Below are 57671 nucleotides of genomic sequence, written 5' to 3'. Positions count from 1 at the left end.
GACGATGTACCGCATCGGGTGCAGCATGACCGCCGGTTCGTCCGGTGGCGGCTGGGTCGCGACGGGCTCGGACGGGAAGCCTGCGCTGGTGTCCAACACCTCCATCGGCCCGGTGACGTCGGGCTGGCTGGCCGGTCCGCGACTGGGTGACGAGGCCAAGGGCGTGTACGACGCGGTCAGCGAGAAGTTCGCCGGTCAGTGACCGGCGCGCCCGGTCCCGCACGCCGCCGCGCGTGCGGGACCGGGCGGGGCTCCGGCACCCGGTGTCGGAGCCCGAACGGAGCAGGCATACGCGGCAGGGCATTCATTCGCTTCAACGGGGGTCATCGCACCATGCGTTCCACACGTGTGTCCGCGCCACTCGGGCGTGGCCGTCGCACCGTCCTCACCGCCGCCGGGCTCGTCACCGCCCTGGCGCTCACCGCGACCGCGTGCGGCGGTTCCGGGAAGGACGAGGCGGACGACAAGCCCGATGCCACCGCCTCCCGGACCGCCGACAACGACGGCGGCGGCGGCGGCGAGGTGAAGATCCCGTCCGACATCGCGGACCGGCTCAAGGAGCACGGGATCGACGTCGACAAGTGGAAGGACGGCGCCTGGAAGGACTGGGACAAGGACAAGTGGCTCAGTGAGGCCGAGGACTTCGTCAATCCGGTGATCGAAGGACTGTGGAAGCCCGAGCGGATGCGGTCCGCGAAGGAGGCGGACAAGACCGTTTCGACCAAGGACGCGCTGGCGGCCCAAGGCGTCAGCGACCCGGAGCCGGCCCAGGTCCGGGCGGAGGCCGAGAAGACGCCGTACCACGAGAACGCGGCGCCGGTCGGCAAGGTGTTCTTCGACTCCCCCGAGGGCCCCGCCGTGTGTTCCGGCACGGTGATCAAGGACGTGAACCACCCGGGTGAGTCCAACCTCGTCTGGACGGCCGGGCACTGTGTGCACGCCGGCGGCGACGGCGGCTGGTACCGCAACCTCGTCTTCGTGCCGGCCTACAACGACCTCGGCAAGTCCGAGGCGGACCTGGGCAACGCGACCGCCTCCGAGATCGCCCCCTACGGCAACTGGTGGGCGGACTGGGCCTCGACCTCGAACGGCTGGATCCAGGGCGGTTCGGAGTCCGGCGGCGACGGGGCGGCGTACGACTACGCCGTGCTGCACGTGAAGCCGGAGCGGGGCTCGAAGTCCCTGGAGGAGACGGTCGGCGCCGCGCTCGACGTGGACTTCTCCGCGCCGTCCGCGGCTGAGGCGGGCGAGATGGGCGCCTGGGGCTACCCGGCCGCGCAGCCCTACGACGGCCTGCAGATGTTCAAGTGCCTCGACGCGCCGGGCCGGTTCTCGCTCGGCTCGAACCTGCCGACGATGTACCGCATCGGCTGCTCCATGACCGGTGGCTCGTCCGGCGGCGGCTGGTTCCGGGTGCTGGCCGGCAAGACGGTGCTGGTCTCCAACACCTCCATCGGCCCGATGGACAACACCTGGCTGGCGGGCCCGCAGCTCGGCGAGGAAGCCGAGGCGCTGTACCGGAACATGAGCGAGACCTACGGCGGTCGGTGATCCGCGCATGACGAGGGCCCGCCCCCTGGAAAGCGCCGAGCAGGGGGCGGGCCTTCACTCTGTCGTGAGTGGCTCAGCCGGCCGGGGTGGGAACGTACGGCGCGAGTTCCGCCGCCAGCTCCTCGTGCACCCGGACCTTGAGCAGGGTGCCCTCCGCGGTGTGCTCCTCGGAGATCACCTCGCCCTCGTCGTGGGCGCGGGCGACCAGCTTTCCGTGGGTGTAGGGCACGAGCGCCTCGATCTCCACGGACGGGCGGGGCAGCTCGCTGTCGATCAGCGCGAGCAGCTCCGGAATGCCCCGGCCGGTGCGGGCCGAGACCGCGATGGAGCGCTTCTCCACCCGCAGCAGCCGCTGGAGCGTCAGCGGGTCGGCCGCGTCGGCCTTGTTGATCACCACGATCTCGGGTACGCCGGTGGCGCCGACGTCCCTGATCACCTCGCGTACGGCGGCCAGCTGCTCCTCCGGGACCGGGTGTGAACCGTCCACCACGTGCAGGATCAGGTCGGCGTCGCCGACCTCCTCCATCGTGGAGCGGAACGCCTCGACCAGGTGGTGCGGCAGGTGCCGGACGAAGCCGACCGTGTCGGCCAGCGTGTACAGCCGTCCGCTCGGGGTCTCGGCCCGGCGCACGGTCGGGTCGAGGGTCGCGAACAGGGCGTTCTCGACCAGGACGCCCGCGCCCGTGAGGCGGTTGAGCAGCGAGGACTTGCCGGCGTTGGTGTAGCCCGCGATGGCCACGGACGGCACCTTGTGGCGCTTGCGCTCCTGGCGCTTGATCTCGCGGCCGGTCTTCATCTCCGCGATCTCCCGGCGCATCTTCGCCATCTTCTCGCGGATCCGGCGCCGGTCCGTCTCGATCTTCGTCTCACCGGGGCCGCGGGTGGCGAGGCCGCCGCCCTTGCCGCCGCCCATCTGCCGGGACAGCGACTGACCCCAGCCGCGCAGTCGCGGCAGCATGTACTGCATCTGCGCGAGCGCGACCTGCGCCTTGCCCTCTCGGGACTTGGCGTGCTGGGCGAAGATGTCGAGGATCAGGGCCGTACGGTCGATGACCTTGACCTTGACGACGTCCTCGAGGTGGATCAGCTGACCAGGGCTGAGCTCTCCGTCGCAGATGACGGTGTCCGCGCCCGTGTCGAGCACGATGTCGCGCAGCTCCTCGGCCTTGCCGGAGCCGATGTAGGTGGCGGCGTCGGGCTTGTCGCGGCGCTGGATCACGCCGTCGAGGACGAGGGCGCCGGCCGTCTCCGCGAGGGCGGCGAGCTCGGCCAGGGAGTTCTCCGCGTCCTGCACGGTTCCCGAGGTCCACACCCCGACGAGCACGACCCGCTCCAGGCGGAGCTGCCGGTACTCGACCTCGGTGACGTCCTCGAGCTCGGTGGAGAGGCCGGCGACACGGCGCAGGGCCGCACGCTCGGAACGGTCGAGCTGATCGCCGTCCCGCTCTCCGTCGGTGTCGAGGCTCCAGGCGACGTCCTCTTCCATCAGGGCATCGGCCCGAAGACCCTCGGGATAGGTGTGCGCGAGGCGCTTGGTGTCCTGGGAAGGGGAAGAAGAGGAGGTCATTGGGTCCTTACGTCGTCGGTAAACCTTCTGTGGTGACGGAGCCGGTCCGTGGGACCCTCCGTCACTGTCCACAACGTCCGGGGCGCCCGGGAGATTCCCGTGTCCCGTACTGTGCGGACCTGACGATGGTCGCACGGTGCGGCCCCCACGTCACCGTGTTATTCCCGGCTCCCGCCCGGTCGACGCACGGGCGGGGCCGGCCGCCGGGCGGGCGTCGCGGACCGGGCCGCGGAGGTCCATTCCGGGTGACCGGGCATCGGCGGGGTCCTGGCCCCGTACAGCCAGTCGTGCAGGAAACCGGTCAGGTCGCGTCCGGCGACGTGGGACGCCAGCCGGACGAAGTCGGCGGTCGAGGCGGTTGCGTTCCGGTGACGGGTGACCCAGTCGCGCTCCAGGCGCTCGAAGGCGGCGCGGCCGATCTCCTCGCGCAGGGCGTACAGCACGAGCGCGGCGCCGGAGTAGACGTTCGGCCGGAAGATGCCGGTCTTCCGGCCGGGCTCCGGGGGCTTCGGCGCGGCGGGCGGTCCGCCGGCCGCGCGCCAGCCGTCGGACGCCGCGTAGGCGGCCTTCATCCGTGCGTCCAGGGAGCTGCCGCCCCGCTCCTGCGCGTACAGCGCCTCGTACCAGGTGGCGTGCCCCTCGTTGAGCCACAGGTCGGACCAGGTACGAGGGCTGACGCTGTCGCCGAACCACTGGTGGGCCAGCTCGTGCACCATGATCAACTCGACGTACCCCCGGCGGCCACGGGGTCGCTGGTGTGCCGGACGGTGATCCTGGTCCGCTCGCCCGCGTCCGGGTCGTCCGTGGGTGTGATCACCAGGTCCTCCCCGGCGGCGGCGAAGCCGGCCGGAGCTCCGTCGACCTCGACGGAGCGGACCTCCCCGTGGGCGAAGTCGAGGTTGATCCGGTCCAGGTCGGCGGTGAGACGGGTGTCGATCGTGGTGACGGCTTCGAGCGGCCGGTCGTTGCGGCCCGGGTAGTCGAGGGCGATGTCGTACGCCAGCACGTCGTATCCAGGGTTGCCCAGATGCGGGAAGAGCCGGTCCCCGATGCCGAGCGGGACGGCGGGGGTGTGCGCGGCGACCAGGCAGACGGAGACGGCGGAGGCGAGCAGCACGGCGACCGCCCGGCGCCTACGTGCGTGACCGCTCCCGGCGCGGGCGCTCCGCCCCCGGCCGGTCCCCCGGTGAGGTGCTCGGCCCCTAGGGCGGCGGCCGGGCGGCGACTGGCCGTGCGTGGACCGGCCCCGGGACGCGTGGCTGTCGGGCGCCTCGGGCCGGGAGCCGTGGTCCAGGGGCGGCCAGCCGTGCGGGCCGGGAACGTGGGGGATGAGCATTCCCCACGGCTATCAGCACGCGCGTGCGCGACGGTGACGGCGCACTTCCGACCCACCCGATCGGGTCATCACACCGCCACTCGGACGCTCCGGGCTCCGGTCAGACACCCGGGGCCTGCGGCTGGGCCCGGCTCACGTCGTACACGCCGGCCACGTTGCGCATCGCGCGCATGAGCGCGGGCAGGTGGGCGGCGTCCGGCAGCTGCACGGTGTAGGTGTGCCGCACCTGCTGCCGGTCCGGGGGTTCGACGGTCGCGGAGACGATCTCGGCGCCCTCGAGGGCCATGGCCTCGGTGAGGTCCGCGAGCAGATGCGGACGGACGAAGGACTCAGCGACCAGCGTGACCCGGCACTCGGCCCCTTCACCCCAGCGCACGCCCACCTCCGTGCGCCCCGCGCTCTTCATGCGCGCCACCCCGGCGCACTCGACCCGGTGCACGGTGACCGCGCCCCCGCGCACGGCGAAGCCGGTCACCTCGTCGGGCGGTACGGGCGTACAGCAGCCGGCGAGCCGTACGCTCGCGTCGGCCCGGTCGGCAAGGACCTGGGCGGTGGCGGGACGGCCAGAGGCCGGAGCGTGCGGAGCCGGTGACGGGCCGGGGTCGTCGGCGAGCGGCCGGGCGGCCTCCTCCGGTTCGGTCCCGGGTGCCTCGTCCGGTGCGGGGTGAGCGGTCAGCCACCGCTGGATGGCGATCCGCGCGGCGGGGGTGTGGGCGTGCTCCAGCCACTCCCGGGAGGGCTCGGAGGCCGCGTCCTGGCCCATCAGGAGCTGAACGGTGTCACCGTCCTCGAGGACGGTGCTCAGTGTCGCCAGCCGGCCGTTGACCCTGGCCCCGATGCACGCGTGGGCGTCCTCGCCGTACTGCGCGTAGGCGGCGTCCACGCAGGTCGCCCCCTCGGGCAGGCCCAGTGTGCCGCCGCCGGGGCGGAAGACGGTGATCTCACGGTCCTGGGCGAGGTCCTCACGCAGGGTGGACCAGAAGGTGTCGGGGTCGGGCGCGGCCCGCTGCCATTCCAGCAGCCGGGAGAGCCAGCCGGGCCGGGTGGGGTCGACGCGTTCGCCGTCGCCCGCGGACTGCTCCTCCGGCGGTGCGGCGTAGGGGTTGCCGAGGGCGACGACTCCGGCCTCGGCGGCCTTGTGCATCTGGTGGGTGCGGATGAGGACCTCGACGACCTGGCCGTCCGCAGCGGCCACGGCGGTGTGCAACGACTGGTACAGGTTGAACTTCGGTACGGCGATGAAGTCCTTGAACTCCGAGACCACGGGGGTCATGCAGGTGTGCAGCTCGCCCAGGACGCCGTAGCAGTCGGCGTCCTCGTTCACCAGCACCAGCAGCCGGCCGAAGTCGGCGCCGCGCAGCGCGCCGCGTCTGCGGGACACGCGGTGCACGGAGACGAAGTGGCGTGGTCGGATGAGGACTTCGGCGGCGATGTCGGCCTCGCGGAGCACCTTGCGCACGTCGTCGGCGACGTCGGCGAGCGGGTCGTCCGCGCGGGCGGCGTTGCGAACGATCAACTCGCGCGTGTGCTCGTACTCCCCGGGGTGGAGGATCGCGAAGACCAGGTCCTCCAGCTCCGTCTTGAGCGCCTGGACGCCGAGCCGTTCGGCGAGGGGGATCAGGACGTCACGTGTCACCTTGGCGATGCGTTCCTGCTTCTCGGGACGCATCACGCCGAGGGTGCGCATGTTGTGCAGCCGGTCGGCGAGTTTGATCGACATCACACGGACGTCGTTACCGGTGGCGACGAGCATCTTGCGGAAGGTCTCGGGCTCGGCGGCGGCGCCGTAGTCGACCTTCTCCAGCTTGGTGACGCCGTCGACGAGGTAGCGGACCTCCTCGCCGAACTGTTCGCCCACCTGATCCAGCGTCACGTCCGTGTCCTCGACCGTGTCGTGGAGCAGGGAGGCGGTCAACGTCGTGGTCTCCGCGCCGAGTTCGGCGAGGATCAGGGTCACCGCGAGCGGATGCGTGATGTACGGCTCACCGCTCTTGCGCATCTGGCCTCGGTGGGAGGACTCGGCCAGGAGGTAGGCGCGGCGCAGGGGTTCGAGGTCGGCGTCGGGGTGGTGGGCGCGGTGGGCGTCGACCACGTGCCCGATGGCGTCGGGGAGCCGGTCGCGGGCGGCGGGGCCGAGCAGCGCGGCACGGCCCAGCCGACGCAGGTCGAGCCGGGGGCGGGCCTTCCTGCGCGCCCCCGCGGGTGTGACGTGACCAGATGTCACAGAGCCTGGGGTCGCAGGATTCACGGCCTCCGCGTTCATGGGCACCTCCGGCTGCGTGGACCGGCGGACGGCGCGCCCCAGGGCGGACTCGGGCTCGGGGGCGGCGTTCGCTCCCCGTCCGGGCCGGTGCTTGATGCTACCGAGCTGGACCCCCTCGGGCTGACCGCCTCCGGCCGAGCGTGAAACGGATCACCCCTTCGAGCGAAGGTCGACCGGAGGTCCCTTTCACGCCATCGAATCCGCGACCTTCCATGATTTCGGGGGCGAGCACCCTCTCCATCCTTCGAATACATCCGGCAGACAGGGCGGAAGCTGCGATACCGAGACGGCACTCCGGTCAGCGCAGGGCGTTCTCCAGCCACTCGGGCTCGATCACGCCCTCGGCGACGATCACCGCCGGACCGGTCATCTCGATCTCGCCGTCGGGCCGCTCGGTGATCACGAGGGTCCCGCCGGGTACGTCCACGGTGTACGTCACCGGGGTGCCGGTGGCGCCCGGGTCGGCGCCGTCGCGGCGGGCGGTGGCCACGGCGACCGCGCACGCGCCCGTGCCGCAGGAGCGGGTCTCGCCGGACCCGCGCTCGTGCACCCGCAGCGCCACGTGCCGCGGGCCGCGGTCGACGACGAACTCCACGTTCACTCCGTCCGGGTAGGCGGACGAGGGGCTGAACGGGGGCGGGGCGAGGAGGTCGCCCGCGTGGGCGAGGTCGTCCACGAAGGTCACGGCGTGCGGGTTGCCCATGTTCACGTTCCGCGCGGGCCAGCTGCGTCCGCCGACGCTCACGGTGACGTCGCCCTCGGGGAGCAGCGCCCGGCCCATGCCGACGGTGACGTCTCCCTCCTTGGCGATGTGCACGCTCTTCACGCCCCCGCGCGTGGCGACCGTGATGTCCCCCTCGGACACGTGTCCCGCGTGCTGGAGGTAGCGCGCGAACACCCGCACTCCATTGCCGCACATCTCAGCGACCGAGCCGTCGCCGTTGCGGTAGTCCATGAACCACTCGGCCTGCGCCGCCATGCCCCGCGCGTCGGGGTGCGCCGCGGACCGCACCACGTGCAGCAATCCGTCGCCGCCGATGCCCGCGCGGCGGTCGCACAGGGCCGCGACGGCGGCCGGGGACAGGTCGATGGCGTTCTCGGGGTCCGGGACGATCACGAAGTCGTTCTCCGTGCCGTGTCCCTTGAGGAAGGCGATCCGCGTGCTCATTCCTCGATCGTAAGGCGTGCCGGTGACAGCACGTCGCCGTCGGCGGACCGGCGCACGCGGGAAGACGTCAGCGGAGCCTTGCCACCCGCCACACCGCCAGGGCCACCACCGCGGCGACCATCACGGTGTAGGCGGTCACGACCCGCCAGTCGGGTCTGCGCCCGGAGCCCCGGGGCGGCAGGCCCGGCCAGGTGGAGCCCGCCCTGCGGGCGGCCATCATGCCCCAGCCGGCCGCACAGGAGCAGATCAGCAGCCCCAGCATGGCGATCACGGCGCCGCTGTCACCGAAGTCGAAGGCGAGCGGGAAGGCGAACATCAGGGAGCCGAGCGCGGCCAGCCCGACGATGGGCGCTAGCTGCCAGATGCGCAGCCGGCGCTGCGGGCGCAGCTCGACCTCGACCTCGTCACCGCCCGCGAACATCTCGTCCGGCTCGGGGCCGTCGTCGGTCACGCCGCCCTGCGTCTCGTCCGGTCCGTCCGGACTGAGGCGGTCGGTCGTCTCCTGCTCCGGTGCACCCCGCTCGGTGGTGAGGTGTTCGGTGCCGTGTGCGGTGTCGCGAGGGCCGGCCTCCATCGCCACGCGCCCTCCCAACTAGGACTCCACTTGGTCGATCGAAGCTCGATGATGGCACGGCGCCACAGGCCCGGATGGCGGCCTGGGCGTCCCGATGCCAGGACGTGATCAGGCTGTAACCGGTCGTTCGACCAACGACAACGCGAGCTGCGGAAGTTCCGTCAGGTCCGCCGCGGCCCCACTCAACCAGTGCACCCGGGGATCGCGCCTGAACCATGAATCCTGACGGCGCGCGAAGCGCTTGGTGGCACGAACGGTCTCGGACCGCGCCTCCTCGAGGTTGCACTCCCCGGCGAGCGCCGCGAGCACCTGCTGGTAGCCGAGCGCGCGCGACGCCGTACGCCCCTGGCGCAACCCCTGCGCCTCCAGTGCGCGCACTTCCTCCACCAGACCGGCCTCCCACATCCGGTCGACCCGGCGGGCGATCCGCTCGTCCAGCTCGGGGCGGGCCACGTCGACGCCGATCTGGAGGGTGTCGTAGACCGAGTCGTGGCCCGGGAGGTTGGCCGTGAAGGGCCTTCCCGTGATCTCGATGACCTCCAGCGCGCGGACGATGCGGCGGCCGTTGCTCGGCAGGATCGCCCGCGCGGCCTCGGGGTCCGTCATGGCGAGGCGGGCGTGCAGCGCCCCCGGGCCACGCAGCGTGAGCTCCTCCTCCAGGCGGGCCCTGACCTCCGGGTCGGTGCCCGGGAACTCCAGGTTGTCGACGGCCCCGCGGACGTAGAGACCGGAACCGCCGACGAGGACGGGCCAACGCCCCTCCGCGAGCAGTGCGTCGATCCGCTCCCTGGCCAGCCGCTGGTACTCGGCGACGGACGCGGTGACGGTGACGTCCCAGATGTCGAGGAGGTGGTGCGGGACGCCGCCGCGCTCCTCGGGCGTCAGCTTGGCGGTGCCGATGTCCATCCCCCGGTAGAGCTGCATGGAGTCGGCGTTGACGACTTCGCCGCCGAGCCGCTGGGCCAGGAAGACGCCCAGATCGGACTTTCCGGCCGCGGTGGGTCCGACGACGGCGATGACGCGGGGGGCGAGGGGTGCGCTGCTCACTGATCCAGTCTCGCAAACCTCCCGCCCCGCTCTCGAACGGGTTACGTGACGCGGCGGTCATCGGGTCGTTGCCCGTTGCGAGGTTCCTGCCGCCGGAGCGCAGGGCGGTGGCCCGGGCCGCACGAGCGGGCGCACCGGGCAACGCGGGATTCCGCCCGCACGAGTAACGTATGGAGTGGACATGGGCGTTTTTGCACGGATTTTCCGGAGGTCGAAGGCCACGGAGGAGACGCGGACCGCCGAGGCCCGGGCCGGTGAAGCGGCGACCGGGGCAGGCCCGGAGAGCACGGCCGGGGCCGCGGAACCGAAGGGGCCGGCCGAGGCGCCGGAGACCGCTGGACCGGCGGAGCAGGAGGCCGGCGAGGCCACCGACACCGTCGAGATCCCGAAGCAGCAGTCCGCCGAGGCGGCCGGCACCGAGACTGGCGAGGGCGCCCGCACGTAGAGTGCCGCGAGGGAAGGTGCGTCATGGGTCTCCTGGACAACCTGAAGGCCAAACTCGACCCGGCCAAGGACAAGGTCTCCGGCCTCGCGCACCAGCACGAGGACAAGATCCGGCACGGCCTGGACAAAGCGGCGAGGACCGTCGACGAACGGACCAAGGGCAAGTACAGCGACCGGATCCAGACGGGTACGGGCAAGGCCAAGGGCGCCGTGGACCGGCTCGCGCACAGGAACGATCCCGGCTCGGGCGCGGGCGGCACGACCACGCCGCCGGCCGGGCCGCCGCCCGCTTCCTGAGCGGCACACCGACGGACGGCCGCAGAGCGCACCGAGGGCTCCCGGCCGTCCGACGCGTTCCGTCGGCGGTGTCCTCAGCGGCGTTGTCGTCGGCCGCCCGGAGCCGCCCCGATCCGAACGGCCGCCCCTACGCCCAGGTGGCCACGAGGTAGCCGACCCCGTAGGGGGCGTCCTCGTGGAGCAGCGTTCCCTCCAGGTCCGGGTTCCCTGCCGCCGCGCCGGCGAGCACCTGCCAGGGGGCCCGGCCGGACACCTTCAGTGCGCGCGCCAGTCCGGTGTCCAGCGCACGCAGGGCCCCGGTGTCGGCCGCGCCCAACGCGCGCGCGAGTTCCGCGTCGAAGGGGACCGCGCGCTCGTCGAGGTAGCCGGGCGACTTGAGCGTGCGGCACGCGCTGGCGTCGCCCATCACCAGCAGCGCGACCCGCTCCGCCCGGCCCGCGACGGCCTCCCCCTCCTCGGCGCACCGCTCGGCCGTGAGGGCCTCCCCCACCGCCAGCCCTTCCACGGGGGCGTCCGCCCATCCGGTGCGGCCCAGCAGCCAGGCACCCACCGCCAGCCCGGGCGGGAGCTCCCGCCCGGCCGGCCCGCCCCTGTCCGGTCCCAGCCGTACGTCCAGGCCGACGCCGAAGCCCCGGAAGGATCCTGGGGCGCCCTCCGGGTAGACCTCGGGCCCGGCGCCGTCTCCCGGTCCCACGACCACGAGCAGATCGGGCCGGGCGGCGGCGAGCACGCCCAGCGCGTCTGTGCACGCGGCCCGCACGGTGTCCAGCTCGGGGGCGGCCCCCGTGGCGACCTCCGGCACGAGCAGCGGCGGGCACGGGCAGACTGCGGCGGCGACAAGCATGATCAACAGCCTACTGCGGCGGCCCGGAACGACATCGCCGCCTCACGGACCGTCCGTGTCCCGGACGCGCTCCGCGAGGCCGTACCGCAGGTGGTGGGCGGCCCGGCGAACCGGTGCGTGCACGCCGTTCCGTACGGCCTGCGGCGTGCCTTCTCGTACGTTCCGCCGGAACGCGCGACCGGCCGGAGCGTGCCGCGCGGCTCCTCCACGGCGGCCCACTGAGCCATGCGCCCCGTCCCGGTTCGGTCAGTCGACGGCGCAGCCCCCGGTGACCGTCGGCAGCGGCTCGGGCACGCCCACCTTGGGCAGACCGAGCAGCACACCCGCGGGCTGCGCCGCCTTCTCGGTGTTCCGCTTCTCCCAGGCGTCACCCGCGCGGGTGCGGCGCACGTCGAGCACCGCGCCCTCGGCGAGGAGGTGGTGCGGAGCGGCGTACGTGACGGCGACGGTGACCACGTCGCCGGGGCGCACCTCCTGCTCCGGCTTGGTGAAGTGCACCAGGCGGTTGTCGGGGGCGCGGCCGGAGAGGCGGTGGGTGGCGCCGTCCTTGCGGCCCTCGCCCTCGGCGACCATCAGCTCCAGGGTGCGGCCGACCTGCTTCTTGTTCTCCTCCCAGGAGATCTCCTCCTGGAGGGCGACGAGCCGCTCGTAGCGCTCCTGGACGACCTTCTTGGGGATCTGGCCGTCCATCTCGGCGGCCGGGGTACCGGGGCGCTTGGAGTACTGGAAGGTGAACGCCTGGGCGAAGCGGGCCTCGCGCACGACGTGCAGGGTCTGCTCGAAGTCCTCCTCGGTCTCGCCCGGGAAGCCCACGATGATGTCGGTGGTGATCGCCGCGTGCGGGATGGCGGCACGGACCTTCTCGATGATGCCGAGGAAGCGCTCCTGCCGGTAGGAGCGGCGCATCGCCTTCAGCACCGGGTCGGAGCCGGACTGCAGCGGCATGTGCAGCTGCGGCATCACGTTCGGCGTCTCGGCCATGGCGGCGATGACGTCGTCGGTGAAGTCCCGCGGGTGCGGCGAGGTGAAGCGGACCCGCTCCAGGCCGTCGATCTTCCCGCAGGCCCGCAACAGCTTGCTGAACGCCTCACGGTCGCCGATGTCGGAGCCGTACGCGTTGACGTTCTGGCCGAGCAGGGTGATCTCGGAGACGCCCTCGGCGACCAGGGCCTCGATCTCGGCGAGGATGTCGCCGGGGCGGCGGTCCTTCTCCTTGCCGCGCAGCGCGGGGACGATGCAGAAGGTGCAGGTGTTGTTGCAGCCGACGGAGATGGACACCCAGGCCGCGTAGGCGCTCTCGCGCCGGGTGGGCAGCGTGGAGGGGAACGCCTCCAGCGACTCGGCGATCTCGACCTGCGCCTCCTCCTGCACGCGGGCGCGCTCCAGGAGGACGGGCAGCTTGCCGATGTTGTGCGTGCCGAAGACGACGTCGACCCAGGGGGCGCGCTTCACGATGGTGTCGCGGTCCTTCTGCGCGAGGCAGCCGCCGACCGCGATCTGCATGCCGGGGCGGCTCGCCTTCTTCGGGGCGAGGTGGCCGAGGTTGCCGTACAGCTTGTTGTCGGCGTTCTCCCGGACGGCGCAGGTGTTGAAGACGACGACGTCCGCGTCGCCGTCGGAGCCCTCGGGGGCGCGGACGTAGCCCGCGTCCTCCAGCAGCCCGGACAATCGCTCGGAGTCGTGGACGTTCATCTGGCACCCGTAGGTGCGTACTTCGTAGGTGCGCGTGCCGCCCACTGACTGGCTCCGGTCGATGCTGCTCATGCCCTAAGGGTAGGCGGTGCCGCGGACCGCCTCCGCCGCGTGGGCGACTCCCCGCCAGGCGGCTTCCTGGCCTGGCCGGGTGCGGACAGCGGGGGTGGCGTGACGGTTCCCTCCCAGCAGCGGCCGGAAGGCTCGGGGAACACGGACCGGCCGGCGCCGCTCAGGACGCCCCGCCCGGCACCCACCCCTGCCTCCGCAGCACCGCCGACACGTCCGGCGCCTCGTAGTGGTCCCCCTTGAGCACCTTGCCGTCGGCACGGCGACTGACCTGGCCGTCGGGTCCCAGCTTGGTCATGTTGGAGCGGTGCACCTCGGCGATCACCGCGTCGAGGTCGATCCCGTGGACCAGCGCCGTCCCGTACGCGACGTACACCACGTCGGCCAGCTCGTGCGCGAGCCGGTCGAGCGGCCCGGTCACCGACACCTCGCCCACCTCCCGGGCCTCCTCGGCCAACAGCTCACCGCGGTGCGCGGCGAGTTCCGGCGAGACCTCGGACGGTGTGTCCCTGGCGTCCAGCCCGAAGGCGCGGTGGAATTCACGGACCAGGTCGGCGGGCGAAGAACTCATGCCGCGACTGTAGCGGCCGCCTCCGGCCGCCCCGCTGTGAGCTCCGCCCTGGTCAGCGGGCACCCCGGCTGGCAGGATCGCGCGCATGTCCCACGTGCTGTCCCGGATCGGCAGGCGACGGGCCCTGCGGGGCGCGACCGCCGGTGTCGTGGTGCTCGGACTGCTGCTGTGGTGGCTGGCGCCCTGGGACGAGGAGCCGCCGGGCGGGACGATCACGGTGAGCACGGGCACCCGCGCGGGCGTCTACCAGAAGTACGGCGAACTCCTGCGCAGCTCGCTCGGCAAGCACATGCCCGGCCTCGACGTACGCCTGAAGACGAGTGACGGGTCGCAGGAGAACGTGCGCCGCGTGGCGACCGGGGAGGCGGACTTCGCGATCGCCGCGGCCGACGCGGTGGAGGCGTACCGGCTGAGCGGCCGGCCGAACGCCGACCGGTTGCGCGGGGTGGCGCGCCTGTACGACGACTACGTGCAGCTCGCCGTCGCGCCCGACTCGGGCATCCGCTCCGTCGCGGACCTGCGGGGCAAGCGGGTCGCCATAGGGTCGCCCAAGTCGGGCGTCCGGCTCATCGCCGACCGGGTGCTCCGGACGGCCGGCATCGACCCGGAGACGGACATCAGGCCCTCCTCCGACGGCATCGACACCGGCCCGGAGCGGCTCGGGCACGGTCTGGACGCCTTCTTCTGGTCGGGCGGGCTGCCCACGGACGGTCTGAAGACGCTCGCCGAGCAGTCCGCGGTCCGATTCGTGCCGATCGACGCCGGCCTCGTCTCCGAGCTGCACGAAGAGGGCGGCGCCACACGCCACTACCGCGCCACCAACATGCCGGAGTCGGCCTACCCGGGCAGTCAGCTCGGCTCGGCCGTCCCGACGATGGCGGTGTCCAACCTCCTGATCACCCGGGCGGACGCCGACCCCCGCCTCACCGAGTGGCTGACCCGCATCGTGCTCAGGAGCCGGGACAACATCGGTGCGCACGTCCACTCCGCGCAGCTGGTCGACGTGCGCACCGCGATCTACACCGACCCGCTCAGGCTGCACGAGGGCGCCCGCCGGTACTACCGGTCCGTCAAACCCTGACCCGTCGCCTCGACCGTGGGGGCGTTCCTCGGCACCGTCACGGTCACCCGCAGCCCGTGCGGTTCGTGACGCTCGTACGCGATCGAGCCGCCGCCCGCCGCGAGCAGCGCCCGGGAGATGGACAGGCCCAGACCCGAGCCCTTGATGTTCTGGTGCCGGCCGCTGCGCCAGAAGCGGTCGCCGACGCGGGTCAGCTCCTCCTCGGTCAGTCCCGGCCCGTTGTCGGTGACGACGACGGTGCACACGTCGCCGTTGGAGGCGACGGCGACCTCGACGGTCTCGCCCTCGGGTGTGAACTTCACCGCGTTGTCGATCACCGCGTCCAAGGCGCTGGACAGCGCCACCGGGTCGGCCCACCCGGTCGTCGGCGGGCAGGCGCCGGTCAGCCGGACGCCCTTGGCCTCAGCGGTGGGCGACCAGGCCGCCACCCGTTCGGCGGCCAGGGTGCCGATGTCGGCGATCTGAAGGTCGGCCTCGCTGTGCTCGGCGAGCGCCAGGCCGAGCAGGTCGTCCAGGACCTGGGCCAGGCGTTTGCCCTCGGCCTGCACGGAGGCGATCTCCTCGTTGCCCTCGGGCAGCTCCAGGGCGAGCAGCTCGATGCGCAGCAGCAGCGCCGAGAGCGGGTTGCGCAACTGATGCGAGGCGTCGGCGACGAAGGCACGCTGCTGCTCCAGCACGCTCTCGACGTTGTCGGCCATCTCGTTGAACGACCGGGCGAGCCGTCTGAGCTCCGGCGGTCCGCCGGCCGCCGCGACCCGGGACTTCAGCCGCCCGGTGGCGATGTCGTGGGTGGTGGCGTCCAGGATCCGTACGGGCTTGAGCACCCAGCCGGCCAGCCGCAGGGCCGCGCCGACCGCGAGCAGCATCGCGGCCGCCTCGCCCGCGGCGATGACCAGCCAGCCCCGGAGGATGCGGGAGCGCATCGGCCCGGTGGGCGAGTCGGTGACCACGACCGCGACGACGTCGCCGTCCCGGATGACCGGTGAGGCCACCACCAGGCTGCGCCGCTGCCAGGGCCACACCTGCTCGGGGTCGTGGCTGCGGCGGCTGAGCAGCGCCTCCTCGAAGGCGTCGCGCACCTCGCCCTCGCTGGGCAGGAACCAGTCGTCCGGCGCGTGCGCCATGGGCGAGTAGTTGAGGTAGAAGACGCCCGCGCGGATGCCGTAGACCGTGTGGTAGCTGTGCAGCTCGCTGCTGAGCGTCTCGCGGCGCTCGTTGATGTCCACGCCGGTCGGGTCGGTGGGCTCGGTGACGAACTGGGCGAGGGCCGCGAAGCGCGCGGTGTCGTCGATCCGGTCGACGATGACGTTCTGCTGCTCCGCGCCGGCCAGGCTGACGGCCAGCGGGACGCCGAGGGCGAGCAGGACGGCCGCCATCAGGACGATGAGCAGCGGAAGCAGCCGCGTGTGCACCCGGCCCCGCTACGCCGCCGGCGCGACGAGCCGGTAGCCGACGCCGCGCACGGTCTCGATGAGGGCGGGCATGCGGAGCTTGGCGCGCAGGGAGGCGACGTGCACCTCCAGGGTGCGCCCGGTCCCCTCCCAGCTGGTGCGCCACACCTCGCTGATGATCTGTTCCCGGCGGAAGACGACCCCCGGCCGCTGGGCGAGCAGGGCGAGCAGATCGAACTCCTTGCGGGTCAGCTGGACGACCGAACCGTTGACGCTGACCTGGCGGGTCGGCAGCTCGATGCGGACCGGCCCGAGCCGCAGCCCGGTCTCCGTACCGCCCATGACCTCCTCGTGGACGGTGCGCCGGCTGACGGCGTGGATCCGCGCGAGCAGCTCCCCCGTGTCGTACGGCTTGACCACGTAGTCGTCGGCGCCGAGGTTGAGGCCGTGGATGCGCGAGCGCACGTCGGACCGCGCGGTGACCATGATCACCGGTGTGCTGGTGCGCTTGCGGATCTTGCCGCAGACCTCGTAGCCGTCCTGGTCGGGCAGCCCCAGGTCGAGCAGGACGACGCCGAAGCCGTTGCCCTCGGGGACGAGCGCCTGGAGCGCCTCCTCGCCGCTGCGCGCGTGGGTGACGTCGAACCCGTGCCGCGCCAGGACCGCCGACAGGGCGGCGGCGACGTGGTTGTCGTCCTCGACGAGAAGCAGTCTCACCAGGGCCCCCTTCGGTTCATCGGCCGTACGCTCCCCTCGGGCAGGAGAACGCGTGCACGGGCGCGTGCACCTTGCAGTGACGCCGATGAACGAGGACGGCGTCAAGAGGGTTCCGGTTGCTCTTCGGTACCGTTACCCGGCTGGAATCACCCCTGCTCACAAGTGCTACGACAGGTGTCCGATTGCTATCGGATCGTGATGCTCAGATTCCCCTCAGATGTGATGACGCAGGTCTGACGGGTTACTACTGTCCTCCGAAACCGAGGAGGACGGAGCCCGAGAGCGATGACCGAAGTATCGGTGGCCAAGGAAGATGTGGCCGCGACCGGCGATCTGGTCGTCCTGAAGAGCGTCAACAAGCACTTCGGCGCGTTGCACGTACTCCAGGACATCGACCTGACGATCGCCCGTGGCGAAGTCGTCGTGGTCATCGGACCCTCCGGGTCCGGCAAGTCCACCCTGTGCCGCACCATCAACCGTCTGGAGACGATCGACTCCGGTTCGATCACCATCGACGGCAAGCCCCTGCCCCACGAGGGCAAGGAGCTCGCCCGGCTGCGGGCCGACGTGGGCATGGTCTTCCAGTCCTTCAACCTCTTCGCGCACAAGACCGTGCTCGAGAACGTGACGCTGGGCCAGGTCAAGGTCCGCAAGAAGGACAAGAAGGCGGCCGAGGAGCGGGCCCGTGCCCTGCTCGACCGGGTCGGCGTGGGCGCGCAGGCCGAGAAGTACCCCGCACAGCTCTCCGGCGGCCAGCAGCAGCGTGTCGCCATCGCCCGGGCTCTGGCCATGGAGCCCAAGGTCATGCTCTTCGACGAGCCGACCTCGGCGCTCGACCCGGAGATGATCAACGAGGTGCTGGAGGTCATGCAGCAGCTCGCCCGGGACGGCATGACCATGATCGTCGTCACCCACGAGATGGGGTTCGCCCGCTCGGCGGCGAACCGCGTGGTGTTCATGGCGGACGGCCGCATCGTCGAACAGGCTTCGCCGGACCAGTTCTTCAGCAATCCGCGCAGCGACCGCGCCAAGGACTTCCTGTCGAAGATCCTGCACCACTGAGGCGCGCCCCGCACCCGACGACCTGCGTCACCGGACACCGCCCGGGCCGCATCACTTCACCAGCCAAAGGATGTGCACCATGAAGCTCCGCAAGGTCACCGCCGCCTCGGCCGCCGTGTTCGCCCTCGCCCTGACCGCGACCGCCTGTGGCGGCGACGACAACGGTGACAACGGTTCGTCCTCCTCGGGCGGCGACAAGATCAAGATCGGCATCAAGTACGACCAGCCGGGTCTCGGTCAGAAGACTCCCCAGGGCTACGAGGGCTTCGACGTGGACGTCGCCACGTACGTCGCCAAGAAGCTCGGCTACGACGAGGACCAGATCGAGTGGAAGGAGTCGAAGAGCGCCGACCGCGAGACCATGCTGCAGCGCGGTGACGTCGACTTCATCGCCGCCACCTATTCGATCACCCCGGAGCGCCAGGAGAAGGTCGACTTCGCCGGCCCTTACCTGCTCGCCCACCAGGACGTGCTGCTCCGCGCCGACGACGACAAGATCAAGTCGCCGGAGGACCTGAACAACGCGAAGCTCTGCTCGGTCACCGGCTCCACCTCGGCGCAGAACGTCAAGGACAAGCTCGCGCCCAAGGCGCAGCTTCAGCCCTACCCGACGTACTCCGCCTGCCTGCCCGGTCTGCAGAACGGTGCCGTCGACGCACTGACCACCGACGACTCCATCCTCGCCGGTTACGCCGCCCAGTCCCAGTTCAAGGGCAAGTTCAAGCTCGGCGGCTTCAAGCTGACCAACGAGAACTACGGCATCGGCGTCAAGAAGGGCAGCGACCTCAAGGACAAGATCAACAAGGCCCTTGAGGAAATGGTGGCCGACAAGTCCTGGGAGAAGGCCGTCAAGGACAACTTCGGCCCGGCCAACTACAAGAACGAGCCCGCGCCGAAGATCGGCGACATCAAGAGCTGAGGCAACGCCTGACGGATGCGCCGCCCCGGATGCGGGGCGGCGCATCGGGGTGGGCATCCCTACACGCGGAAGCGCGGGAGATCGTGTTCGACTTTCTTGAAGATTACGACCTGTTGGGGGCTTTCTGGACGACGGTGCAGCTCGCTGTGCTCTCCGCCGTCGGCTCCCTGATCTGGGGCACCCTGCTGGCCGCCATGCGTGTCGGCCCGGTGCCGTTGATGCGCGGCTTCGGGACCGCGTACGTGAACATCGTGCGGAACATCCCGCTGACCGTCATCATCCTTTTCACGTCGCTGGGTCTGAACCAGACGCTGGGTGTCAGTCTCGGTGCGGACGACTTCGAGACGATCAACTTCCGGCTCGCCGTCCTCGGTCTGATCCTCTACACCGCGGCCTTCGTGTGCGAGGCGCTGCGCTCCGGCATCAACACGGTGCCGGTCGGCCAGGCGGAGGCCGCCCGCGCGCTCGGGCTCAGCTTCAACCAGGTGCTGGGCCTGGTGGTGCTGCCCCAGGCGTTCCGCTCGTCCGTCGGTCCGCTGGCGAACGTGCTCATCGCGCTCATCAAGAACACCACGGTGGCCGCCGCCATCGGTGTGGCGGAGACGGCCCTGCTGATGAAGGAGATGATCGAGAACGAGGCGCAACTGCTGCTGATCTCCGCGGTCATCGCATTCGGTTTCGTGGTTCTGACGCTGCCGACCGGCCTGATCCTCGGCTGGGTGGGCAAGAAGGTGGCGGTGAAGCGATGAGCTCCGTTCTCTACGACGCCCAGGGGCCTCGCGCCAAGCGGCGGAACATCATCTTCACGGTGGTCTTCCTGGCCGCCCTCGCCGCCCTGCTGTGGTGGGTGTTCAGCACCCTCGACGACAAGGGCCAGCTGGAGTGGTCCCTGTGGGAACCATTCTTCACCGGCACCGAAGCCTGGTCCACGTACATCTGGCCGGGTCTGCAGAACACGCTGAAGGCGGCCGTGCTCGCGGTCCTCATCGCGATGCCGCTCGGCGCGGCCCTCGGCATCGCTCGGCTGTCCGACCACGCCTGGATCCGCGTCCCGGCCGGAATCGTGGTCGAGTTCTTCCGGGCCATCCCCGTCCTGGTCCTGATGATCTTCGGTCTCGCCCTGTTCGCCGAGTACACCGACGTCAGCTCCGACGACCGCCCGCTGTACGCGGTCGTCACGGGTCTGGTGCTCTACAACGCCTCCGTCCTTGCGGAGATCGTGCGCGCCGGCATCCAGTCCCTGCCCAAGGGCCAGTCCGAGGCTGCCATGGCGATCGGGCTGCGCAAGGGCCAGCTGATGCGGGGGATCCTGCTGCCGCAGGCGGTCACCGCGATGCTTCCGGCCATCGTCAGCCAGCTCGTCGTGATCGTGAAGGACACCGCCCTCGGCGGCGCCGTCCTCACCTTCCCCGAGCTGCTCGCCTCGGCCAACACGATGAGCGGCTACTACGGTGCCAACGTCATCGCCAGCTTCACGGTGGTGGCCGTGATCTTCATCGCGCTCAACTTCGCCCTGACGACCTTCGCCGGCTGGCTGGAGGCGAGGCTCAGGCGCAGCAAGAAGAGCACGGGCGCGGTCGTCGGCGCGCAGGAAGTGGACGACCTCAACGCGGCCGAGGTCGGGAACGTGTACAAGGCCGACACGAAGAAGTGACGCACGACATGACTGTGGCCCGCCGCATCCCGGCGGGCCACAGTCATGTCGCGTTGCCGACCGTCCTCAACGGTACGGAGGAGCGGTGCGCACCGGACTCGTGCGAGGAACCGTCAAGTGGTGTGACGGACCCTGGCCCGCTTCATGATCGTCACTGGCCATCGGTCACTTGACGCAAGCACCGGCAATAGGTTGCATACGTTCTGTGATCGTGCACCCTGCTCCATCTTCCTGTTCCTCCACGTCCCTTCGGACGTCACTTCGAGCAGGGGGCGCCGCGCCGTGGACCCGGTGATCATCGTCGGAGCGGGGCCCGTCGGGCTCGCGCTCGCACTGGCGCTGGCACGCCAGGAAGTGCCGTGCGTGGTCCTCGACGAAGGACCGGGCAAGGACGAGCCCCGCCCGGCGCGCACCGTCGTCCTGCGCGAGGAGACCGCCGCGCTCATGGAGCGGCTGACCGGGATGCCGCTCGCGCACGCCGGTGTCCGTTGGGCCGGATGGCGGTCGATGCGGCGCAAGCAGGTGACGGCCGAGGTCGCCTTCGGCGACACCGGGCCCGCTCCCCTGCACATCGCCCAGCACGTCCTGACGGGCGCCCTGCGCGCCGCCCTCGCCGGCGAACGGCTCGTCGAGGTCGCCGTGAACAGCCGGCTGGACGCCATAGAGCAGGAGCCCTCGGGGGTCACCGCCCACACCCGGGGCTCGACGGGCACCTGGTGGCGCGGCAGCTACCTGGTCGGCTGCGACGGCTCGCGCTCGACCGTGCGCAAGCTCCAGGACATCCGCTTCCCCGGCCGCACCGCGGTGGAGCGTCACGCCGTGGCCGCCCTGCGCACCGAACTCCCCTGGTACGACGAGGCACTGCTGCACCGCGCGCCGCCGTGGCGCACCTCCGGCCCCTCGGCCGGGGAGATCACCGCGCGCCCGCTGCCGGACGGGGTGTGGCGCCTGGACTGGCTGCTGCCGCCGGGCAAGGACCTGGTCACGCCCGAACTGCTGCTGGGCCGGATCCGGGAGACCCTGGCCGGCTGGACGGGCGGTCCGACCCCGCCGTACGAACTGCTGGACACCGGGGTGCACACGGTCCACCACCGGCTGGCCCGGCGCTGGCGGGCCGACCGGGTGTTCCTCGCCGGGGACGCGGCCCACCTGCTCGGCGCACTGGGCACGCACGGGCTGGAGGAAGGGCTCCGCGACGCCGACAACCTCGCCTGGAAGCTGGCGCTGGCCTGGCACCACGGTCCGCATGAGGCGCTGCTCGACAGCTACCAGACCGAGCGCCGGGCGATCGTCGCCGCCCGGCTGCGCGCCGCCGACCAGGCGCTGCCGCTGGTGCGCGGCGGCGGAGGGCTGCGCTCCTACGTTCCCGGGGCAGCGCGGGGGCACGACACCCTGCTGATGGACGGCCACCTGGGGCGGGGCGCGCTGGGCGCGCCGGGGGCGTACGCCGACTCGCCGCTCACCCCCGGCCGCCTCGAGGGCGAGACGCCCCTGCGGACGGCTCCCGGGGCGGCGGTGACGGACGTACGGGTCACGGCGGAGGACGGCGCCTTCGTCCGGCTGCGGGACCGGTTCGGCCGGGGTGCGCTGCTGGTGGTGCTGATCGCACCCGGCACGGGTGTGTGGGAGCGCCGGCACTGGGTGTCCGCCGGGATCATGCCCCGGCTGGCAGCGGCCGTCTCGGCACTGCCGCACCGGGCCGAACTGCTGGTGGCCGAGAGCTATCCGGGGGCGGCGGCCCACACCGTGCTGCTGGTACGCCCCGACGGTCACCTGGTGACAGCGCTGAGCGGGGTTCGCCCGGCCGATCTGTACGCGGCGGCGGAAGCCGCGGTCGGCGGTCCCGTCGCGGCGGATGCGGAGAGCAGGGCGGATGCAGGGGCCAGGGCGGATGCGGGGGCCGGGTCACGCTGAGGGTCCCGGCCGTCGGGTCGCCGCCCTGCGGTCCGCATGGTGTCGACGAGTTGAACCGGTGGGCGGCCCCGTGGTGTACTCCGCCTCGTGACCGACACCTGTGTGCGCCTGTGGCGGAGGGTCCATATGGACCTCGTCCGCTATGCGGGCTGCGTGTGTCGCCCGTCCCGCTGATTCGCGTCTCCCGCCCCTTCCCGCGCGCCGCCCGCCGTCTCGTACGTGTGGCCGCGCGCCCCCGCGAACCCTCCCCAGGACGGTGCACGTGTCTGTCTCCTCCCCTGTTCCGGCTCCCGTCTCCGCACCCACACAGGCGGACCTCCTCGACTTCGTACGGCGTATCGCCGCCGACCCCGAACTGATTGCCACCCTTCCGCTCGATCCCGAGGGGCGCACCTGGGTGCGGCTCGACGGGCCCGGCGGCAGCGAGGCCTGGCTGATCGGCTGGCCGCCCGGCACCGGCACCGGCTGGCACGACCACGCCGACTCCGTCGGCGCCTTCATGACCGCCTCGGGCGAGCTGAAGGAGAACGCGCTCGCCGTGCGGCTGCCCACCGACGGCTGGAAAACCCTGGAACTCACGGACGGCGTGGACCGGGAACGGCGGCTGGGGGCCGGACAGGGGCGTGCCTTCGGGCGGCATCACGTCCACGAGGTGCTCAACGAGTCCCCGGACCGGCACGCGATCTCCGTGCACGCCTACTATCCGCCGCTGCCGCGGATCCGCCGCTACAGCCGCAGCGGCCGGATTCTCCGCCTGGAGCAGGTCGAACGCCCGGAGGACTGGCAGTGAGCGGAACGGACGAACCGGCCGGCGGCGCTGTGGGCGTCGACGAGCTGCTGGAACGGGTGCGCGCCGGTTACGAGCGCGTCGGCCCCCGGGACGCGTACGAGGCCGTACGGACCGGTGAGGCGCTGCTGGTGGACATCCGCTATGCCGCGCTGCGGGAACGGGACGGGCTCATTCCCGGGGCCCTCGTCGTCGAACGCAACGAACTGGAGTGGCGCCTGGACCCGCGGGGAAGCCACCGTCTCCCGGAGGCCACGGGCCACGACCTGCGGGTCGTGGTGGTCTGCAACGAGGGCTACGCCTCCAGCCTTGCCGCGGAGTCCCTCCACCGCTTGGGCCTGCGCCGGGCCACCGATCTGACCGGCGGCTTCCAGGCCTGGCGGGCGGCGGGCCTGCCGGTGGTCCCCGCACCGCCCGGGTAGGCGGCGCGCGGAAAGCGTCCGGTGCCGTGCCACCGCGCAGGCTCAGAACGCCTCGTCGCCGAGGAACTCCGTGTCCTCGCCCTCCTCCTCCAACGCCTGCCGGACGACGCGCAGGGCGAGGCCCTCGGAGTAGCCCTTGCGGGCGAGCATGCCGGCGAGGCGGCGGAGCCGCTTGTCGCGGTCGAGCCCGCGGGTGGCGCGCAGCTTGCGGGCGACCAGCTCCCGGGCGGTCGCCTCCTCCTGCTCGGAGTCGAGCTGGGAGACGGCCGCGTCGACCAGTGTGGGGTCGACCCCCTTGGTACGCAGCTCCCGGGCGAGCGCGCGCCGGGCGAGCCCTCGGCCGTGGTGCCGGGACTCCACCCAGGCGTCCGCGAAGGCGCTGTCGTCGATCAGTCCGACCTCCTCGAACCGGGACAGCACCTCCTCGGCGGCCTCGTCCGGGATCTCCCGCTTGCGGAGGGCGTCGGCGAGCTGTTTCCGGGTGCGCGGGGTCCCGGTGAGCAGGCGCAGACAGATCGCCCGCGCCCGCTCGACCGGGTCCGCCGGAGGCTCCTCCCGTTCGGCCCTCGACGAGGAGGAGTCGCCCCCGTCCTCCGCGGCCGCCTCGCCGAAGGCCCGGCGTCTGCGCCCGCGTCCACCGCGCGGCCCACCGTCACGCGAGCCGCCCGCCCGTGCGCCGCCTCCGTCGCGGGGGCCGCCCCCGCCGGTGGTGTCGCCGTACGCCGCGTCACCGTCCACGGCTGAGCCGTCGCCGCCTCCGGTGCCCCTCCCCCGTGGGGCACCGGAGGCCGCGAACTCGTACTCGGCCCAGTCGGTTCGTCGCGTCACGGTCAGCTCTTGGCCGCCGCGGCCTTGGACTTGGTGGCCTTGGCCGCCGGTGCCGCTGCGGCGGCCGGCTCGGCCGGAACGGTGCCCGTGGCGTCCGCGCCCGGCTCGGCGGCGGGCTCCTCAGGCCGTACGCCGACGCCCAGCTTCGTCAGGATCTTCTTCTCGATCTCGTTGGCGAGGTCGGGGTTGTCCTTCAGGAAGTTGCGGGCGTTCTCCTTGCCCTGGCCGAGCTGGTCGCCCTCGTACGTGTACCAGGCGCCGGCCTTGCGGACGAAGCCGTGCTCCACGCCCATGTCGATCAGGCCGCCCTCGCGGCTGATGCCCTGGCCGTAGAGGATGTCGAACTCGGCCTGCTTGAAGGGCGGCGCCACCTTGTTCTTGACCACCTTGCAGCGGGTGCGGTTGCCGACCGCCTCGGTGCCGTCCTTCAGGGTCTCGATGCGCCGGATGTCGATGCGCACCGAGGCGTAGAACTTCAGCGCCCGGCCACCGGTCGTGGTCTCCGGGGAGCCGAACATCACGCCGATCTTCTCGCGGAGCTGGTTGATGAAGATCGCGGTGGTCTTGGACTGGTTGAGCGCGCTGGTGATCTTCCGCAGGGCCTGGCTCATCAGACGGGCCTGCAGACCGACGTGGCTGTCGCCCATCTCGCCCTCGATCTCCGCACGCGGTACGAGCGCGGCGACGGAGTCGATGACGATGAGGTCCAGGGCACCGGAGCGGACCAGCATGTCCACGATCTCCAGGGCCTGCTCGCCGTTGTCCGGCTGGGACAGGATCAGGTTGTCGATGTCGACGCCGAGCTTCTTCGCGTACTCGGGGTCCAGGGCGTGCTCCGCGTCCACGAACGCGACCTGACCGCCGGCCTTCTGCGCGTTCGCCACCGCGTGCAGGGTCAGGGTCGTCTTGCCGGAGGACTCCGGTCCGTAGATCTCCACCACACGACCGCGCGGCAGGCCGCCCACACCGAGCGCCACGTCCAGCGCGGTCGACCCGGTCGGGATGACCTCGATGGGCTCGTTCGTCCGGTCGCCCATGCGCATGACCGCGCCCTTGCCGAATTGCCGTTCAATCTGTGCGAGCGCGGCGTCGAGCGCCTTCTCGCGGTCGGTTCCTGCCATGGGTTCCACCCGATTTGCTTGATTCGATCGCTTCACGTCAAAGACGCTAACGCCTGCCACTGACAACGCGCCCCGACGCACCTCCGGCCTGTGGATAACACGAGGGCTTTCCCGCCCGAACCGGGGCAGAGCACCTGCCGTCGAGCCTCACCGGCACTTCCATGAGAATAGATGTTCGATTTTTGTGTCAAGCGCATCGCGCGGCACCACGGTCCGGCGTGTCGCGCGGGACGCCCTCTCTCAGGAAGCCCCGGTGTCTCCGTCCCGGGGCCGCTCCGTGTCCGTCCGGCGGGTCCGCAGCCGGCGGATGCGGGTGAGGGCGCCCGGCCCGCCGAGGCCGCGGTGGCCGAGCACGCGGGGATCGTCCGTGACGTCGTACCGCCGCACGTACGCGCCCAGGAACGCCTGGAGGGTGGCGACGGCGGGAATGGCGATCAGCGCGCCGACGGCACCGAGCAGGGCGGTGCCCGCGACGACCGAGCCGAAGGCGACCGCCGGGTGGATGTCGACGGTCTTGGAGGTCAGCTTGGGCTGCAGCACGTAGTTCTCGAACTGCTGGTAGACCACCACGAAGATCAGCACCCACAGCGCGTACCAGGGGTCGACCGCGAAGGCGATCAGCATGGGCAGGGCGCCCGCGAGATAGGTGCCGATGGTGGGGATGAACTGCGACACCAGGCCCACCCACACGGCGAGGACGGGCGCGTAGGGCACCTCGAGGAATTCCAGCAGGACATAGTGCGCCAGCCCTGAGGCCAGCGCCATCAGTCCGCGCGAGTAGAGGTAGCCGCCCGTCTTGTTCACGGCGATCTCCCATGCGCGCAGCACCTCGGCCTGCCGGGCGGGCGGCAGCAGGGAGCAGACGGTGCGCCGCAGTCGCGGGCCGTCGGCGGCGAAGTAGAACGAGAACAGCCCCACGGTCAGCAGTTGGAAGAGACCGCCGAGGACCTGTGCGGAGACGTCCAGGACACCGGTGGCGCTGTTCTGGACGTAGTTGCGCAGCCAGTCGGAGCGCAGCAGGCCCTCCTGGATGTCCACGCGCCGCAGTTCGGTGTGGAAGTGCGTGTTGACCCAGTTGATCACGGAGTCGAGGTAGTCCGGGAAGTCCTCGACGATCTTGATGATCTGTCCCGCCAGCATGGACCCGAGCAGCGTGACGAAGCCCGCCGCGGCGATCAGCACGCCCAGGAAGACGAGGAAGGTGCCCAGACCCCGGCGCACCCCGCGCGCGGCCATCCAGCTCACCGCGGGCTCGACGGCGAGCGCCAGGAAGAACGCGATGAGGATGTTGACCAGCAGGCCGATGAGCTGGTGGAAGACCCAGCTGCCCAGCTGGAACAAGGCGAACAGCGCGAGGGCGAGCACCATGGCGCGCGGCAGCCAGCGCGGCATGCGGGCGCCCGGCCCGGATACGGGGGTCGGCGGGGGCCCGGCGGGAGGCGGCGCGCCGGGCGTGGTGGGATGCCGGGCCGCCTGCCCGGTCTCGTCAGTGGGTGCCACGGATCAAGTCTCGCCCACGCCGGCCGGGCCCATGCGCTCCCGTGCGCCCTCCGTGACGATCAGCGCTTCTCCGCGGGGACGTCCATGACCGCGCAGACCACCTGCCAGACGTCCTTGGCGTTCCAGCCGGCCGCCAGCGCCTCGTGCACGGTGCGCCCGCCGAGCTCGGACATGACATGGTCGCGCGCGAAGGTGTCGGCGCAGCCCGCGCCGAAGTGCTCCGCCATCCGCTCCCAGAAAACCGTCAACCGCATGCGCCCAGTATCCCGCCTGCGGGAACGGTCCCGGGCCGGGGTACCTGCCGCGCCGCTCTCCGCCCACGGTCGCGCCCACGGCCGGCACCGAAGCCGCCCCACTGCCTCCGACGCCCCTGCCGCGGGGTCGCTCGCCGCGGGAGCCCGGACGGCACCCCCTTCGTCCACCGCTTCCGGGACGGCGGCACCGGTGGAGGCCCGCTCTCCGGGGACGACCGAGTCCCTGCGCGCCCCGGTGGCGCGCGGCCGTACCGCCGACCGGGCGGACGGCGGAACCGCCCGCAGCCGCGGGCAGGCGTGCCTCCCCCAGTGCTCCAAAGGCCTGGGAGGCGTCCCAGGACGGCACGGGTGGGCGCCGGGGGGTGTGTCCCCTCCGGGAGGCACTCCCGGAGGGGAGAGTGGAACCCGTCCCCGGCCGGTGGTCACGCCGTCCGGACAACCCGGCGTCGGCAGGTCCCCGCACGCCGCCGGGCACCGTGCCCGTCGCCTCACCCGCCCAGCGCCCGCACCCCCGCCGTCACCACGACGGCCGCTCCGACGACGAGCAGGAACGGGGCGCGCAGGATCAGCGCCACGGCGGCGGCCGCCACCCCGGCCGCACGGGCGTCCAGGACCAGGGCCTGGCCGTCGGAGAAGGTCTGCTGGGCCGTCAGGGCGGCCAGCAGGGCGACCGGAAGGAGCGCGGCGAAACGCCGCACGAGGGGCCGTTCCAGGACCCCGGCTGGCACCATCAGCCCCATGAGCTTGACGGCGTAGCAGCCGAAAGCGGTCACGCCGATCGCGATCCAGATGCTCAACGGTCCTCCTCCGCCGTGTCACCGAGCGGGGTGCTCTTCCGGCCCTGCGCCCACAGGACGGCCGGCGCCGCGAGCGCGGCCACCAGGACCGGCACCCCGGCCGGCAGCACGGGCAGCAGACCCAGCCCCAGGAGAACGGCGATCCCGGCGACGGTCCGCTCGGTGCCGGTGCGCAGCATCGGCGCGAGGAGCACCAGGAAGACCGCGGGTCCTGCCGCGTCCAGTCCCCACGCGCCGGTGTCCCCGATGGCCTCGGCGCCCAGTGCGCCGAGCAGCGTGGTGAGGTTCCACAGGACGTACAGGCTGAGCCCGGTCACCACGAATCCGATGCGCGCACTGCGCCGGCCGGGCTGGGCGAGCGAGACGGCGGTCGTCTCGTCGATCACCCACTGGGCGGCGAACGGCCGCACCGCGCGGGGCAGCGCCAGCAACTGCGACAGCCTCAGCCCGTAGAACGCGTTGCGCACCCCCAGGAAGAACGCCCCCGCGGCGGCCGTGAACGGCCCCCCACCCGCCGCCAGCGCCCCCACCAGCGCGAACTGGGAGGCGCCGGTGAACACCAGCAGGCTGAGCGCACAGGTCTGGAGCAGGGTGAGCCCGCTGCCCGCCGAGGTCACGCCGAAGGCGAACCCGGAGAGTCCGACGGCGATCCCGACGCCGAGGGCGTCCCGTACGACGGCGCCGTCCGGCTTTCCTCCTCCGTCGTCCCGTACGTCCGCGAGTGCTTCTGTCTGTTCCACTGCCACACCCCGGACGGTACGGCCGGGCCGCCGCGCGCGTCTTGTACGTTCTTGCGCTCGCGCTGGTAGGCGCCGGGGGGCACACCGACGATCCGGCCGAAGTGCCGGTTCAGGTGCGGCTGGTCGGTGAACCCCACCGCGAGGGCCGCCTCCGACGGCGCCGTCCCCGCGTCCAGCAGCCGCCGTGCCCTCCGCACGCGCGCGTCGGTGAGCCAGGTGTGCGGCGGCATCCCGTAGGTGTCCCGGAAGGCGCGCAGCAGCGCGAACGGGCCGGTGCCCAGCTCACCGGCCAGCCGCTCCAGGGTCGGCGGGTCGGCCATCCGGTCCTCCAGCACGGCACGCGCGCGGGTGGCGATCCGGGCCCCCGCCGTGCGCACCTCGCGCCGCGGCAGCGTCCCGCCGTTCAGCCGCAGCAGCCGGGTCACCACGACCCGGAGCAGGGTGTCGGCGGCGAGCGCGTTGCCCTCGTCGGTGGCCCGCAGCACCTGGTGCACCAGACGGACGGTGTACGGATCGTCGAGCACCGGCGTCACGAACCCCGGTGTGCCGCGCAGCGTGGTGGTCTCGGCTGCGATGGCGGCCACCACCTCGGGCGACGGGTACACCGCTCCGTACCGCCAGCCCTCGGGAACGCCCGCCCGGCCGGTGTGCGGGGTGTCCGGGTTCACCAGGGCGAGGGCCCCGGCGCCCGCGTACTGGTCGCCGCCGCCGTGGTGGAAGACCTCCACTCCGTCGGCGATGGCGGCGATCACGAAGTGCTCGTGGGTGTGCCGGATGAACGTCTTCCGTATGTACCGGGCACGCAGCAGATCGACACCGGGCAGTTCGTCGTACTGCCAGTGTCGCGCCCGCTCCTCGCGCGATTCCGCCATGCGGCCATTGTCACGCGGCCCGGACGGCACCGGCCGCGGCCCCCGCCCCGGCCCCGGCCCGATTGTCAGTGGCCGGGTGCACGATGGACGCATGGTCAGCGATCCGCACCGAGCCCTGGACGGCTTCTCCCCCGCGACCCGCGGATGGTTCACGGGGGCGTTCTCCGCGCCCACCGCCGCCCAGGCCGGAGCGTGGCGGGCCATCGGGGAGGGCTCGGACGTGCTGGTGGTCGCCCCCACCGGTTCCGGGAAGACCCTGGCCGCCTTCCTCGCCGCCCTGGACCAGCTGGCCTCCGCACCGCCGCCCGCCGACCCCAAGAAGCGCTGCCGCGTGCTGTACGTCTCGCCGCTGAAGGCGCTGGCCGTCGACGTCGAGCGCAACCTCCGCAGCCCGCTGACCGGCATCCGTCAGGAGTCCGTGCGCCTGGGGTTGCCCGAACCCGAGGTGAAGGTCGGTATCCGCTCCGGCGACACCCCGCCCGCCGAACGCCGCGCCCTGGCCACCCGGCCGCCGGACATCCTGATCACCACGCCCGAGTCCCTGTTCCTGATGCTGACGTCGGCCACGCGCGACGCGCTGACGGGCGTGGAGACGGTGATCCTGGACGAGGTGCACGCGGTCGCCGGCACCAAGCGCGGCGCGCACCTCGCGCTCACCCTGGAGCGGCTGGACGAGCTGCTGCCCCGCCCGGCCCGCCGCATCGGCCTGTCGGCGACGGTGCGCCCGGTCGACGAGGTCGCCCGGTTCCTCTCCCCGCGCCGCAAGGTGGAGATCGTGCAGCCGGAGTCCGGCAAGGAGTTCGACCTCTCCGTGGTGGTACCGGTCGAGGACCTGGGCGAGCTGGGCGGTTCCCCGGTCGCCGACGGCTCGGAGGGCGCCGAGCGCCCGTCGATCTGGCCGCACGTCGAGGAGCGGATCGCCGACCTGGTGCAGTCGCACCGCTCGACCATCGTGTTCGCGAACTCCCGCCGCCTCGCCGAGCGGTTGTGCAACCGGCTCAACGAGATCGCCTACGAGCGGGCCACCGGCGAGCCCCTGGACGAGCACCACTCCCCCGCCGAGCTGATGGGCGGCTCCGGGGCCGCCCAGGGCGCGCCCGCGGTCATCGCGCGCGCCCACCACGGCTCGGTGTCCAAGGAGCAGCGTGCCCTGGTCGAGGAGGACCTGAAGGCGGGCCGGCTGCCCGCGGTGGTCGCCACCTCCAGTCTGGAGCTGGGCATCGACATGGGCGCCGTCGACCTGGTGGTCCAGGTCGAGTCACCGCCGTCCGTCGCCTCCGGGCTCCAGCGCGTCGGCCGCGCGGGACACCAGGTGGGGGCGGTCTCCACGGGCGTGGTGTTCCCGAAGTACCGGGGCGATCTGGTGCAGGCGGCCGTGGTCACCGAGCGGATGCGCACCGGGGCGATCGAGTCCCTGAAGGTCCCCGCCAACCCCCTCGACGTCCTGGCCCAGCAGCTCGTCGCCATGACGGCCATGGACACCTGGCAGCTCGACGACCTGCTCGCCGTGGTCCGCCGCGCGGCGCCCTTCGCCTCCCTGCCCGAGTCCGCCTTCACGGGCGTCCTGGACATGCTCGCCGGCCGCTACCCGTCCGACGCGTTCGCGGAGCTGCGCCCGCGCGTGGTGTGGGACCGGGTCACGGGCGAGATCACCGGCCGTCCGGGCGCCCAGCGTCTGGCCGTCACCTCCGGGGGCACGATCCCCGACCGCGGCCTCTTCGGGGTGTTCCTGGCCGGCGCCGACCCCAAGAAGGGCGGCGGACGGGTCGGCGAGCTGGACGAGGAGATGGTCTACGAGTCCCGCGTGGGCGACGTCTTCACCCTCGGCACCAGTTCCTGGCGCATCGAGGACATCACGCGCGACCGGGTCCTGGTCTCTCCCGCGCCGGGCGTGCCGGGCCGGCTGCCGTTCTGGAAGGGCGACCAGCTGGGCCGCCCGCTGGAGCTGGGCCGCGCGGTGGGCGCGTTCCTGCGCGAGGTGGGCTCGCTGTCCCGGGACGACGCCCGGCTGCGGCTCCGCACGGCGGGCCTGGACGCCTGGGCCGCGGACAACGTGCTGTCCTACCTCGACGAACAGCGCGAGGCCTGCGGCCACGTCCCCGACGACCGCACCATCGTCGTGGAGCGCTTCCGCGACGAGCTGGGCGACTGGCGGGTCGTCGTGCACTCCCCGTTCGGCGCCCAGGTGCACGCCCCGTGGGCGCTCGCGCTCGGCGCCCGCCTCTCCGAGCGGTACGGCATGGACGCCCAGGTGATGCACGCCGACGACGGCATCGTGCTGCGCCTGCCGGACGCCGACCTGATGGGCCTCGATCTCCTCGACCAGGAGCCGGTGAAGGCCGGCACGGAGTACGACGCGGACCAGGCCCCCGTGGGCGCGGCCGACGTCGTCTTCGACAAGGGCGAGGTCGGCCAGGTCGTCACCGACCAGGTGGGCGGCTCGGCCCTGTTCGCGTCCCGGTTCCGTGAGTGCGCCGCCCGCGCGCTGCTGCTGCCGCGCCGCAACCCCGGCCGGCGCACGCCACTGTGGCAGCAGCGCCAGCGCGCCTCCCAGCTGCTCCAGGTGGCCGGGGAGTTCGGCTCGTTCCCGATCGTCCTCGAGACCGTCCGCGAATGCCTCCAGGACGTCTTCGACGTGCCCGGACTCGTCGAGCTGATGGGCGACCTGGAGGCGCGCAGGATACGCCTGGTCGAGGTCACCACCCCCGAGCCGTCCCCCTTCGCCCGCTCCCTCCTCTTCGGATACGTCGCCCAGTTCCTCTACGAGGGCGACTCCCCGCTCGCCGAGCGCCGCGCCGCCGCCCTGTCGCTGGACTCACGACTGCTGGCCGAGCTGCTCGGCCAGGCGGAGCTGCGCGAACTGCTCGACGCCGAGGTGCTGACCGAGCTGGAGCGCGAGCTGCAGTGGCTCACCGAGGACCGGCGCGTCAAGGACACGGAGGGCGTGGCCGACCTGCTGCGGCTGCTCGGTCCGCTCACCGACGCCGAACTCGCCGAGCGGGGCGCCGAGCCGCAGTGGGCGCGGGAGCTCGCCTCCGCGCGGCGCGCCATCCGGGTGCGGGTGGCCGGCGTCGACCACTGGGCGGCGATCGAGGATGCCGGCCGGCTGCGCGACGCGCTGGGCACGGCACTGCCGGTGGGTGTGCCGGAGGCGTTCACCGAGCCGGTCAAGGATCCCCTCGGCGACCTCCTCGCGCGGTACGCGCGCACGCACGGCCCGTTCACGTCGGCGACGGCGGCGGCCCGTTTCGGCCTGGGCGTGGCGGTCACCGAGGGCGCCCTGCGACGGCTCTCGTCGGCGGGCAGGGTCGTCCAGGGCGAGTTCCACCCGGCCGGCATCGGACAGGAGTGGTGCGACGCGGCCGTACTGCGCCGGCTGCGCCGCCGCTCCCTGGCCGCGCTGCGGCACGAACTGGAGCCGGTGCCGCCGCCCGCGCTCGCCCAGTTCCTCCCCCAGTGGCAGCACGTCGGCAAGGGGCACTCCCTGCGCGGCGTCGACGGCCTGGTGCGCGCCGTCGAACAGCTGCAGGGCGCCTCGGTGCCCGCGTCCGCCCTGGAGAAGCTGGTCCTGCCGTCCAGGGTGAGGGACTACGTCCCGGCGATGCTGGACGAGCTGACGGCCACCGGGGAGGTGGTGTGGGCCGGCGCCGGTTCGCTCCCCGGGAAGGACGGCTGGATCTCCCTCTACCTCGCGGACGCGGCCCCGCTGCTGCTGCCGCCCCCGCACCCCCTGGAGCCGACCGCCCTCCACCGGTCCGTCCTGGACGCCCTCTCCGGCGGCTACGGCCTGTTCTTCCGCCAGCTCGCCGACCGGGTCCGAGCCACCACCCACCCCGAGGCCACCGATCCCCAGCTGGCCGACGCCCTGTGGGACCTCGCCTGGTCCGGGCGGCTGACCAACGACACGCTCGCGCCCCTGCGCTCCCTGCTGGGCTCGGGGCGCACCGCGGGCTCCACCGCCCACCGCGCGAAACGCTCCGTCCCGCGCGGACGCTACGGTCTGCTCACGGCCGCCGCCCGCAGCGCCTCACGTACCGGTCCGCCGACCGTCGCGGGCCGCTGGTCCCTGCTCCCGGACGCGGACACCGACGCCACGGTTCGCGCCCACGCGCTGGCCCGCACCCTGCTCGACCGGCATGGCGTGGTGACCCGGGGGGCCGTCGCCGCGGAGGGCGTCGAAGGCGGCTTCTCAGCGGTGTACCGCGTTCTGTCCGCCTTCGAGGAGACGGGTCAGGCGCGTCGCGGCTACGTGGTGGAGGGGCTGGGCGCCGCCCAGTTCGCGATGGACGGGGCCGTGGACCGCCTCCGCGCGGCGGCCAACGCGCGCGAGCGGGGCGACGGCCTCCCGGTCCCGGACGCGCCCGGGGCCTTCGACGCCGGGCCGGACCCCTTTGGGGCCTCCCCGGGCCACGACGGCTTCCCCACCCCGGACGATCCGCCGTACCCCCGCCTCTCACCGGGCGACTACGTCTCTCCGCGCGACCTGGCCCCGCAGCCCCCTCCGCCCCGGCAGAACGGCGGGCGTCCCGCGTACGACCCCTTCGCCGGCCGCCGTACCGGTGCGGACCGCACCGCACGCGCCGTGGTGCTGGCCGCCGCCGACCCGGCGAACGCCTACGGTGCCGCCCTGGGCTGGCCCGAGCCGCCGACCGGTGCCGGGCACAAGCCCGGTCGCAAGGCGGGCTCCCTGGTGGTGCTGGTGGACGGCGAGCTGACGCTCTACATGGAACGCGGCGGCAAGACGTTGCTGGCCTGGCCCGCCGACCCCGACGGCGAACCTGCCGAGGACCCGCGCCTCCCGGCCGCCGCCGAGGCCCTCGCCGCAGCCGCCCGCGCGGGCTCCCTCGGCACGGTCACGGTGGAGCGCGTCAACGGCGCCCCGGCACTGACGTCCCCCCTGGGCGCCCTCCTGGAGACCGTCGGCTTCGTCGCCACGCCCAGAGGCCTGCGCCTGCGCGCCTGACCCGTTCACCGGCCCCCGCCCGTCCGAGCGCTCCGGCCACCCGACGTGCCACCCTTGACCCATGCCCGAAGGAGACACGGTCTGGCAGGCCGCACGACGGCTGCACGACGCCCTGGCCGGCAAGGTGCTGACCCGCAGCGACCTCCGGGTGCCGAGGTTCGCCACGGCCGACCTCACCGGCCGCACCGTGCTGGACGTCACCCCGCGCGGCAAGCACCTTCTGACTCGCGTCGAAGGCGGCCTGACGCTGCACTCGCACCTGAGGATGGACGGCTCCTGGCGGGTGTACACGCCAGGACAGCGCTGGAGCGGCGGCCCCGCCCACCAGATCCGCGCCGTCCTCGGCACCGCCGACCGCACGGCCGTCGGCTACCGGCTCCCCGTCCTGGAACTGATGCGCACCTCCGACGAGGACCGCGCGGTCGGCCATCTCGGTCCCGACCTCCTCGGCCCGGACTGGGACCCAGGCCTGGCGCTGGCCAACCTCCTGGAGGACCCGGCCCGCCCCCTCGGGGAGGCCCTGCTGGACCAGCGCAACCTCGCCGGCATCGGCAACGTCTTCAAGAGCGAACTCTGCTTCCTCCTCGGCGTCACCCCTTGGCTCCCCGTGGGCGAGCTGCCCGCCGACCGGTCCGCGAAGCTGCCGGAGCTCGCCAGGAAACTGCTGGAGTCCAACCGCGAGCGTCCGGTCCGCAACACCACGGGCCGCCGCGGTCAGGACCTGTTCGTGTACGGCCGTGCCCGCCGCCCCTGCCTGCGCTGTCGCACCCCCGTCCGCCTCGCCGACCAGGGCGACGGCTCCCGCGAGCGCCCCACGTACTGGTGCCCCGCCTGCCAGCCGGGCCCGGCCCCCGCCCGGTCACCCGGCGGCCTTCCCCGACCCGCCCGCTGATCGCACCCGGACCCGGCGGGCCGAACTCCAGGCCCGCCGCCACCGTCCCGCCACGAGTGCTCCCTCCGCCCGCGCCTTGGGCACGCAGTGCACCGGCAGCAGGCTGAGCCCCCACCCGCCGGCCGCGACCGCTCCTTCCACCGCCCCGGCGTCGGGCGCCAGCAGCAGCCGCGCCGCCGCCCACCACCACAGCGCCCCGAACCCCACAGCGGCCCCCCGGCGCAGCACCCGCCCGGTCGTCACGGCTCCCACCCCCGGGCCGACGCTAGGGGACCGCTCGCCCCCGCGCACAGGGCGCGCCAAGGGCACACGGGCGCATCCGGGCCCCCGGTCCGCCGTGTGAGGGCACCACGGCCCCCGAAGGCCACGTCACCCGTTCTCAGCCTGGAACATCCAGTGCTGCTTCTCCAGGTCCGCGGTGATGGCGATCAGGATGTCCTGGCTCACCGGGTCCGGTTCGTCGGTCGCCGTGACCCGCTCCCGCATACGGGCGATCACCGCGCCCAGTGCCTCCACGAGCGCGCCCACCGCGGCCGTGTCGTCGACCCAGCCCTCGGGCGTCACCCCGATGCCGCTGCCGACGGCCACCGTCGCGGCACGCCCGTCGGGCGACACCCCCAGCGCCGCAGCGCGCTCCGCCACGGTGTCGGAGTGCGTACGCGCCAGGGTCACGACCTCGTCGAGCTGGAGGTGCACGGAGCGGAAGCGTGGCCCGACCACGTTCCAGTGGATCTGCTTGGCCACCAGGGCGAGATCCACCAGATCGACCAGGGCGCCCTGCAGCGCCTCCGACACGGTCTTCAGGTTCTCGTCGGACAACGGGCTCTTCACGACGTACATCCGCACCTCCGTGGCTGGCCCCCGCCTCGTCCCTCCACGATGACCGCCGTGCGCCGCACCGGCAAGCGCACGGGAGAAGGCCCCCACGCGTGCGAAAACCCCGGCGGCACCCCTCCGGATCTCCCGGAAGGGCCCCTACCGGGGCATCTCACACCTTCACACCGCGCGTGCGCGGAGCGCCACGCTCACGCGGCGACGACGTCCACCGCCTCAGCGGGCGCCTTGATGGTAACCCGCTCCGGTGGCACACCGGTCACCGAAACGGAACCCAGCATCGGGCGAACCCGCGTGGGTACGGGCTCGCTGGGGGTCGCTGCAGCAGACTGGGCCAGTTCGGCGAGAGCGAGCTCGTCGCTCACTTCCCGCATGAGCTCGGACATCCGTACGTCCAACGCGTCGCAGATGGCGGAGAGCAGCTCGGAGGAAGCCTCCTTCTGCCCCCGCTCCACCTCGGAGAGATAGCCGAGTGAGACTCGGGCGGACGAGGAGACTTCGCGCAGAGTACGGCCCTGGCGTTGGCGCTGCCGACGCAGCACGTCACCCAGCAGGCGACGGAGCAGAATCATCGGTGGCTCCCTCCTCGGACCGCGTAGCCGCATCCTTCTCGCCCCACCGTACCGCCTTGCGCCGCGGCCGTGCGGGGAGCGATGTCGTGTTCACTCAGGGCTGCAAACATCAAAACCCCCCGTTCCGTTCCGTATCCTGTGCCCGCTCATTCCCGGTCTGTTCGCCCGCAAGCTCCGCGAGAAGCAGTGCGAGTACGCTCCGTACACTCTCCATACGAATTTCCGCGCGGTCGCCGTTCAACCGCAGACGCTCCACTTTTCCGCCGCGGGCAGAACCCGTTCCGGCCCTCGAAGGGCCGTCCACGGCCACGAAGACCGTGCCGACGGCCTGGCCGTCCTGGGGGTCCGGCCCGGCGACGCCGGTGGTGGCGATGCCCCAGTCGGCACCCAGCGCCTCGCGGACGCCGGCCGCCATCTGGGCCGCCACCTGCGGATCCACCGCTCCGCGCTCCGCCAGCAGGGTGGCGTCCACACCGAGCAGCCGCTGCTTGAGTTCGGTGGCGTACGCCGTCACCGAGCCCCGGAAGACCTTGGACGCCCCGGGGACCGAAGTGATCTCCGCCGCCACCAGGCCACCGGTCAGCGACTCGGCGACGGCGAGCGTTCTGCCATTCACGGTGAGTAGTCGCACCACGTCGGTGGCCTCGGAACTCACGCTTCCGTCTCCTCCAACGCCGCCTCGCGCTCGGCGATTCCCCGCCTGCGCAGCACAATGGCCTGTTTCACATAGTCGAGTCCGGTCGCCAGGGTCAGCACGACCGCCGCGGCCATCACCCACCACCGCAGGGTGGCCAGCCACCCCGTCAGCGCCAGTACGTACATACCGACGGCGATGCCCTGGGTGAGGGTCTTGAGCTTGCCGCCCCGGCTGGCCGGGATCACGCCGTACCGGATGACCAGGAAACGCAGCAGGGTGATCCCGAGTTCCCTGCCGAGGATGACTCCGGTGACCCACCACGGGAGATCGCCCAGCGAGGAGAGACAGATCAGCGCCGCTCCCATGATCGCCTTGTCGGCGATGGGGTCGGCGATCTTCCCGAAATCGGTGACGAGGTTGTACGTGCGCGCCAGATGACCGTCGAACAGGTCGGTGATCATGGCGATGGCGAAGGCCGCCCAGGCGAACGACCGCCATGCCGGGTCGTAACCGCCTTCGGCGAGCATCAGCATGACGAACGCCGGCACCAGGAGCAGCCGGAGCATGGTCAGCAGATTGGCGATGTTCCAGACGCTGGCCTGGTTGACGGCCGCCGCCGCGATCTTCGCGCCGCGCGCGGGCTTCGCAGCGTCCTCGGCGTCGACGCCGTCGCGCGGTGCGGTGGTCGGCGCCGCCTCGTCGCCGTGCGCCCGGACGCCACCGGACACGTCACGCCGGGCCGGGCCGCCGCCGGGTCCCGGAGCCGTGCCCCGTGCCTCCCGCGCGAGCACGCGGCCGGACGCCGGCATGCCTCCGGGCGCGGCGCCCGCCACCCTCCTCGTGCCGGAGGGGCCTCCCGCCGCCGATGCCGGGACACCCGTCATCTGCCCGCCTCCTCACCGCACGCGGGCGAACCCTGGAACAGCGGCTCGGCCACCAGGTCGACACCTTCCGTGCCGACCACCTTCGCCTCGACCATACGGCCGACGCCCAGACCCTCGCCGCTCGTGAGCAGCACCTGGCCGTCCGTCTCGGGGGCCTGGTGGGCCGCCCGGCCGTACACGCCCTCCGCCTCGTCGACGGACTCCACCAGCACGTGCACGGTCTCGCCGACCCGCTCCTCGGCGCGCTGCGAGACCAGCTCCTCGGCCAGCCGGGAGACCCGGGCCAGCCGCTCGGCGACGACCTCCTCGTCCAGCTTGCGGTCGTACGTCGCCGCCTCGGTGCCCTCCTCGTCGGAGTAGCCGAAGACGCCGACGGCGTCCAGCCGCGCGTGGTTCAGGAACCGCTCCAGCTCGGCGAGGTCGGCCGCGGACTCGCCGGGGAAGCCGACGATGAAGTTGGAGCGCACACCGGCCTGGGGCGCCTTGCTCCGGATGGTGTCGAGCAGCTCCAGGAACCGGTCGGTGTCGCCGAAGCGGCGCATCGCGCGCAACACGTCGGGCGCGGAGTGCTGGAAGGACAGGTCGAAGTACGGGGCGACCTTCGGGGTGGAGGTCAGCACGTCGATCAGGCCGGGCCGCATCTCGGCCGGCTGGAGGTAGCTGACCCGCACCCGCTCGAGACCGTCGACCTCGGCCAGCTCGGGCAGCAGGGACTCCAGCAGACGGATGTCGCCCAGGTCCTTGCCGTAGGAGGTGTTGTTCTCGGAGACCAGCATGATCTCCTTCACGCCCTGTTCGGCCAGCCAGCGGGTCTCGTTCAGCACGTCGCTGGGACGGCGCGAGATGAAGGAGCCGCGGAAGGACGGGATGGCGCAGAAGGAGCAGCGCCGGTCGCAGCCGGAGGCGAGCTTCACCGAGGCGACCGGGGAGCCGTCCAGCCGGCGGCGCAGCGGCGCACGGGGGCCGGAGGCCGGGGCGAGGCCGTCGGGCAGGTCCGCCGGGCCGTGCCCCGGAAGGGCGACGGCGGTGGCGGAGTCCTGCCGCTCGGCCGGGCTGATCGGCAGCAGCTTGCGCCGGTCGCGCGGGGTGTGGGAGGCGTGGATGCCGCCGTTCAGGATGGTCTGGAGGCGGTCGGAGATGTCGGCGTAGTCGTCGAAGCCGAGCACGCCGTCGGCCTCGGGAAGGGCCTCGGCGAGTTCCTTGCCGTACCGCTCGGCCATGCAGCCCACCGCCACGACGGCCTGGGTTCTCCCGTGTCCCTTGAGGTCGTTGGCCTCCAGGAGGGCGTCGACGGAGTCCTTCTTGGCGGCCTCGACGAAGCCACAGGTGTTGACGACGGCGACGTCCGCTTCCTCGGCGTCCTCCACGAGCTGCCAGCCGTCCGCCTCCAAGCGGCCTGCGAGCTCCTCCGAGTCCACCTCGTTACGGGCGCAGCCAAGGGTGACCAGTGCGACGGTACGGCGTTCAGGCATGGGCTCAAGACTACTTCGTCCCGCTGACGCACCACGTCGACGGGGTTGGCCGATCATGGCCAACCCCGTCGACGAAGCACCCTTTGCGCCGGATCATCCGGCCTGCGGGTCGCCCTTGGTGTAGGTCAGGCGCTCGACGGCGCCCGGCTGCCAGTCGTCCTCGATCTTCTTGCCGTTCACGAACAGGTCGATCGCGCCGGCGTCGCCGAGGACCAGGTTGACCTTGGTGCTGTCCTGGAAGGTCTTGGATTCGCCCTGCTTGAGCAGTCCGTCGAACAGCAGTCGGCCGTTGTGGTCCTTGGCGGAGATCCAGCTGCGTCCGTCGGCGGCGCTGACCTGGACCGTCACCTTGTCCTGCGGCGCGGCGGCGATGGCGCTGTCCGACGGTTCCGGCTGGGGCACGACGGGCTTCTCGGCCTTGGGGGTGGGCGAGGCCGACTCGGTGGGTTCGGCGCCGTCGGCGACGTTCGCCTTGCCGCCGTCGTCGCCCTTGACCATCGTGAACCCGACGAAGCCGATCACGACGACGATCGCGGCGACCATGGCCGCGGTCCAGTTGGGCCCCCGCCGCTCCGGACGGATGCGTTCCGCTTCGAACAGCGGGGCTGCCGGGGTCGGGGCCGGACGGCCGCCGCCGTGCTCGGCCTCGTACTGGGCGATCAGCGGTGCCGGGTCGAGGTCCACGGCCCTGGCCAGGGTCCGGATGTGCCCGCGCGCGTAGACGTCGCCGCCGCAGGGGGCGAAGTCGTCCGCCTCGATGGCGTGCACGATGGCGATCCGGACCCGGGTGGCGGTGCTGACGTCATCGACGGTGAGCCCGGCGGCGATGCGCGCCTGCTGCAGCGCTCGGCCGACGGAGACGGAAGGGCGGTCTTCCTCGGAAACGTCTTCGAACGGACGCTCGTCTTCAGGGGAGTTGCCGATGGACACGGGGGCGCCTTTCGAGCGTGTAGCCGCCTGCGCTGGAGGTTCAGTCTAGGAGGGGTACGAGAGGGTGGGGCAAGCGGGCGGTAGCACTTTGTACGCCATCGGAATGGCCCGACATTCCGATGATGGGACTGCAGTTTGCCGTTTCCCCCAAGTTGACGTACGCCGACGGGAAACGGTTGCCCGGTGATCGCTCACGGGTGGGTCACGATCGGCCACCCGGGTGACCGGAGGCGGCGGCCGCCTCCGGTTCGCCTACCCTTCAGACTCCCCCCGGATCAGCGCGAGCACGCCGTCCAGTTCATCAGGCTTCACAAGAACGTCACGAGCCTTCGAACCCTCGCTCGGTCCGACGATGTTCCTCGACTCCATGAGGTCCATCAGCCGGCCCGCCTTGGCGAAGCCGACGCGCAGCTTGCGCTGGAGCATGGACGTCGACCCGAACTGGGTGGAGACGACCAGCTCGGCCGCCTGGCACAGCAGGTCCAGGTCGTCGCCGATGTCCTCGTCGATCTCCTTCTTCTGTTTGCTCCCGACGGTGACGTCGTCCCGGAAGACGGGCGCCATCTGCTCCTTGCAGTGCCGGACGACGGCCGCGACCTCCTCCTCGGTCACGAACGCGCCCTGCAGACGCGTCGGCTTGTTCGCGCCCATCGGCAGGAACAGCCCGTCGCCCTTGCCGATCAGTTTCTCGGCGCCGGGCTGGTCGAGGATGACCCGCGAGTCCGCGAGCGAGGAGGTGGCGAACGCCAGCCGGGACGGCACGTTCGCCTTGATCAGACCGGTGACGACGTCGACCGAGGGCCGCTGCGTGGCGAGCACCAGATGGATGCCGGCCGCCCGCGCGAGCTGCGTGATCCGCACGATGGCGTCCTCGACGTCGCGCGGGGCGACCATCATCAGGTCGGCCAGCTCGTCGACGATCACCAGCAGGTAGGGGTACGGCTGGAGTTCCCGCTCGCTGCCCTCGGGCGGCTTGACCTTGCCCTCGCGCACCGCGCGGTTGAAGTCGTCGATGTGCCGGTAGCCGTAGGCGGCGAGGTCGTCGTAGCGCAGGTCCATCTCGCGCACGACCCACTGAAGCGCCTCGGCCGCCCGCTTGGGGTTGGTGATGATCGGCGTGATCAGGTGCGGGATGCCCTCGTACGCCGTCAGCTCCACCCGCTTGGGGTCGACCAGGATCATCCGGACGTCCTCCGGGGTCGCCCGCATCATGATCGAGGTGATCAGGCAGTTGATGCAGGACGACTTCCCGGAGCCGGTGGCGCCGGCGACCAGCATGTGCGGCATCTTCGCCAGCGAGTCCATGACGTAGCCGCCCTCGACGTCCTTGCCGAAGGCGACCAGCATCGGATCGTCGTCCTCGGCGGACTCCGCGAGCCGCAGGACGTCACCGAGGTTGACCATCTCCCGGTCGGTGTTCGGGATCTCGATGCCCACCGCGGACTTGCCGGGGATCGGGCTGATGATCCGCACGTCCGGGCTGGCGACGGCGTACGCGATGTTCTTGGTCAGCGCGGTCACCCGCTCGACCTTCACGGCCGGGCCGAGTTCCACCACGTAGCGGGTGACCGTCGGGCCGCGGGTGAAGCCGGTGACGGCGGCGTCCACCTTGAACTCCGTGAAGACCTTCCGCAGCGCGTCGGCGATGAGGTCGTTGGCGGCGCTGCGGGTCTTGCTGGGACCGCCGCGCTCGAGCAGGTCGAGGGAGGGCAGTGAGTAGGTGATGTCGCCGGAGAGCTGGAGCTGCTCCGCGCGGGCGGGCAGGTCGCGGGGTTCGCGGGGCGGCTCCTTGGTCATGTCCAGGATGCCGGCCGGCGGTTTGTCCTGCTGCGGCTTGTCCGCCTTCGGCTGCTGCGGGCGGGTGGCCGGAACCGGCGTCGGTGGGGTCGGCTCACGGTCGCCGGTGCTCACACCCTGGGTCAGGTCGGCGACGACCGGCGAGGGCGGCATCCCGTGCAGCACCGCGCCGTCCAGCGCGGCGGCCGCGGCGGCGGCGACGTCCACGGCGTCCATGGGCCGGTCCATGGAGGGCCGCGGCCCCGCGGGCCTGCGGGGCCGGCCCCGGCGCCGGGACAGCACCTCCTGCTCCGCGCCGTCCGGGTCGTACTCCTCGGGCGCCGGCCGCCGTCCGCGGCGGCTCGCGGGCAGCGACTCGCGCCACTGCTGCTCGTAGCGCTCGTCGTCCTCTCCGAATTCCTCCGGCCCGGGTTCGTGGACGAGACCGAGCCGTACACCGAGCTGGCGCAGGCGCTGCGGAATGGCGTTCACCGGGGTGGCGGTGACGACCAGCAGTCCGAAGACCGTGAGCAGCACCAGCAGCGGCACGGCGAGGACGTCGGTCATGGTCGACGACAGCGGTGTGGCCGCACCCCAGCCGATGAGGCCGCCGGCGTCCCTTATGGCCTGCATGCCCTCGCTGCGCGCGGGCGAGCCGCAGCCGATGTGGACCTGCCCGAGCACGCCGACGACGAGCGCGGACAGACCGATCACGATCCGGCCGTTGGCCTCCGGCTTCTCCGGGTGCCGGATGAACCGTACGGCGATGACCGTGACCAGGACCGGTACCAGCAGGTCGAGCCGGCCGAAGGCTCCGGCGACCAGGATCTCCACGAGGTCGCCGACGGGACCCTTCAGATCGGCCCAGGTGCCGGCGGCGACGATCAGCGCGACGGCGAGCAGCAGCAACGCCACGCCGTCCTTGCGGTGCGCGGGGTCGAGGTTCTTGGCGCCCTGCCCCACGCCGCGGAAGACGGCGCCGACGGCGTGTGCGAGGCCCAGCCACAGGGCGCGCAGGAGCCGGTAGACGCCACTGGTCGGATTCGGGGCGGCCGGTGCGGGCGCGGGCTTCCTCGCCGCGGCCTTCCTGGCGGGAGCCTTCCTCGCCGGGACCTTCTTGGCAGCGGCCCTCTTCGCCGGGGCCTTCGCGGAAGCGGGCGCCTTCTTCGCGGGCGGCTTCTTGGCTGCGGAGGGACGTGAGGCCATGGGGGTGAGGTTACCGGGGGAGACGGTCGGGGACACGCGTGCCGGATGCTTCACCCGTTCGTGTCGCTCTCGTCGAGGCGTGACATTGACGCGTAGTTGACCCCGGTCTCACGCCCCCGGCCCGTCGGGGACGCGGCCAACGCCCTCTCCCCCGGCGTCAGTTCGACGACGGCACCGACGACGCGCTGCCTGTCCCGGGCTCCAGGGCGTCCAACGCCCGCCGCAACCCCGTGAGCTTGCGCTCCAGATGAGCGGCCGTGGCCACCGCGGCCGCGTCGGTCGACTCGTCGTTGAGCTGCTTGGTGAGCGCCTCGGCCTGCTCCTCGACGGCCGCGAGCCGCGCCGAGAGCTCGGCGAGCAGACCCGCCGACTCCCTGGGCTCGGCCGTGTCCTTCTCGCCGCCCTCCAGCTGGAGCCGCAGCAGCGCCGCCTGCTCCCGCAACTGACAGTTCTTCATGTACAGCTCGACGAAGACCGAGACCTTCGCACGCAGCACCCACGGATCGAACGGCTTGGAGATGTAGTCGACCGCACCCGCCGCGTACCCGCGGAAGGTGTGGTGCGGGCCGTGGTTGATCGCGGTGAGGAAGATGATCGGAATGTCCCGGGTCCGCTCCCGCCGCTTGATGTGCGCGGCGGTCTCGAAACCGTCCATGCCCGGCATCTGGACATCCAGCAGGATGACCGCGAAGTCGTCCGTGAGCAGTGCCTTGAGCGCTTCTTCCCCGGACGATGCCCGCACCAGCGTCTGATCGAGCGCCGAGAGGATCGCCTCCAGCGCGAGCAGATTCTCCGGCCGGTCATCGACCAGGAGGATCTTGGCCTTCTGCACCATGGCCCGCCCTCCTCGCCCCGGCTTGGGGCCTCCCCTGTCCTCAGGACCTGGGGATGCACCTGTGGGTACCGCCCCAGGGGACGGCTCCCTTGCGCCGCCCGTCCTTGTGCCGGTCATCGTAGCCGCACCCCGCCCGTCGCCACACCCTGTCACCGCGATGTCACTGTGCACGCAGCAGAAACGCGGCGGGAGATCAGAAGGTTCCCCGATTCCCGTGCTTCTACACGGCTCCGCGCACACCTCGTCAGCAACAACGGGTGGACGCCGAAGCTTCCCGTCGCGTTCGCGCCCCCTCCGGACACCGGTCTCACTCCCCCCGCATCCACTGCTCCATCACCGACAGCAGATGGTCGGGGTCGACCGGCTTGGTGACGTAGTCGGAGGCGCCCGACTCGATCGCCTTCTCGCGGTCCCCCTTCATCGCCTTCGCGGTGAGCGCGATGATCGGGAGTCCGGCGAACTGCGGCATCCGGCGGATCGCCGTGGTCGTGGCGTACCCGTCCATCTCGGGCATCATGATGTCCATCAGGACGACCGCCACGTCGTCGTGCTGCTCCAGCACCTCGATGCCCTCACGGCCGTTCTCCGCGTACAGCACGGACAGGCCGTGCTGCTCCAGGACGCTGGTGAGCGCGAAGACGTTGCGGATGTCGTCGTCGACGATCAGCACCTTCTGCCCGCCGAAGCGGATGCCGCGGCTCAACGGCCGGGGAGCCGGCTCCTGCTGCTCCGCGCCCGACCACTGCTCGGGCTCCGGAGCGGGCCGCGGCTCCAGCGTGATCCTGCGGCGGCGCCGGAACAGCGCGGCCGGGCCGTTCTGGGTGTCCCGGTACGACTTCGCCTCCGCCGGCGTCCCGGCCTCCGCCGGGGGCGGCTCGGCCGACGCCATCGGGTCACCGGCCTCCAGCGCGGGCATGGGCTGCTGATAGCCGTGCGGCGGCAGCTCGCTCGGGTGCAGCGGCAGGTACAGCGTGAACGTCGAGCCGCGGCCCGGCTCGCTCTGCGCGTGGATCTCACCGCCGAGCAGCTGCGCGATCTCCCGCGAGATGGACAGCCCCAGACCCGTACCGCCGTACTTGCGGCTGGTGGTGCCGTCGGCCTGCTTGAACGCCTCGAAGATCACCCGCATCTTGCCGGCCGCGATGCCGATGCCCGTGTCGCTCACCGAGAACGCGATCAGATCCGCGTCCGGATCGGTCAGCGAACCGGCCTCCAGCAACTGCTCCCGGATGGCCTGCGGGACGTCGTCCCCGGCGGGCCGGATGACCAGCTCGACCGACCCGGAATCGGTGAACTTCACCGCGTTGGACAGCAGGTTGCGCAGCACCTGGAGCAGCCGCTGCTCGTCGGTGTGCAGGGTCGCCGGCAGCTCCGGCGACACCCGTACGGACAGGTCCAGGCCCTTCTCCGCGGTCAACGGACGGAAGGTGGCCTCCACGTAGTCCACGAGCTGGACCAGCGCGATGCGTGTCGGGGAGACGTCCATCTTGCCCGCCTCGACCTTCGACAGGTCGAGGATGTCGTTGATGAGCTGCAACAGGTCGGACCCGGCGCCGTGGATGGTCTCGGCGAACTCGACCTGCTTCGGGGAGAGGTTCCCCTCCGCGTTGTCGGCCAGCAACTTCGCCAGGATCAGCAGCGAATTGAGCGGCGTACGCAGTTCGTGCGACATGTTGGCGAGGAACTCGCTCTTGTAGCGCATGGAGACCGCGAGCTGCTCGGCGCGCTCCTCCAGAACCTGCCGCGCCTCCTCGATCTCGGTGTTCTTCACCTCGATGTCGCGGTTCTGCCGGGCCAGCAGCTCGGCCTTCTCCTCCAGTTCGGCGTTGGACGCCTGGAGCGCCTTCTGCCGCTGCTCCAACTCCGCGGACCGCTCGCGCAGCTGCTCGGTCAGCTCCTGGGACTGCGAGAGCAGCCGCTCGGTCCTGGTGTTGACCGAGATGGTGTTGACGCTCGTCGCGATCATCTCGGCGATCTGGTTGAGGAAGTCCTTCTGGATGTGCGTGAACGGCGTGAACGAGGCCAGCTCGATGACGCCGAGCACCTTCCCCTCGAACAGCACCGGAAGCACGATCACCTGCGCCGGCGGAGCCTCCCCGAGCCCCGAGGAGATCTTCAGATAGCCGCTGGGCACGTCCTGCACGAGGATCGTGCGCTTCTCCGTGGCGGCCGTCCCGATGAGCCCCTCACCGGGCCGGAACGACGTCGGCATGGAGCCCATGGAGTAGCCGTACGAGCCGAGCATGCGCAGCTCGAACTGGTCGTCGTCCGCGGCGTTCAGGTCCTCGCCGTCGACCAGCGGCATCGCCAGGAAGAACGCGCCGTGCTGCGCGGACACCACCGGCGTCAGCTCGCTCATGATCAGCGACGCCACGTCCTCCAGGTCACGACGCCCCTGCATCAGCGCCGAGATGCGGGCGAGATTGCCCTTGAGCCAGTCCTGCTCCTTGTTGGCGATCGTGGTGTCGCGCAGGTTGGCGATCATCTTGTTGATGTAGTCCTGGAGCTCCTGGATCTCCCCGGACGCGTCCACGTCGATCTTCAGGTTCAGGTCGCCGCGGGTCACCGCGGTCGCCACGCGCGCGATGGCACGCACCTGCCGGGTCAGGTTCCCGGCCATCTCGTTCACCGACTCGGTCAGGTCCCGCCAGGTGCCGTCGACGTCACGCACGCGCGCCTGGCCGCCCAACTGCCCCTCGGTACCCACCTCGCGGGCCACCCGGGTGACCTCCTCGGCGAACGACGACAGCTGGTCCACCATCGTGTTGATGGTGGTCTTCAGCTCGAGGATCTCCCCGCGCGCGTCGATGTCGATCTTCTTCGTCAGGTCGCCCTTGGCGATGGCCGTCGTCACCATGGCGATGTTGCGGACCTGACCGGTCAGGTTGGACGCCATCTGGTTCACCGACTCGGTGAGGTCCTTCCACGTCCCCGCCACGCCCGGCACCTGCGCCTGCCCGCCGAGGATGCCGTCCGTGCCCACCTCGCGGGCCACCTTGGTGACCTGCTCGGCGAACGCGCTCAGCGTCTTCACCATGATGTTGATGGTGTCGGCGAGCTGCGCCACCTCGCCGCGCGCCTCGATGCTGACCTGCCGCGTCAGGTCGCCGTTGGCGACGGCGGCGGAGACCTGCGAGATGTTCCGCACCTGAGTGGTCAGGTTCTTGGCCATCAGGTTGACGTTGTCGCTCAGGTCCTTCCAGATGCCCGTGACGCCCGGCACGTTCGCCTGGCCGCCCAGGATGCCCTCGGTGCCCACCTCGCGGGCCACCCGGGTGACCTGCTCGGCGAACGACGACAGCTGGTCCACCATCGTGTTGACGGTGGTCACCAGCTCCAGGATCTCGCCCTTGGCGTCGACGGTGATCTTCTTCGACAGGTCGCCCTTGGCGACCGCGGTGGTGACCTCGGCGATGTTGCGCACCTGGAGGGTCAGGTTGTTCGCCATGCCGTTCACCGACTGTGTGAGGTCCTTCCAGGTACCGGAGACACCCTGCACCTCGGCCTGGCCGCCCAGGATGCCCTCGGTGCCCACCTCACGGGCCACCCGGGTGACCTCCTCGGCGAACGACGACAGCTGGTCCACCATCGTGTTCAGCGTGTTCTTGAGCTCCAGGATCTCCCCGCGCGCGTCCACGGTGATCTTCTGCGACAGGTCACCGCGCGCCACCGCCGTCGCCACCTGCGCGATGTTGCGGACCTGGCCGGTCAGATTGGACGCCATGCCGTTCACGGAGTCCGTCAGGTCCCGCCACACGCCGGCGACCCCGGGCACCTGCGCCTGGCCGCCCAGCCGCCCCTCCGTACCCACCTCACGGGCCACCCGCGTCACCTGGTCGGCGAACGACGACAGCTGGTCCACCATCGTGTTGATGGTGTTCTTCAGCTCGAGGATCTCCCCGCGCGCGTCGACGTCGATCTTCTGCGACAGGTCACCGCGCGCGACGGCCGTCGTGACCTGGGCGATGTTGCGCACCTGCCCGGTCAGATTCGACGCCATGGAGTTGACGGAGTCGGTGAGCTCCTTCCAGGTGCCCGACACGCCGTCCACGCGCGCCTGACCGCCCAGCCGCCCCTCCGTGCCCACGTCCCGGGCCATCCGCGTGACCTGGTCGGCGAAGCTCGACAGCTGGTCCACCATCGTGTTGACGGTGTTCTTCAGCTGGAGCATCTCGCCGGAGACGTCCACCGTGACCTTCTGCGACAGGTCGCCGTTGGCGACCGCCGTCGTCACCTGGGCGATGTTCCTCACCTGCCCGGTGAGGTTGCGGAACGCCGTGTTGACGGAGTCCGTCAGGTCCTTCCACGTCCCCGCCGCCCCCGGCACCTGTGCCTGACCGCCCAGCTCGCCCTCGACGCCGATCTCGCGCGCCACGCGCGTGACCTCGGCACCGAAGGAGGACAGCTGGTCCACCATCGTGTTGACGGTGTTCTTCAGCTCCAGCATCTCGCCGGCCACGTCCACCGTGACCTTCTGCGACAGGTCACCGTTGGCGACCGCCGTCGTCACCGCCGCGATGTCCCGCACCTGGGTGGTCAGGTTCCGGAACACCGTGTTGACGGAGTCCGTCAGGTCCTTCCACGTCCCCGCCGCCCCCGGCACGTTCGCCTGACCACCCAGCCGTCCCTCGGCCCCGACCTCGTTGGCGACCCGCGTGACCTCGTCCGCGAAGATCCGCAACGTCTCGGTCATCTGGTTGATCGTCTCGGCGAGCTGCGCGACCTCGCCGCGCGCCGGCACCGTCACCTTCCGCGACAGATCACCGTTGGCGACCGCGGTCGTCACCTCGGCGATCCCGCGCACCTGCGCGGTGAGGTTGCCGGCCATGGTGTTGACGGAGTCGGTGAGCTCCTTCCAGACGCCGTCCACCCCGGGCACCTGCGCCTGACCGCCCAGGGCGCCCTCGGTGCCCACCTCGCGCGCGACTCGGGTCACCTCCGAGGAGAACGCGGAGAGCTGGTCCACCATCGTGTTGACGGTGTTCTTCAGCTCCAGCATCTCGCCCTCGACGTGCACGGTGACCTTGCGCGACAGGTCACCGCGCGCGACGGCCGTCGTCACCAGCGCGATGTCGCGCACCTGCGCCGTCAGCCGCTCCGCCATGGTGTTGACGGAGTCCGTCAGGTCCTTCCACGAACCGGACATGCCGCGCACCTGGGCCTGACCGCCCAGCTTGCCCTCGGTCCCCACCTCGCTGGCCACACGCGTGACCTCGTCGGTGAACGTCGACAACTGGTCGACCAGGTTGTTCACCGTCCGCGCGACCTTGAGGAACTCGCCCCGCAGCGGATGCCCCGCCCCTTCCGGGGCCGCCTGTGTCCGCAGCTCCATACGCGGCGACAGATCGCCCTCGGCCACCGCCGACAGCACCCGGCTCACCTCGGACACAGGCCGCACCAGGTCGTCCACCAGCGCGTTCGAGTTGTCGATCGCGGTCGCCCAGGAACCCTCACAGGCCCCGGTCTCCAACCGCTCCGTGAGCTTCCCCTCACGCCCGACCGTGCGGCGCACCCGTGCCAGCTCACCCGTCAGGTGGAGATTGCGGTCGGCCACCTCGTTGAAGACCGCCGCGATCTCCGCCATCACACCGTCGCCGGACACCGTGAGCCGCTTGCGGAAGTTCCCGTCCCGCATCGCCACCAGCGCCGTCATCAGCCGGTTCAGGGCCGCCGTGTCCACCGTCGTGGTCCCGCCCCGCGCCCTTCCCGGCTTGCTCAGGGACTGTCCGCCTTTCGCGCGCGTCGTCTTCGTGCTCCGCGTCGCTGCGCCAGACTCCACTGTGTCCCTCCCGCAGGGGTCGACCGTTACCGCTGTGCCCGGGCACACCGCCAAGGGTGTTCCCGATGTTCCTGTGCTCTTCCTGTACTACCGCGATGTCCTGCCCGACGTTCCAAGGCGCCGCCAAGGGGCTGCTGCCCACCCGGCGCGGAAGGCACACGGCCTGCCTGGACCTTCGACCACAAGCCTGCCCAGTGTTTCACCCCCGTCGAACCAGGCCATAACAGTCCGGCAGCTTCGCACATCGTCCGCCCACCCGCCGGGCGGAGAACGCCTCCGGACGGAAACACAGCAGACCGGCATTCGCTCGGACCGCGAAGGTAAGTAACCTTGCATCCGGCTGTCCAGCCATGCCGGTCCGCCCGGCCTGGGCGGTGGCACGGGAACGAGCGGGCATCGGAGGGCGGCCGCACACATGACCACCGGACTGATCCCGGGGGAGCAGCCCCCGGACCCACGGCCGACTGACGGCCTGCCGCAGCAGCGGCACGAGCCGGTCGGTCAAGGAGCCATGCCCGTCGAGAACCGGTCGAGGAGTTCTGTGATCACCGCGCGTGCGGCCGCCAGCTTCGAGCCCGTGGGGCGATCGGTCGCGAGCGCCCGCTCCTTCGTCCGCGACACCCTGCAGGGCTGGGGTTTCGGCGACATCGTCGACGACGCCGTGGTCCTCACCAGCGAACTGGTGACCAACGCCGTGGTCCACGCCGGCACCTCCGCCGACCTCCTCTGCCTGCGCAGTGACGAAGGCGTACGGATCGAGGTGGCCGACCGGTATCCGGAACGGGAGATCCCGCTCCAGGGTTCCGCCGTCAGCATGGGCAGCCCCGACCGCGAGGGCGGCCGCGGGCTCCAGCTGTGCGCGGCCCTGGCCGGCCACTGGGGCGTGGACTACACCCCCACCCACAAGACCGTCTGGTTCCGACTCGACCTTCCCGAGCGCCCGGTCGGCACCCGCACCGCCGGCCCCTCCCTGCCGGCCCACCTCCTCCCGCTCGCCGACACCCGGGTCCGCGTCGCCGTCGTCCAGATCGACCGGACCGGCTCCGTCACCGCATGGAACGAGGACGCCGAGGAACTCTTCGGCTACTCCGCCGAGCAGGTCACCGGCAAGCCGCTGACCGACTTCGCGGCCTGGCCGCACACCCCCGGCACCGGCACCGGCATCGCCGACGCGCTCCAGCTCTCCCGCTGGGAGGGCAGCTACGGCATCAGGGGCGCCCACGGCCGAGTGATCCCCGTATACGCCTCCCACCTGCGGGTCCGGGACACCGACGGCGAGCCGTCAACGGTCTGCCTCCTGGTGCGGGACCACGAACGGGCGGTTCTGCAGACCCCGCTGCGCGGCCCCGCACCCGACAAGTCCGGCACCTCCGAGGGCCAGAGCACCGACCCCTTCGAGGTGTTCATCGGCTCCCCGGCCCCGGACGACCTCGACGGCCTGCTCCAGCGCACGGTGGAGCGCGCCCGCGACATGCTCGACGGCGACTCCGCCTTCCTGCTCCTGGCCACCGACGACGAGACGGAACTGGAGGTCCGCGCCTCCACCGGTCTGCCCTCGGCACGCCAGCGCTTCGCCCGCGTCCCCGTCGAGGCGGGCCCCGGCCGCTACGGCTCCGCCCGCATGCCGGCCGTCCACGAGGACCTCACCGCCGTCCCCGGGGCGGCCCCCCTCCTCAACGGCACCGGCATGCGCTCGGTCGTCACCGTCCCGCTGAAGGTCGAGGGCCGCCTCACCGGCTCCCTCGGCGTCGCCGCCGAGGCACCCGGCAGGTACTCCAACGAGGAGGCGCTGCGCCTGCAGTTCGCGGCGGACCGTATCGCGCTCGCCGTCGAGTCGGCCCGCCTGGGCGAACTGGAGCGCCTGCGCCGCGGCTCGCTCAGCTTCCTCGTCGAGGCCTCCGACCTGCTGGCCGGCACCCTGGACCGGGACCAGACCCTGGCCCTGATGGCCCAGATGACGGTGCCGACCCTCGCCACCTGGTGTGCCGTCTACACGATCGCCGACCAGGCCTCCGAGCCGTACCTCTCCTACGTGCTGCACGAGGACGAGGAGCTGATCGACGGCATCAAGTCCCTGCTGTCGAAGATCGCCCCGCCCGACCCGGTCCCCACCCCCGGCGCCCGCGTCTGGTCCGCGCCCGCGGAGGTCGCCCACCAGGCGGCCCTGCGCACCTCCATGCGCAGCCTCGGCCTCAGCGGCGGTCCGACCCGCCAGGTCACCACGGGCATCGGTCCGACCCTCGCGACGGCCTCCGCGGTCGGCGGCGAGACGGTGGTCCTCCCCCTGGTCGCCCGCAACCGGGTCATCGGCATGCTGACGCTCGGCAAGCCGACCGACGAGCACTTCCGCCAGGAGATCCTGGAGCTCGCCGAGGACCTCTCCCGACGGGCCGCTCTGGCCCTGGACAACGCCCGCCTCTACTCGGAACGCACGGCCATCAGCCAGTCCCTCCAGCGCAGCCTCCTGCCGCCGGAGCTGCCCACGATCGACGGCGTCGAGGTCGAGGTCATCTACCGCGCGGCCGGCGAGGGCAACGAGGTCGGTGGCGACTTCTACGACCTCTTCCCGATCAGCGACGGCGCGTACGGTTTCGCCATCGGCGACGTCTGCGGCACCGGCCCCAACGCGGCGGCCGTGACCGGCCTCGCCCGGCACGCGCTCCGGCTGCTGGCCCGCGAGGGCCTCAGCGGCCCGGCGGTGCTGGAGCGCCTCAACTCCGCGATCCTCGACGAGGGCGCCCGCAGCCGCTTCCTCACCCTCCTCTACGGCGAGATGCGTCCGCAGGCCGACGGCAGCGCGGAACTGAGGGTGGTCTGCGCCGGCCATCCCCTTCCGCTCCGTCTGCGCCAGGACGGCACGGTCGAGCCGGCGGCGGAGCCGCAGCCCCTTCTCGGCGTCATCGAGGACCTGGAGCTGTACGAGGAGACGGTCACCCTCGATCCCGGTGACGTCCTCCTCTGCGTCACCGACGGTGTCACCGAACGCCGCGAGGGCCCCCGCATGCTGGGGGACGACGGCCTCGCCGACGTCCTGACCACCTGCACCGGTCTGACGGCCGGCGCGGTCGCGGCCCGCATCATGCGCGCCGTGGAACGCTTCGCCTCCGAGCCCCCGTCCGACGACATGGCGATTCTCGCCATGCGCGTACCGGGCCTGCACACGGACTAGCGGGCGCCCTCCCGCAGGACATGAGAAAGGCCCCGCCCGAATGGGCGGGGCCTTTCTGTCCGAGCCCCCAAACGGAATCGAACCGTTGACCTTCTCCTTACCATGGAGACGCTCTGCCGACTGAGCTATAGGGGCCTGTTGCCGTGTGCGGGCTTCCCCTCGGCAACGGAATAGATCATACCCCGAACAGGGCTGTGCTCCCAACCGCCGCTCAGGCGACCGACCGGAGCAGCCCGCCCAGCGCATTGCAGGCCGTCGCGATCCGCTGCATGTCCCGCTTGGTCAGCGACGCGTCCACGGGAAGCGCGAGCGTCTCGTCGGCGGCTCGCTCGGTCTCGGGCAGGGACACGCACCGCCGGAACTCGGGCATCCGGTGCACGGGGGTCTTCACCGGCACGCGGCATTCAACGCCCCTGCCCCGTATGGCGCGTGCGAAGGCGTCCCGGTCGGGCCGGCCGTTCCCCGGTACCCGCACGACGTACTGCTGATAGGTGTGCCCGGATCCGCTCCCGGGCGTCCGCACCCCCCTCAACTTGGCGTCGAGGAACGCCGCTCGCTCCCTCCGCTGAGCCATCTCGTCGTACGGTGCCTCGGACTCTCCGTGCTCCAGCACCAGCAGCCCGTGCCGACGGCCGAGCGCGTGCAACCGTCCGACATCGGCGGGCATTCCGAAGCGGTGTACGACAACGACGGCTGCTGTACGCGGAGTTACGGCTGCCTCCACCGCGGCCGGCTCCAGACAGTACGTCGCCGGATCTATGTCGGCGAACACCGGCAGTGCACCTGCCATCGTCACGGCTGCGGCGACCTCCACGTTCCCGAAGGCCGGCACGACGACCTCGTCACCCACTCCGACACCGGCGGCCCTGAGCAGTGCAGCAGTACTCATGGTGTGGATGCTCGTCGCTCCACGTGAACGTCAAGTGACGCAGAACAAAAAAGGGTTGGACCCAGAACCGAAGCTCTGGGTCCAACCCTTTTGAAGGATTGTTCGGCGGCGTCCTACTCTCCCACAGGGTCCCCCCTGCAGTACCATCGGCGCTGTAAGGCTTAGCTTCCGGGTTCGGAATGTAACCGGGCGTTTCCCCTACGCTATGACCACCGAAACACTATGAAACAGACAACCGAACCATGCCTGACCTGGCATGGGGCCGTTCGTGGTTTCAGAACCAACACAGTGGACGCGAGCAACTGAGGACAAGCCCTCGGCCTATTAGTACCGGTCAACTCCACACGTTACCGTGCTTCCATATCCGGCCTATCAACCCAGTCGTCTACTGGGAGCCTTACCCTCTCCAGGAGGTGGGAGTCCTCATCTCGAAGCAGGCTTCCCGCTTAGATGCTTTCAGCGGTTATCCCTCCCGAACGTAGCCAACCAGCCATGCCCTTGGCAGGACAACTGGCACACCAGAGGTTCGTCCGTCCCGGTCCTCTCGTACTAGGGACAGCCCTTCTCAAGACTCCTACGCGCACAGCGGATAGGGACCGAACTGTCTCACGACGTTCTAAACCCAGCTCGCGTACCGCTTTAATGGGCGAACAGCCCAACCCTTGGGACCGACTCCAGCCCCAGGATGCGACGAGCCGACATCGAGGTGCCAAACCATCCCGTCGATATGGACTCTTGGGGAAGATCAGCCTGTTATCCCCGGGGTACCTTTTATCCGTTGAGCGACGGCGCTTCCACAAGCCACCGCCGGATCACTAGTCCCGACTTTCGTCCCTGCTCGACCCGTCGGTCTCACAGTCAAGCTCCCTTGTGCACTTACACTCAACACCTGATTGCCAACCAGGCTGAGGGAACCTTTGGGCGCCTCCGTTACTCTTTAGGAGGCAACCGCCCCAGTTAAACTACCCATCAGACACTGTCCCTGATCCGGATCACGGACCCAGGTTAGACATCCAGCACGACCAGACTGGTATTTCAACGACGACTCCACCCGAACTGGCGTCCGAGCTTCACAGTCTCCCAGCTATCCTACACAAGCCGAACCGAACACCAATATCAAACTGTAGTAAAGGTCCCGGGGTCTTTCCGTCCTGCTGCGCGAAACGAGCATCTTTACTCGTAGTGCAATTTCACCGGGCCTATGGTTGAGACAGTCGAGAAGTCGTTACGCCATTCGTGCAGGTCGGAACTTACCCGACAAGGAATTTCGCTACCTTAGGATGGTTATAGTTACCACCGCCGTTTACTGGCGCTTAAGTTCTCAGCTTCGCCACCCCGAAGAGTGACTAACCGGTCCCCTTAACGTTCCAGCACCGGGCAGGCGTCAGTCCGTATACATCGCCTTACGGCTTCGCACGGACCTGTGTTTTTAGTAAACAGTCGCTTCTCGCTGGTCTCTGCGGCCACCCCCAGCTCAGAGCGCGAAGCTCATCACCGGTTGTGGCCCCCCTTCTCCCGAAGTTACGGGGGCATTTTGCCGAGTTCCTTAACCATAGTTCACCCGAACGCCTCGGTATTCTCTACCTGACCACCTGAGTCGGTTTAGGGTACGGGCCGCCATGAAACTCGCTAGAGGCTTTTCTCGACAGCATAGGATCATCCACTTCACCACAATCGGCTCGGCATCAGGTCTCAGACTATTGCCAGGCGGATTTGCCTACCTGACGTCCTACACCCTTACCCCGGGACAACCACCGCCCGGGATGGACTACCTTCCTGCGTCACCCCATCACTCACCTACTGCAAGTCTGGTTCGCCGGCTCCACCACTCCCCCTCACTCCGAAGAGATCAGGGGCGGCTTCACGGGCTTAGCATCGCCTGGTTCGATGTTTGACGCTTCACAGCGGGTACCGGAATATCAACCGGTTATCCATCGACTACGCCTGTCGGCCTCGCCTTAGGTCCCGACTTACCCTGGGCAGATCAGCTTGACCCAGGAACCCTTAGTCAATCGGCGCACACGTTTCTCACGTGTGAATCGCTACTCATGCCTGCATTCTCACTCGTGAACCGTCCACAACTGCCTTCCGGCGCTGCTTCACCCGGCACACGACGCTCCCCTACCCATCCACACAGGCGTTGGCCCTGTTGTGTGAATGACACGACTTCGGCGGTACGCTTGAGCCCCGCTACATTGTCGGCGCGGAATCACTAGACCAGTGAGCTATTACGCACTCTTTCAAGGGTGGCTGCTTCTAAGCCAACCTCCTGGTTGTCTCTGCGACTCCACATCCTTTCCCACTTAGCGTACGCTTAGGGGCCTTAGTCGATGCTCTGGGCTGTTTCCCTCTCGACCATGGAGCTTATCCCCCACAGTCTCACTGCCGCGCTCTCACTTACCGGCATTCGGAGTTTGGCTAAGGTCAGTAACCCGGTAGGGCCCATCGCCTATCCAGTGCTCTACCTCCGGCAAGAAACACACGACGCTGCACCTAAATGCATTTCGGGGAGAACCAGCTATCACGGAGTTTGATTGGCCTTTCACCCCTAACCACAGGTCATCCCCCAGGTTTTCAACCCTGGTGGGTTCGGTCCTCCACGAAGTCTTACCTCCGCTTCAACCTGCCCATGGCTAGATCACTCCGCTTCGGGTCTTGAGCGTGCTACTGAAACGCCCTGTTCGGACTCGCTTTCGCTACGGCTTCCCCACCCGGGTTAACCTCGCAACACACCGCAAACTCGCAGGCTCATTCTTCAAAAGGCACGCAGTCACGAGGATGGAGCAAGCTCCACCCCGACGCTCCCACGGCTTGTAGGCACACGGTTTCAGGTACTATTTCACTCCGCTCCCGCGGTACTTTTCACCATTCCCTCACGGTACTATCCGCTATCGGTCACCAGGGAATATTTAGGCTTAGCGGGTGGTCCCGCCAGATTCACACGGGATTTCTCGGGCCCCGTGCTACTTGGGTGTCTCTCCAACGAGCCGCTGACGTTTCGACTACGGGGGTCTTACCCTCTACGCCGGACCTTTCGCATGTCCTTCGCCTACATCAACGGTTTCTGACTCGTCTCATGGCCGGCAGACCATGAAAGAGAGATCCCACAACCCCGTATGCGCAACCCCTGCCGGGTCTCACACGCATACGGTTTGGCCTCATCCGGTTTCGCTCGCCACTACTCCCGGAATCACGGTTGTTTTCTCTTCCTGCGGGTACTGAGATGTTTCACTTCCCCGCGTTCCCTCCACTTGCCCTATGTGTTCAGGCAAGGGTGACAGCCCATGACGACTGCCGGGTTTCCCCATTCGGACACCCCCGGATCAAAGCCTGGTTGACGACTCCCCGGGG

At 71.0% G+C, this 57671-nt stretch carries 44 protein-coding genes, 1 tRNA gene, 2 rRNA genes and 1 pseudogene (2 of these 48 running past the window's edge); 16 read left to right on the top strand and 32 right to left on the bottom strand.

Translation table 11 applies throughout. From position 1 onward, the window contains the following. Together ACZ8ZB_RS25345 and ACZ8ZB_RS25340 are read left to right on the top strand one after the other, a co-directional pair. A protein-coding gene (locus ACZ8ZB_RS25345; protein ID WP_470739928.1) for a trypsin-like serine peptidase crosses the window boundary here: on the top strand, window positions 1-202 show its 3' portion. Its footprint begins 1016 nt before the window's first position; 202 of the gene's 1218 nt are visible here — the last part of the coding sequence; the start codon falls outside the window, past its left edge; its stop codon occupies window positions 200-202. 131 nt (window positions 203-333) lie between these two features. After that, on the top strand, window positions 334-1551 hold the full coding sequence (locus ACZ8ZB_RS25340) for a trypsin-like serine peptidase (RefSeq protein WP_470739927.1): 1218 nt from the start codon (window positions 334-336) through the stop codon (window positions 1549-1551). A 73-nt stretch (window positions 1552-1624) separates the two neighbouring features. Here ACZ8ZB_RS25340 and hflX read toward each other — a convergent pair whose 3' ends face one another. The 6 genes and pseudogenes from hflX to miaA all read right to left on the bottom strand — a co-directional run bounded on the left by hflX (window position 1625) and on the right by miaA (window position 9506). Continuing rightward, a complete protein-coding gene (gene hflX, locus ACZ8ZB_RS25335; protein WP_470739926.1) occupies window positions 1625-3118 on the bottom strand; it encodes a GTPase HflX in 1494 nt (497 codons plus the stop codon). Window positions 3119-3276: 158 nt separating this feature from the next. Then, window positions 3277-4235: pseudogene (locus ACZ8ZB_RS25330) on the bottom strand (M1 family aminopeptidase). Between the two features lie 319 nt (window positions 4236-4554). Continuing rightward, the gene (locus ACZ8ZB_RS25325) at window positions 4555-6717 is read right to left on the bottom strand and encodes a RelA/SpoT family protein (protein WP_470739925.1); all 2163 of its coding nucleotides are present in this window, start codon (window positions 6715-6717) and stop codon (window positions 4555-4557) included. A 298-nt stretch (window positions 6718-7015) separates the two neighbouring features. Next, window positions 7016-7885 carry a diaminopimelate epimerase gene (gene dapF, locus ACZ8ZB_RS25320; protein WP_470739924.1) on the bottom strand — a complete coding sequence of 290 codons (870 nt, stop codon included), beginning with the start codon at window positions 7883-7885 and terminating at the stop codon, window positions 7016-7018. A gap of 67 nt (window positions 7886-7952) precedes the next feature. After that, entirely contained in the window at window positions 7953-8459 is a 507-nt protein-coding gene (locus ACZ8ZB_RS25315; RefSeq protein ID WP_470741578.1) for a hypothetical protein, read from the bottom strand. A gap of 108 nt (window positions 8460-8567) precedes the next feature. Further along, window positions 8568-9506, bottom strand: coding sequence for a tRNA (adenosine(37)-N6)-dimethylallyltransferase MiaA (gene miaA / locus ACZ8ZB_RS25310; RefSeq protein ID WP_470739923.1), 939 nt, complete (start codon window positions 9504-9506; stop codon window positions 8568-8570). 181 nt (window positions 9507-9687) lie between these two features. Between miaA and ACZ8ZB_RS25305 the strand changes: the two genes are divergently transcribed. Then, entirely contained in the window at window positions 9688-9951 is a 264-nt protein-coding gene (locus tag ACZ8ZB_RS25305; RefSeq protein WP_470739922.1) for a hypothetical protein, read from the top strand. A 23-nt stretch (window positions 9952-9974) separates the two neighbouring features. Further along, a complete protein-coding gene (locus ACZ8ZB_RS25300; protein ID WP_470739921.1) occupies window positions 9975-10247 on the top strand; it encodes an antitoxin in 273 nt (90 codons plus the stop codon). A gap of 127 nt (window positions 10248-10374) precedes the next feature. Here the strand turns inward: ACZ8ZB_RS25300 and ACZ8ZB_RS25295 are convergent, their stop codons facing one another. The 3 genes from ACZ8ZB_RS25295 to ACZ8ZB_RS25285 all read right to left on the bottom strand — a co-directional run bounded on the left by ACZ8ZB_RS25295 (window position 10375) and on the right by ACZ8ZB_RS25285 (window position 13423). After that, window positions 10375-11091: a class III extradiol dioxygenase subunit B-like domain-containing protein gene (locus ACZ8ZB_RS25295; protein WP_470739920.1), complete on the bottom strand. Its 717-nt coding sequence runs from the start codon at window positions 11089-11091 to the stop codon at window positions 10375-10377. A gap of 246 nt (window positions 11092-11337) precedes the next feature. Then, window positions 11338-12855, bottom strand: a complete 1518-nt coding sequence (miaB, locus tag ACZ8ZB_RS25290) for a tRNA (N6-isopentenyl adenosine(37)-C2)-methylthiotransferase MiaB (protein WP_470739919.1) — start codon at window positions 12853-12855, stop codon at window positions 11338-11340. Between the two features lie 160 nt (window positions 12856-13015). Continuing rightward, window positions 13016-13423 carry a pyrophosphohydrolase domain-containing protein gene (locus ACZ8ZB_RS25285; RefSeq protein WP_470739918.1) on the bottom strand — a complete coding sequence of 136 codons (408 nt, stop codon included), beginning with the start codon at window positions 13421-13423 and terminating at the stop codon, window positions 13016-13018. 85 nt (window positions 13424-13508) lie between these two features. Here ACZ8ZB_RS25285 and ACZ8ZB_RS25280 point away from each other — a divergent pair, with 85 nt between their 5' ends. Then, a complete protein-coding gene (locus ACZ8ZB_RS25280; protein ID WP_470739917.1) occupies window positions 13509-14504 on the top strand; it encodes a TAXI family TRAP transporter solute-binding subunit in 996 nt (331 codons plus the stop codon). On the opposite strand, the gene ACZ8ZB_RS25275 is transcribed toward ACZ8ZB_RS25280, so the two are convergent. Continuing rightward, window positions 14483-15916 carry a sensor histidine kinase gene (locus ACZ8ZB_RS25275; RefSeq protein WP_470739916.1) on the bottom strand — a complete coding sequence of 478 codons (1434 nt, stop codon included), beginning with the start codon at window positions 15914-15916 and terminating at the stop codon, window positions 14483-14485. The two genes, ACZ8ZB_RS25280 and ACZ8ZB_RS25275, sit on opposite strands and share 22 nt — an antisense overlap. A 9-nt stretch (window positions 15917-15925) precedes the next feature. Continuing rightward, window positions 15926-16612: a response regulator transcription factor gene (locus ACZ8ZB_RS25270; protein ID WP_470739915.1), complete on the bottom strand. Its 687-nt coding sequence runs from the start codon at window positions 16610-16612 to the stop codon at window positions 15926-15928. A gap of 285 nt (window positions 16613-16897) precedes the next feature. On the opposite strand from ACZ8ZB_RS25270, the gene ACZ8ZB_RS25265 reads away from it, so the two are divergent. From ACZ8ZB_RS25265 to ACZ8ZB_RS25230, 8 genes are all read left to right on the top strand, one after another. Continuing rightward, the gene (locus tag ACZ8ZB_RS25265; protein WP_189558102.1) at window positions 16898-17674 is read left to right on the top strand and encodes an amino acid ABC transporter ATP-binding protein; all 777 of its coding nucleotides are present in this window, start codon (window positions 16898-16900) and stop codon (window positions 17672-17674) included. Between the two features lie 79 nt (window positions 17675-17753). Then, window positions 17754-18593, top strand: coding sequence for a glutamate ABC transporter substrate-binding protein (locus tag ACZ8ZB_RS25260; protein ID WP_470739914.1), 840 nt, complete (start codon window positions 17754-17756; stop codon window positions 18591-18593). An 83-nt stretch (window positions 18594-18676) separates the two neighbouring features. Then, on the top strand, window positions 18677-19342 hold the full coding sequence (locus ACZ8ZB_RS25255; protein WP_217128384.1) for an amino acid ABC transporter permease: 666 nt from the start codon (window positions 18677-18679) through the stop codon (window positions 19340-19342). After that, window positions 19339-20247: an amino acid ABC transporter permease gene (locus ACZ8ZB_RS25250; protein WP_470739913.1), complete on the top strand. Its 909-nt coding sequence runs from the start codon at window positions 19339-19341 to the stop codon at window positions 20245-20247. The genes ACZ8ZB_RS25255 and ACZ8ZB_RS25250 overlap by 4 nt, the downstream gene beginning before the upstream one ends. Before the next feature lie 282 nt (window positions 20248-20529). Next, window positions 20530-22161, top strand: a complete 1632-nt coding sequence (locus ACZ8ZB_RS25245) for an FAD-dependent monooxygenase (RefSeq protein ID WP_470739912.1) — start codon at window positions 20530-20532, stop codon at window positions 22159-22161. Between the two features lie 87 nt (window positions 22162-22248). After that, window positions 22249-22335: a putative leader peptide gene (locus ACZ8ZB_RS25240; RefSeq protein ID WP_353962876.1), complete on the top strand. Its 87-nt coding sequence runs from the start codon at window positions 22249-22251 to the stop codon at window positions 22333-22335. Between the two features lie 82 nt (window positions 22336-22417). Beyond that, window positions 22418-22951 carry a cupin domain-containing protein gene (locus tag ACZ8ZB_RS25235; protein ID WP_470739911.1) on the top strand — a complete coding sequence of 178 codons (534 nt, stop codon included), beginning with the start codon at window positions 22418-22420 and terminating at the stop codon, window positions 22949-22951. Beyond that, window positions 22948-23370 (top strand): rhodanese-like domain-containing protein, encoded by a 423-nt coding sequence (locus ACZ8ZB_RS25230; RefSeq protein ID WP_470739910.1) that lies wholly within the window; start codon window positions 22948-22950, stop codon window positions 23368-23370. Before ACZ8ZB_RS25235 ends, ACZ8ZB_RS25230 begins: the two co-directional genes overlap by 4 nt. Before the next feature lie 42 nt (window positions 23371-23412). Here the strand turns inward: ACZ8ZB_RS25230 and recX are convergent, their stop codons facing one another. From recX to ACZ8ZB_RS25195, 7 genes are all read right to left on the bottom strand, one after another. After that, on the bottom strand, window positions 23413-24198 hold the full coding sequence (gene recX / locus ACZ8ZB_RS25225; protein ID WP_470739909.1) for a recombination regulator RecX: 786 nt from the start codon (window positions 24196-24198) through the stop codon (window positions 23413-23415). Window positions 24199-24200: 2 nt separating this feature from the next. Further along, the gene (gene recA, locus ACZ8ZB_RS25220) at window positions 24201-25319 is read right to left on the bottom strand and encodes a recombinase RecA (protein ID WP_470739908.1); all 1119 of its coding nucleotides are present in this window, start codon (window positions 25317-25319) and stop codon (window positions 24201-24203) included. A gap of 240 nt (window positions 25320-25559) precedes the next feature. Continuing rightward, complete coding sequence (locus tag ACZ8ZB_RS25215) at window positions 25560-26819, bottom strand: AI-2E family transporter (protein ID WP_470739907.1); 1260 nt, start codon at window positions 26817-26819, stop codon at window positions 25560-25562. Window positions 26820-26878: 59 nt separating this feature from the next. After that, complete coding sequence (locus tag ACZ8ZB_RS25210; protein WP_470739906.1) at window positions 26879-27073, bottom strand: DUF3046 domain-containing protein; 195 nt, start codon at window positions 27071-27073, stop codon at window positions 26879-26881. Window positions 27074-27561: 488 nt separating this feature from the next. Next, complete coding sequence (locus ACZ8ZB_RS25205; RefSeq protein WP_470739905.1) at window positions 27562-27870, bottom strand: AzlD domain-containing protein; 309 nt, start codon at window positions 27868-27870, stop codon at window positions 27562-27564. After that, window positions 27867-28487, bottom strand: coding sequence for an AzlC family ABC transporter permease (locus tag ACZ8ZB_RS25200; protein ID WP_470741577.1), 621 nt, complete (start codon window positions 28485-28487; stop codon window positions 27867-27869). Before ACZ8ZB_RS25200 ends, ACZ8ZB_RS25205 begins: the two co-directional genes overlap by 4 nt. Continuing rightward, window positions 28484-29482 carry an AraC family transcriptional regulator gene (locus ACZ8ZB_RS25195; protein ID WP_470739904.1) on the bottom strand — a complete coding sequence of 333 codons (999 nt, stop codon included), beginning with the start codon at window positions 29480-29482 and terminating at the stop codon, window positions 28484-28486. Before ACZ8ZB_RS25195 ends, ACZ8ZB_RS25200 begins: the two co-directional genes overlap by 4 nt. A gap of 91 nt (window positions 29483-29573) precedes the next feature. Here ACZ8ZB_RS25195 and ACZ8ZB_RS25190 point away from each other — a divergent pair, with 91 nt between their 5' ends. Together ACZ8ZB_RS25190 and ACZ8ZB_RS25185 are read left to right on the top strand one after the other, a co-directional pair. After that, a complete protein-coding gene (locus tag ACZ8ZB_RS25190) occupies window positions 29574-34445 on the top strand; it encodes an ATP-dependent helicase (RefSeq protein ID WP_470739903.1) in 4872 nt (1623 codons plus the stop codon). 61 nt (window positions 34446-34506) lie between these two features. Continuing rightward, window positions 34507-35337: an Fpg/Nei family DNA glycosylase gene (locus tag ACZ8ZB_RS25185; RefSeq protein ID WP_470739902.1), complete on the top strand. Its 831-nt coding sequence runs from the start codon at window positions 34507-34509 to the stop codon at window positions 35335-35337. Here the strand turns inward: ACZ8ZB_RS25185 and ACZ8ZB_RS25180 are convergent. The 10 genes from ACZ8ZB_RS25180 to ACZ8ZB_RS25135 all read right to left on the bottom strand — a co-directional run bounded on the left by ACZ8ZB_RS25180 (window position 35305) and on the right by ACZ8ZB_RS25135 (window position 50262). Next, window positions 35305-35580 (bottom strand): hypothetical protein, encoded by a 276-nt coding sequence (locus tag ACZ8ZB_RS25180; RefSeq protein WP_470739901.1) that lies wholly within the window; start codon window positions 35578-35580, stop codon window positions 35305-35307. The genes ACZ8ZB_RS25185 and ACZ8ZB_RS25180 overlap by 33 nt on opposite strands. 126 nt (window positions 35581-35706) lie before the next feature. Further along, the gene (locus tag ACZ8ZB_RS25175) at window positions 35707-36177 is read right to left on the bottom strand and encodes a Dps family protein (RefSeq protein WP_381225302.1); all 471 of its coding nucleotides are present in this window, start codon (window positions 36175-36177) and stop codon (window positions 35707-35709) included. 185 nt (window positions 36178-36362) lie between these two features. After that, on the bottom strand, window positions 36363-36743 hold the full coding sequence (locus tag ACZ8ZB_RS25170) for a helix-turn-helix domain-containing protein (RefSeq protein WP_470739900.1): 381 nt from the start codon (window positions 36741-36743) through the stop codon (window positions 36363-36365). Window positions 36744-36852: 109 nt separating this feature from the next. Beyond that, window positions 36853-37398, bottom strand: coding sequence for a CinA family protein (locus ACZ8ZB_RS25165; protein ID WP_470739899.1), 546 nt, complete (start codon window positions 37396-37398; stop codon window positions 36853-36855). Continuing rightward, window positions 37395-38264 carry a CDP-diacylglycerol--glycerol-3-phosphate 3-phosphatidyltransferase gene (gene pgsA / locus ACZ8ZB_RS25160; protein ID WP_470739898.1) on the bottom strand — a complete coding sequence of 290 codons (870 nt, stop codon included), beginning with the start codon at window positions 38262-38264 and terminating at the stop codon, window positions 37395-37397. Before pgsA ends, ACZ8ZB_RS25165 begins: the two co-directional genes overlap by 4 nt. Then, window positions 38261-39736 (bottom strand): 30S ribosomal protein S12 methylthiotransferase RimO, encoded by a 1476-nt coding sequence (gene rimO, locus ACZ8ZB_RS25155; RefSeq protein WP_470739897.1) that lies wholly within the window; start codon window positions 39734-39736, stop codon window positions 38261-38263. Before rimO ends, pgsA begins: the two co-directional genes overlap by 4 nt. A gap of 93 nt (window positions 39737-39829) precedes the next feature. After that, the gene (locus tag ACZ8ZB_RS25150) at window positions 39830-40666 is read right to left on the bottom strand and encodes a helix-turn-helix domain-containing protein (RefSeq protein WP_470739896.1); all 837 of its coding nucleotides are present in this window, start codon (window positions 40664-40666) and stop codon (window positions 39830-39832) included. A 252-nt stretch (window positions 40667-40918) separates the two neighbouring features. After that, window positions 40919-43648 carry a DNA translocase FtsK gene (locus ACZ8ZB_RS25145; protein WP_470739895.1) on the bottom strand — a complete coding sequence of 910 codons (2730 nt, stop codon included), beginning with the start codon at window positions 43646-43648 and terminating at the stop codon, window positions 40919-40921. Between the two features lie 157 nt (window positions 43649-43805). Continuing rightward, a complete protein-coding gene (locus tag ACZ8ZB_RS25140; RefSeq protein WP_470739894.1) occupies window positions 43806-44483 on the bottom strand; it encodes a response regulator in 678 nt (225 codons plus the stop codon). 307 nt (window positions 44484-44790) lie between these two features. Beyond that, window positions 44791-50262 carry a HAMP domain-containing protein gene (locus ACZ8ZB_RS25135; protein ID WP_470739893.1) on the bottom strand — a complete coding sequence of 1824 codons (5472 nt, stop codon included), beginning with the start codon at window positions 50260-50262 and terminating at the stop codon, window positions 44791-44793. Between the two features lie 415 nt (window positions 50263-50677). Here ACZ8ZB_RS25135 and ACZ8ZB_RS25130 point away from each other — a divergent pair, with 415 nt between their 5' ends. After that, complete coding sequence (locus tag ACZ8ZB_RS25130; protein ID WP_470739892.1) at window positions 50678-53431, top strand: SpoIIE family protein phosphatase; 2754 nt, start codon at window positions 50678-50680, stop codon at window positions 53429-53431. Window positions 53432-53493: 62 nt separating this feature from the next. Here ACZ8ZB_RS25130 and ACZ8ZB_RS25125 read toward each other — a convergent pair. The 4 genes from ACZ8ZB_RS25125 to ACZ8ZB_RS25110 all read right to left on the bottom strand — a co-directional run. Continuing rightward, window positions 53494-53566 (bottom strand) — tRNA-Thr (locus tag ACZ8ZB_RS25125). 76 nt (window positions 53567-53642) lie between these two features. Next, window positions 53643-54320 carry a DegT/DnrJ/EryC1/StrS family aminotransferase gene (locus tag ACZ8ZB_RS25120; RefSeq protein WP_470739891.1) on the bottom strand — a complete coding sequence of 226 codons (678 nt, stop codon included), beginning with the start codon at window positions 54318-54320 and terminating at the stop codon, window positions 53643-53645. Between the two features lie 100 nt (window positions 54321-54420). Continuing rightward, window positions 54421-54537: ribosomal RNA gene (gene rrf, locus ACZ8ZB_RS25115) — 5S ribosomal RNA — on the bottom strand. 87 nt (window positions 54538-54624) lie between these two features. Then, window positions 54625-57671 (bottom strand): 23S ribosomal RNA (locus ACZ8ZB_RS25110) (it continues 75 nt past the right edge of the window).

Source organism: Streptomyces sp. 12E, assembly GCF_055633275.1.
Note: the sequence above shows the minus strand (reverse complement) of the source record. Positions and strands in the feature narration are given on the sequence as shown.

Bases quoted from the DNA above. Each gene is read 5' to 3' on its own strand.
- ACZ8ZB_RS25340 (WP_470739927.1), top strand. From the start codon at position 334: ATGCGTTCCACACGTGTGTCCGCGCCACTCGGGCGTGGCCGTCGCACC.
- hflX (WP_470739926.1), bottom strand. From the start codon at position 3,118: ATGACCTCCTCTTCTTCCCCTTCCCAGGACACCAAGCGCCTCGCGCAC.
- ACZ8ZB_RS25325 (WP_470739925.1), bottom strand. From the start codon at position 6,717: ATGAACGCGGAGGCCGTGAATCCTGCGACCCCAGGCTCTGTGACATCT.
- dapF (WP_470739924.1), bottom strand. From the start codon at position 7,885: ATGAGCACGCGGATCGCCTTCCTCAAGGGACACGGCACGGAGAACGAC.
- ACZ8ZB_RS25315 (WP_470741578.1), bottom strand. From the start codon at position 8,459: ATGGAGGCCGGCCCTCGCGACACCGCACACGGCACCGAACACCTCACC.
- ACZ8ZB_RS25305 (WP_470739922.1), top strand. From the start codon at position 9,688: ATGGGCGTTTTTGCACGGATTTTCCGGAGGTCGAAGGCCACGGAGGAG.
- ACZ8ZB_RS25300 (WP_470739921.1), top strand. From the start codon at position 9,975: ATGGGTCTCCTGGACAACCTGAAGGCCAAACTCGACCCGGCCAAGGAC.
- ACZ8ZB_RS25295 (WP_470739920.1), bottom strand. From the start codon at position 11,091: ATGCTTGTCGCCGCCGCAGTCTGCCCGTGCCCGCCGCTGCTCGTGCCG.
- miaB (WP_470739919.1), bottom strand. From the start codon at position 12,855: ATGAGCAGCATCGACCGGAGCCAGTCAGTGGGCGGCACGCGCACCTAC.
- ACZ8ZB_RS25285 (WP_470739918.1), bottom strand. From the start codon at position 13,423: ATGAGTTCTTCGCCCGCCGACCTGGTCCGTGAATTCCACCGCGCCTTC.
- ACZ8ZB_RS25280 (WP_470739917.1), top strand. From the start codon at position 13,509: ATGTCCCACGTGCTGTCCCGGATCGGCAGGCGACGGGCCCTGCGGGGC.
- ACZ8ZB_RS25265 (WP_189558102.1), top strand. From the start codon at position 16,898: ATGACCGAAGTATCGGTGGCCAAGGAAGATGTGGCCGCGACCGGCGAT.
- ACZ8ZB_RS25260 (WP_470739914.1), top strand. From the start codon at position 17,754: ATGAAGCTCCGCAAGGTCACCGCCGCCTCGGCCGCCGTGTTCGCCCTC.
- ACZ8ZB_RS25250 (WP_470739913.1), top strand. From the start codon at position 19,339: ATGAGCTCCGTTCTCTACGACGCCCAGGGGCCTCGCGCCAAGCGGCGG.
- recA (WP_470739908.1), bottom strand. From the start codon at position 25,319: ATGGCAGGAACCGACCGCGAGAAGGCGCTCGACGCCGCGCTCGCACAG.
- ACZ8ZB_RS25210 (WP_470739906.1), bottom strand. From the start codon at position 27,073: ATGCGGTTGACGGTTTTCTGGGAGCGGATGGCGGAGCACTTCGGCGCG.
- ACZ8ZB_RS25195 (WP_470739904.1), bottom strand. From the start codon at position 29,482: ATGGCGGAATCGCGCGAGGAGCGGGCGCGACACTGGCAGTACGACGAA.
- ACZ8ZB_RS25190 (WP_470739903.1), top strand. From the start codon at position 29,574: ATGGTCAGCGATCCGCACCGAGCCCTGGACGGCTTCTCCCCCGCGACC.
- ACZ8ZB_RS25185 (WP_470739902.1), top strand. From the start codon at position 34,507: ATGCCCGAAGGAGACACGGTCTGGCAGGCCGCACGACGGCTGCACGAC.
- ACZ8ZB_RS25175 (WP_381225302.1), bottom strand. From the start codon at position 36,177: ATGTACGTCGTGAAGAGCCCGTTGTCCGACGAGAACCTGAAGACCGTG.
- ACZ8ZB_RS25170 (WP_470739900.1), bottom strand. From the start codon at position 36,743: ATGATTCTGCTCCGTCGCCTGCTGGGTGACGTGCTGCGTCGGCAGCGC.
- pgsA (WP_470739898.1), bottom strand. From the start codon at position 38,264: ATGACGGGTGTCCCGGCATCGGCGGCGGGAGGCCCCTCCGGCACGAGG.
- rimO (WP_470739897.1), bottom strand. From the start codon at position 39,736: ATGCCTGAACGCCGTACCGTCGCACTGGTCACCCTTGGCTGCGCCCGT.
- ACZ8ZB_RS25145 (WP_470739895.1), bottom strand. From the start codon at position 43,648: ATGGCCTCACGTCCCTCCGCAGCCAAGAAGCCGCCCGCGAAGAAGGCG.
- ACZ8ZB_RS25140 (WP_470739894.1), bottom strand. From the start codon at position 44,483: ATGGTGCAGAAGGCCAAGATCCTCCTGGTCGATGACCGGCCGGAGAAT.
- ACZ8ZB_RS25130 (WP_470739892.1), top strand. From the start codon at position 50,678: ATGACCACCGGACTGATCCCGGGGGAGCAGCCCCCGGACCCACGGCCG.
- ACZ8ZB_RS25120 (WP_470739891.1), bottom strand. From the start codon at position 54,320: ATGAGTACTGCTGCACTGCTCAGGGCCGCCGGTGTCGGAGTGGGTGAC.